We start from the raw sequence: 41,152 nt of genomic DNA, 5'->3' as shown, positions 1-41,152 counted from the left end.
GCACAGGCAGCGGCTCAGCGCAGGCCGGGCACGGCACCTGGGGACGGGTCCCCGAGGGTCGGGGACGGCACCGGGCCGGGGTGGACCGTCCGCGGAGCCCGGAGGGTCCCCGACCGGGACACGGGCAGCGGCTCCGAGGCGGCCGGGGCGGCAGCCGGCCGCGGTGCGGTCCGGAGGACCGCGATGTCACCGCGGTGTCGGCCGGGAGGCCGACGACGTCACATGAGCGCGCGTCCGACGGCGACGGCGCGGGTGTCGGGGGCGGCGATCCGCACCGCGTCGGCGGCCTGGTCGTCGGCGGCCTCCTGCGAGCGGCGCTCGGCCTCGACCCGGGCCCGGTAGCTGTCGACCTCGTTGCCGATCCGCGCCTCGTCCCAGCCCAGGACGCCGGCCACCGCCCGCGCGACCGGCTCGGCGGACTCCACGCCCCGGTGGGACGTCTCGATCGAGATGCGGGTGCGCCGGGCCAGCAGGTCGTCGAGGTGCAACGCGCCCTCGTGGGCGGCGCCCCACACCATCTCGACCATCAGGTACTCCTCGGCGCCGGGCACCGGCTCCAGCAGGGAGCGGTCGTCGGCGGCCAGTCCGAGCACCTGGGGGGTCTCCGAGCCGTAGCGGTTGAGCAGGTGCTCGGCGCGGAAGTGCGGGATGCCCCAGTGCTCGCTCAGCCCGTGCAGCTGGTTGACCATCGCGTGGTAGCCCTCGGCGCCGACGAGCGGGATGTTCTCGGTGACGCTCGGCGGCACCGAGCGGGTGACGTCGTCGGCGACGGCGTCCACCGCGTCGGCGGCCATCGGCCGGTAGGTCGTGTACTTGCCACCGGCCACCGCCACCACGCCGGGCATCGGGCGGGCGACCGCGTGCTCGCGGGACAGCTGGCTGGTGATCTCCGACTCGCCGGCCAGCAGCGGGCGCAGGCCGGCGTAGACGCCGGTGATGTCGTCGTGGCTCAGCGGGACGGCGAGCACCTGGTTGACGTGCTCGAGGATGTAGTCGATGTCGGCCCGCGACGCCGCCGGGTGGGCCTTGTCGAGGTCCCACTCGGTGTCCGTCGTCCCGACGATCCAGTGGCTGCCCCACGGGATGACGAACAGCACCGACTTCTCGGTGCGCAGGATCAGCCCGGCCTCGCCGTTGATCCGGTCGCGGGGGACGACGATGTGCACGCCCTTGCTGGCCCGCACGTGGAACCGGCCGCGCCCGCCGACCAGGGTCTGGATGTCGTCGGTCCACACACCCGTGGCGTTGACGACGACCTCGGCCTGCACGTCGACCTCGGCGCCGGTCTCCACGTCGCGCACGCGTACGCCGGTGACCCGGCCGCCGGCGTGGTGGAACTGCACGACCTCGGCGGAGTTGAGCACGGTCGCGCCGTAGGCGGCCGCGGTGCGGGCGACGGTGAGGGTGTGCCGGGCGTCGTCGGCCTGCGCGTCGTAGTAGCGGATGGCGCCGACGAGCGCGTCGGGCTTGAGCGCGGGGAACACCTGCCGGGCGCCACGGCGACTGAGGTGCTTGTGCCGGGGCATGGGGGTGGACAGCGCGCCGAGCCGGGCCAGCTGGTCGTAGAGGGTCAGGCCGGCGGTGACGTAGGGCCGCTCCCACACCCGGTGCTCCAGCGGGTAGAGGAACGGCACCGGCTTGACCAGGTGCGGTGCGATCCGGGTGACGCTCAGGTCGCGCTCGTGCAGCGCCTCGCGGACCAGGGTGAAGTCGAACTGCTCCAGGTAGCGCAAGCCGCCGTGGAACAGCTTGGACGAGCGGGAGGACGTGCCGCTGGCGAAGTCGCGGGCCTCGACCAGCGCCGTCCGCAGGCCGCGGGTCGCCGCGTCGAGGGCGACACCGGCACCGGTCACCCCGCCGCCGACGACGAGGACCTCGAACGGCTGCTCGGCCAGCTCGGCCCAGGCTCGGGCACGCTGCTCGGGACCGAGAGCGGGGACTACGGGCATGCCGACTCCTCCTGCAGGAACTGCTCCGTCTCAACGGTAGGCCGAGGCTGCAGGCCGGTCGACGTCGCTCGTTCGACATCGTCGTACACGCAGGGCCTAGGGTTCCCGGCCGTGCCCGGCACCGTGCAGTCGATCGAACGCGCCGCCACCCTGCTGCACGCCGTCGTGGAGTCCGGCGGGCAGATGGGTGTGACCGAGCTGGCGGCCGCCGTCGGGCTGCCCAAGACGACGACCCACGGCCTGCTGCGCACGCTGCTGGCAGTCGGCTTCGTCGAGCAGGACCCGCGCACCGGCCGGTACGCGATCGGTGCCGGCCTGCTGGGCCTGGGCTCGCACTACCTCGACGCCAACGAGCTGCGGTCCCGGGCGTCGAACTGGGCTGACTCGCTCGCCGCCCGCAGCGGGTTCGCCGTCCGGCTCGGGACGCCGGCCGGCCTGCGGGTCGTCGTCGTCCACCACGTGTTCCGGCCCGACGACTCACCGCAGGAGCTGGAGGTCGGATCGGTGCTGCCCGCGCACGCGACCGCGGTCGGGAAGGTGCTGCTGGCCGGCCGGCCCGCGCTGGCCCGGGCGCTGGCCGACGCCCCGCTCGAGGCGCTCACCCCGCGCACCGTCGTCGAACCGGCGGCGCTGCTGGCCGAGCTGCAGACCGCCCGCGCCCGCGGCTGGGCCGAGCAGCGCGGCGAGTACCGGCTGGGGGTGGGCGGGATCGCCGCGCCGGTGCACGGCCCCGGCGGTCTGGTGGTCGGGGCGCTGGGCGTCAGCGGCCCGGCCGAGGAGCTGTTCGCGGAGGGGGCGCGGCCGGCGGTGCGGACCATGGTCGTCCAGGCCGCGGCCGCCGTCTCGCGGGAGCTGGGAACGTGACCGGGCTCGCGAGGTCACGGGGAGACACGGCACCGCCGGCTCCGGAACCGCCGAGCGCCGGCGAGGAGGTTCGGTGACCGAGCTCGCGAGGTCACGCGGGGACACGGCACCGCCGGCTCCGGAGCCGACGAGCGCCGGCGAGGAGGGTCCGTGACCGAGCGGTACGTGCTCGCGGTGGACCAGGGGACCACCTCGACCCGGTCGATCGTGTTCGACCGCGCCGGCCGGCTGGTCGCCGTCCGCCAGCGCGAGCACCGCCAGCACTTCCCCCGACCGGGGTGGGTCGAGCACGACCCGGAGGAGATCTGGGCGAACACGCAGCTCACCGCCGCGCAGGCGCTGCGCGACGTGGCCGGCGCCCCCGGGCAGGTGGTGGCGCTGGGCATCGCCAACCAGCGGGAGACGACGGTGGTCTGGGATCGCGTCACCGGCCGGCCGCTGGTGCGCGCCCTGGTCTGGCAGGACACCCGCACCGGACCCCTGGTGGAGGAGCTGGCCGCCCGGCCGGAGGCCGCGCTCGTGCGCGAGCGCACCGGGCTGGAGCTCGCGGGGTACTTCGCCGGCCCGCGGCTGCGCTGGGTGCTCGACGCCGTCCCGGGCGCGCGGGCGCGGGCCGAACGCGGCGAGCTGCTGTTCGGCACGATGGAGAGCTGGCTGGTCTGGAACCTCACCGGGGGGACGGACGGCGGGGTGCACGTCACCGACGTCACCAACGCCAGCCGGACCCTGCTCATGGACGTGCGCCGCTGCTGCTGGGACCCCGACCTGCTCGACTTCTTCGGCGTCCCCGCCGCGATGCTGCCGGAGATCCGCCCGTCGGTCGGCGTGCTCGGCACCGCGAGCGCCCTGCCGGTGCCGCTGCCCATCGGCGGGGCGCTCGGCGACCAGCAGGCGGCGCTGTTCGGGCAGACCTGCTTCGCGCCCGGCGAGGCCAAGTGCACCTACGGCACCGGCAGCTTCCTGCTGCAGAACACCGGCACCGCCCTGGTGCGCTCCCGGCACGGGCTGATCAGCACGGTGGCCTACCAGCTGGCGGGGGAGCCGGTGCACTACGCGCTGGAGGGCTCGATCGCCGTCACCGGCGCCCTGGTGCAGTGGCTGCGCGACAGCCTCGGGCTGATCGGCTCGGCGGCCGAGGTGGAGACGCTCGCCCGCACCGTCTCGGACAACGGCGGGTGCTACATCGTCCCGGCGTTCTCCGGGCTGCTCGCCCCGCACTGGGCCGGCCGGGCGCGCGGGCTGGTCGCCGGCCTGACCTCCTACGTCACCAAGGGCCACCTGGCACGGGCGGTGCTCGAGGCGACCGGGTGGCAGACGCGGGACGTCGTCCGGGCCATGGACGCCGACTCCGGCCTGCCGATGGAGGCGCTGCGCGTGGACGGCGGGATGACCACCAACAACCTGCTGATGCAGTTCCTGGCCGACGTGCTCGGCAACCCGGTGGTGCGCCCGATGGTGGGGGAGACGGTCTCCCTCGGCGCGGCCTACGCGGCGGGGCTCGCCGTCGGGATGTGGTCGGACACCGGGGCGCTGCGGCGCAACTGGCACCGCTCGGCGCAGTGGGTGCCCGACCCGGGCCGGGTCGCCGCGCTGGACGCCGCCTATCCGGAGTGGGAGCGCGCGGTGCAGCTGAGCATCGCCTGGGGCGAGCGGCGCTGACCGGTCCTGGTTGTCCGACATCGTCGGACGGAACCCGTTGTCCGCCTCCCACCTGTGTGAATAGCGTCACCCGCCCCGGCCGTCGTCCGGGGCGGTGCCGGTCAGGCGCCGCTCCGGGGCCCACGCACCACCGGTGATGAGGAGCAGCGCATGAGCCTGTGGACAGTCTTCGGCAGCGAGGTCGTCGGGACCGGCGTCCTGATACTCCTCGGCGTCGGGGTGGTCGCGAACGTCGTCCTCCCGGGGACGTACGGCAACGGGGCCAACTGGCTGCTCATCAACTTCGGCTGGGGGATCGGCGTGTTCGCCGGCGCCCGGGAGCGGGCCGAGCGCGGTGAGCTGCTCATGGGCACCATCGACTCCTGGCTGATCTGGAACATGACCGGCGGGGCCGACGGCGGGCTGCACCTCACCGACGTCTCCAACGCCTCCCGCACGATGCTCATGGACTACCGGACGCTGGCCTGGGACGCCGACATCGCCGAGGAGATGGGCATCCCGACGTCCATGCTCCCGGAGATCCGGTCCAACTCCGAGGAGTACGGCCGGGGCCGCAAGGCCGGGTTCCTCGCCGGCGTGCCGATCGCCGGCTCGCTCGGCGACCAGCAGGCGGCGACCTTCGGCCAGGTCTGCTTCACCAAGGGCATGGCCAAGAACACCTACGGCACCGGCAACTTCATGCTGCTCAACACCGGCGAGGAGGCCGTCCCGTCGCAGAACGGCCTGCTCACGACGATGTGCTACCAGCTCGGCGACGGCAAGCCGGTGTACGCCCTGGAGGGCTCGATCGCGGTCACCGGATCGCTGGTGCAGTGGGTCCGGGACAACCTCGGGATGATCACGAGCGCCCCGGAGATCGAGGACCAGGCCCGCTCGGTCGAGGACAACGGCGGCGCGTACTTCGTGCCCGCCTTCTCCGGGCTCTTCGCGCCGCACTGGCGCTCCGACGCCCGCGGCGCCATCGTCGGGCTCACCCGGTACGTCAACAAGGGGCACCTGGCCCGGGCGGTGCTCGAGGCGACGGCGTACCAGACCCGCGAGGTGCTCGACGCGATGAACGCCGACTCCGGCGTCGACCTCACCGAGCTGCGGGTGGACGGCGGCATGGTCGGCAACGAGCTGCTCATGCAGTTCCAGGCCGACATCCTCGACGTCCCGGTGATCCGGCCGAAGATCGCCGAGACGACGGCGCTGGGCGCGGCCTACGCGGCCGGGCTCGCCGTGGGCTTCTGGTCCGACCTCGACGAGCTGACCGCCAAGTGGGCCGAGGACAAGCGCTGGGAGCCGCGGATGCCGGCCGAGGAGCGCGAGCGCTACTACCGCAACTGGCAGAAGGCGGTCACCAAGAGCCTCGACTGGGTGGACGAGGACGTGCGATGACACCGTCGTCCTACCGGACGACACCGCGGCCAGGTGCCGTCCCCGACCCAAGCTGAGCCCACCCCCGGATCCCCGGCGGGACCCCTCCGGGGTCCGCGCCGGGGACCGGACGGCCGTCAGCCGCCCAGCGCGGCGGTGACGACGGCCTTGGCCTCCTCCTGCACCTGCGCCAGGTGGTCGGGGCCCCGGAACGACTCCGCGTAGACCTTGTAGACGTCCTCGGTGCCCGACGGGCGGGCGGCGAACCAGGCGTTCTCCGTGGTCACCTTGAGCCCGCCGATGGCCGCGTCGTTGCCCGGCGCGCGGGTGAGCTTGGCGGTGATCGGCTCGCCGGCCAGCTCGGTCGCCGTCACGTCCTCCGGCGAGAGCTTCCCGAGCGCCGCCTTCTGCTCGCGGGTCGCCGGCGCGTCGATGCGGGCGTAGGCCGACTCCCCGTACCGGGCGGTCAGCTCGGCGTGCAGCTGGGACGGCGAGCTGCCGGTGACCGCCTGGATCTCGCTGGCCAGCAGCGCCAGCAGGATGCCGTCCTTGTCCGTCGTCCAGACACCGCCGTCCCGCCGGAGGAAGGAAGCGCCGGCGGACTCCTCGCCACCGAAGCCGACCGACCCGTCGAGCAGGCCGGGGACGAACCACTTGAAGCCGACCGGCACCTCGACCAGCTGCCGCCCCAGCCCCTCCACCACCCGGTCGATGAGGGACGACGACACCAGCGTCTTGCCGACGACGACCTCGCCACCCCACTCCGGCCGGTGGGCGAACAGGTAGGCGATCGCCACGGCGAGGAAGTGATTGGGGTTCATCAGCCCGCGGTCGGGGGTCACGATGCCGTGCCGGTCGGCGTCGGCGTCGTTGCCGGTGGCTATCTGGAACCGCTCCCGCTTGCCGATGAGCGAGGCCATCGCCGACGGCGACGAGCAGTCCATCCGGATCTTGCCGTCCCAGTCCAGCGTCATGAACCGCCAGGTCGGGTCGACCAGCGGGTTGACGACGGTCAGGTCGAGGCGGTGCCGCTCGGCGATCGCCCCCCAGTAGTCGACGCTGGCGCCGCCGAGCGGATCGGCGCCGATGCGCACGCCGACCCCGCGGACCGCGTCGAGGTCGAGCACCGACGGCAGGTCGTCGACGTAGTCGCCGAGGAAGTCGTGCGCCTGCGCGGCCGCCCGGGCACGGGCGAACGGGATCCGCCGCACTCCCTCGAGGTCGTCCTGCAGCAGCTCGTTGGCGCGGGCGGCGACGACCTTGGTCGCGTCGGTGTCGGCCGGGCCGCCGTTGGGCGGGTTGTACTTGAAGCCGCCGTCGCGGGGCGGGTTGTGCGACGGGGTGACGACGATGCCGTCGGCCAGGCCGGAGCTCCTGCCCCGGTTGGCCCGCAGGATGGCGTGGCTGACCGCCGGCGTGGGCGTGTACCGGTCCGCGGCGTCGACCAGCACGGTCACGTCGTTGGCGACCAGCACCTCCAGCGCCGAGGCCCAGGCCGGCTCGGACAGGGCGTGGGTGTCGCGGCCGATGAACAGCGGCCCGTCGTACCCCTGGGCGGCGCGGTACTCGCAGATGGCCTGCGTGGTGGCGACGATGTGCGCCTCGTTGAACGCCCGGTCGAACGCCGACCCGCGGTGCCCGGAGGTGCCGAACGCCACCTGCTGCGCCGGGTCGGCCGGGTCCGGCTCGAGCGTGTAGTACGCGGTGACCAGCGAGGCGACGTCGACGAGGTCGCCGGGGGCGGCCGGCTGTCCGGCACGGGGGTCGGTCATGCGCCGATCCTGGCCCTCCCTGGCCGATCGCCGCGCGCCGGGGAATGCAACGATCCGATCCCGATGACCGCACCCGGGGGTCCCCCGGGTTGCGAGCGCGTGCCGTGCTCCGGGATCGTCGGCGCTGACCAGCGAAGACGGTCCCCTCCGGTCGGGTCGGAGGCGCCGACGAGGGGAGCCACGACCCTGGACTTCGTCGACTTCGTGTGGGATCGGCGGGACGACGTCCTGCAGCGCGGGATCGAGCACATCGGTGTCGTGGCGGTGTCGGTGGCGCTCTCCGCCGTCCTCGGCGTCCTGCTGGGGGTGCTGTCCTACCGCAGCCCCACGGCCCGCACCGCCGCCATCGCGGTGACCGGGGCCTTCCTCACCATCCCGTCGTTCGCGCTGTTCGTCCTGCTGCTCGGCATCGTGGGCCTCGGGACGACCCCGGTGGTCATCGCCCTGACCATGTACGGGCTGCTCCCCGTGGTGCGCAACACGGTGACCGGCCTGCTGTCGGTCGACCCGGCGGTCGTCGAGTCCGCGCAGGGCATGGGCCTGTCCCGGTGGCAGCGGCTGCGGCGCATCGAGCTGCCCCTGGCCTGGCCGATCGTGCTGACCGGGATCCGCGTCAGCACGGTCATCCTCGTCGGCATCGCCGCCATCGGGGCGGTCGTCAACGGGCCCGGCTACGGCAACCTCATCTTCACCGGGCTGGCACGGGTCGGCGCACCCGTGGCCGTGGACCTCGTGCTGACCGGGATCGTCGGGGTGGTCGTCGTGGCCGTCCTCTTCGACGCCGTCTTCACCCTGCTCGGCAAGCTGACCACCTCGAAGGGTCTCCGATGACCGCACGCGCGCACGACGGCGCCCCGGCCGGCCGGACCATGATCCGGCTCGAGAACCTGACGAAGACCTTCCCCGGCCAGGCGACGCCGGCCGTCGAGGACCTGACGCTGGACGTCCCCGAGGGGGAGATCGTCATCCTCGTCGGGCCGTCGGGCTGCGGGAAGACGACGACGATGAAGATGATCAACCGGATCATCGAGCCGACGTCCGGCCGGATCCTGCTCGGCGGTGAGGACGTCACCCACGGCGACCCCGACCAGCTGCGCCGGCGGATCGGCTACGTGATCCAGCAGATCGGGCTCTTCCCGCACATGACCATCGCGGAGAACATCGCCACGGTCCCCGACCTGCTCGGCTGGGACAAGCAGCGCGTCGGCGCCCGCGTCGACGAACTGCTGGCGACCGTGGGGATGGACCCCGCCACGTTCCGCGGCCGCTATCCCAAGGAGCTCTCCGGCGGCCAGCGGCAGCGCGTCGGCGTGGCCCGGGCGCTGTCGGCCGACCCCGACGTGATGCTCATGGACGAGCCGTTCGGCGCCATCGACCCCATCACCCGGGACCGTCTGCAGAACGAGTTCCTGCGGCTGCAGGCCGAGGTGCGCAAGACCATCGTCTTCGTCACCCACGACATCGACGAGGCGATCAAGATGGGCGACCGGATCGCGATCCTCCGGGAGGGCTCGCGGGTCGTCCAGTACGACACCCCGGAGGCCGTCCTCACCCGGCCCGCCGACGACTTCGTGGCCGACTTCATCGGCCGGGGCGCGTCGCTCAAGCGGCTCGGGCTCAGCCGGGTGCGCGACATCCGGCTCAGCGAGTGGCCGACCGTGCCCGAGGACACCCCCGCGGAGCAGGCGCTGACCGTGCTGCGCGGGTCCGGACGCAGCGCGCTGCTGGTGCTGGACGCGCAGGGCCGCCCGCGCCGGTGGGTCGGGGCCGCGGACCTGCAGCGGGCCGACGGGCAGCCGCTGGACCGGGTGGGGCTGCGCCCCGAGGCGCTCGTCGAGCCGCACGCGACGCTCAGCGACGCCCTCAACGAGCTGATCACGGCGCGCTACAGCGTCGCCACGGTCGTCGACCGCAACGGCGTCTACCAGGGGGTCGTGGACATCGACCGGATCACCGAGGCGATCCGGTCGATGCGCGACGACTCCGATCGGGCGGCCCGGCACGCCCTGGACGAGGGCGAGGAGCCGGACGCGACCACCGCGGGGGGGCGGTGACGGTGTCGGCACCGGCGGGCGCCGACCCGCTCGTCAGCGCCGCGGGCGACCGGCCGCGACGGGCCTGGATCGGCTGGCTCGCGCTCCCGGCGGTGCTCGCGCTGGTCTGCCTGGGGCTGTGGCTCTACGTCGGCAGCCAGCCCCTGGACAGCATCGAGGCGCGCAGTCTCAACGCCTCGACGATCAGCGAGGCGGTCGTCCGGCACGTGCAGCTGACCGCGGTGTCGACGGTGCTGGTGGTGGGCCTGGCGGTCCCGCTCGGCATCCTGCTCACCCGGCCGTTCACCCGCCGGTTCCGCGGCGCGCTGCTCACCGTCGCCAACATCGGGCAGGCGGTACCGACGATCGGGGTGCTGGCCCTGCTGGCCGTGGCCTTCCTCTTCCTCGGCTTCTGGTCGGCGGTCGTCGGACTCGTGCTCTACGCGGTGCTGCCGGTGCTGCGCAACACGATGGTCGGGCTGGAGCAGGTGGACCCGACCGTGCTCGAGGCCGGCCGCGGGATGGGCCTGTCCACGGGCCAGGTGCTGCGCCGGCTGGAACTGCCGCTGGCCGTCCCGGTGATCCTCGCCGGGGTCCGGACGGCGCTGGTGATCAACGTCGGGACGGCCACGCTCGCCGCCTACATCAACGGCGGGGGCCTCGGCACGCTGATCGTCGCCGGCTTCTCCACCAACCGCTTCCTGGTCTCGCTCACCGGAGCGGTGCTCACCGCCGTCCTCGCCCTGTTCGTCGACCACCTGGCCGGCGTCGCGGAGGACGTGCTGAGACCCAAGGGCCTGTGACTCCCGTCCGCGAACCCGCCCGACCCCGGAGACCCCGACAGAGAGGGACACCCATGACGACGAGGACCTGGTCCACGGCAGCCGCGCTGGGCCTGACCGCGCTGCTGGCCACCGCCTGCGGCGGGGACACCGACCTCAGTGACGCCGGTGGGGCTGGTGGTGGCGGCGGTGGCGGCGGCGGGGGGAACGCCGGCGGCGGGTCCATCGGCGAGCAGTTCGACCTCTCCGGCGCCTCGTTCACCGTCGGCTCGAAGGAGTTCACCGAGTCACAGCTCCTCGGCCACATCACCATCGCCGCGCTGCAGGCCGCCGGTGCCGACGTCGCCGACCAGACCGGGCTCACCGGCACCGACACCGTGCGGGCCGCCCTGGAGAGCGGCGACATCGACATGTACTGGGAGTACACCGGCACGGGCTGGGTCAACATCCTCGGCAACACCAGCGAGGACCTCCCCGAGGACCTCTCCTCGGCGGTGGCCGATGCCGATGCCGCCAACGGCGTGGTCTGGCTCCAGCCTGCCCCCTTCGAGGACACCTACCGGATCGCAGCCACGTCGCAGTTCGCCGAGCAGAACGGCCTGGGGACGATGAGCGACGTCGCCGCGTTCGTCCAGGCCAACCCCGACCAGGGCACCCTGTGCGCGGCCAGCGAGTTCCTCAACCGCGACGACGGCCTGCCCGGCCTGCAGCAGGCCTACGGGTTCGAGTTCAGCGAGGTCGTGGAGCTGGACCTGGGGCTGATCTACACGCAGGTCGGCGAGAGCTGCACCTTCGGCGAGGTCTTCTCCACCGACGCGCGGATCGTCTCCAACGACCTGACCGTCATCGAGGACGACCAGGACTTCTTCGTCCCCTACAACGGCGCGCTGACCGTCCGCCAGGAGGTGCTCGACGAGAACCCCGAGATCGCCGAGGTCATGGCGCCGATCAGCGAGCAGCTCACCGACGACGTGATCACCGAGCTGAACTCCCGGGTCGACAACGACGGCGAGGAGGTCCCCGAGGTGGCCCAGCAGTTCCTCCGGGACAACGGCTTCATCGACTGACGACGCCGGCCCGCGCTGCGGGCCGGGGAGCGGGCGGGGGACGCCGACCGACCCTCCGCCGGGAGGTCGCCGACGGCTCAGGCCACCTTCCCGAGCCGCCCGGCGGTCCACCGGCCGGCGACGGCCGCGACGTGGGCCACCATCTCCGGCTCGGCCACGCTGGCGAGGACGGCCTCGAGCGGCCGGTCCCCGGCCTGGGACCAGTGGTCGGCCAGCGCCCGGTCGACGAGGTCCCCGACGCCGGTGCCCTCGTCGAACTGCGACTTGGTGCGCCACACGATCTCCGGTGGCAGCAGGTCGGCCACCGCCTCGCGCAGGACCCACTTCTCCGGGCCGCCGGGTGGCAGCTTGAGGTCGACCGGTACCCGCAGAGCCGTCTCGACGACGTCCAGGTCGAGGAAGGGGACCCGGGCCTCCAGGCTGTGCGCCATCGTCATCCGGTCCACGCGTTGCAGGTTGATCGCGTGCATCTCGCCGAGGGACCGCCGCAGCTCGGCGTGCAACAGCTCCCGAGGGACGTCGGCGTGGTAGCGGTACCCCGCGAACAGCTCGTCGGCGCCCTCACCGGTGAGCACCACCTTGACGTGCCGGGCAGCGAGCTCGGCGACGAACCAGGTGGGGACGGCGCTGCGAACCAGGTCGGGGTCGGTGGACTCCAGCGACCAGACGATGCGTGGCAGCGCCGCCGCGACCTCGGCCGGGTCGACCACCCGCTCGTGGTGGACGGTCCCGAGGTGCTCGGCCACGCGGCGGGCGGCGACCAGGTCCGGGCTGCCGGGGAGCCCCACGGCGAACGTGTGCAGCCGAGGCACGCGCCGGGCCAGGAGGGCGCAGATGGCGCTGGAGTCCAGCCCGCCGGAGAGGAAGGCGCCCACGGGCACGTCGGCCATGAGGTGGCGGTCCACCGAGCGCTCCAGGGCCGCCCGCACCGACCGGACGGAGGCGGCCGGCGGTCCGGCGCGCGGCTCCGGGTCGGGGATCGCGCCGAAGCGGGCGACGCCCGTGCGGGACGACCACAGCGTCCCGGGCGCCAGCGGGCGCACGTCGCGGGTGCCTGCGGGGAAGGCCTTCACCTCCGAGGCGAACACGGTGCCCGCACCGCGCCGGCCGAGGTAGAGGGGCTTGATGCCCACCGGGTCCCGGCCGAGCAGCAGCTCTCCGTCCCGCTGCACCGCGAAGGCGAACATGCCGCGCAGCCGAGCGGTCGCGGCGGTGTCGGCGGGACCGTCAGGGCCGGGATCACGGCCGTCCAGGAGGTGGAGCACCACCTCGCTGTCCGAGCCGGTCCGCCAGGGGCGCCCAGCCAGCTCGCGGCGCAGGGCCGGCGCGTTGTAGATCTCGCCGTTGACGACGACGACGACCTCGTGGGGGCCCGAGCGGTCGATGATCGGTTGCGCCCCGCGCTCCAGGTCGACGATCGACAACCGCCGGTGACCGAGCACCGACCGGCCGGCCACGTGCATCCCGGCGTCGTCCGGCCCCCGGTGGGTGAGCGCCGCCGCCATGGCCGCGACGTCCTCGGGCGCCACCGCGCCCCATCCGCCGGCGATACCGCACACCTGAGGAGACCCCTTCCCGACCGGTGCAGCACCGGGTCCCCTCCGACGGTAGGCCGGTCGCGGACCCGGCGCCCGGCCGCCGCCGGAGGGGGTGCGACGCCTCCTCAGCGGGGCGTCGTCGCCCGGAGCCGCGGTCCGGGTCGGCGACGAGGTCCGGGTGGGCGTCGGTCGGCGTGACCCGGCGGGTCGGCAGTCAGACGGAGACGGCGAGACCGAACGCGATGAACAGGGCGAGGAACCCCACCCCGATCCAGCCGAGCACGATGCCGGCGGTCGCCATGCCGCCGCCGCCCTCACCCCGCTCACGGATCTGGCTCTGCGCCACGTAGCCGAAGACCAGCGCCAGGATGCTGCCGAACCAGTACAGCCAGAGGATGCCCAGCACCATCGAGGCGATGGCGAACCCGTTGGTGGTCCGCGGTGACGCGTACGGGTAGCCGCCGTGGGGCTGGCCGTACGGGCCGGGCCCGATGCCGGGCGGGGGCGGCGGCCCCTGGAACCCGGGGTACCCGACCCCGTACGGGGCCTGGTGCTGACCCCAGGCAGCCGGACCCGGCGTGCCGTACGGGTCGCCGCCACCGGGCTGGTACGGACCGGGGTGTGTCATCTGCTCGCTCCTGATCACTGCGTGTCCGCCGGGGACGTCGGTCCTCCGGCGTCCGACGCCACATGGTGACGCCGACCGACGGGGACCGGGGGCGTGGCACGCCGTCCGGCCACCCCGACTGGGGAGACCGCCTGGTCGACGGGTGCGGCCGCGCCGGTCCGGAGTCGACGCGGCCAGGACGCGCTCCAGGACGTCGCCTGGCACGGGTCGGGCCGGAGCCGGCGGACGTGGCGGCGGGCGCCGACCACCCGGCGCGGGGCGATCCGGACCCCAGGCGGGCCGACTGCGGTTTCCCGGCCGCGCCCGCGTCGCGCGCCCCCCGACGACGACGGGCGCCGCGCACACCCCGTCGGGGGTCCACGGCGCCCGTCGGACGCGGTCGGGCTCAGTAGCGGAACCGCTGCACCAGCTCCTGCAGGCCGCCGGACATGCGGGCCAGCTCCTCGGCCGCCTGCCGGGTCTGCGCGACGCCGGCCGTGGTGGCCGACGCGGCCTGCGCGACGCCGGTGATGCTGCCGGCGATCTCGCCGCTGCCGGTGGCGGCCTCGCTGACGCTGCGGTTCATCTCCGCGGTGGTCGCCCCCTGCTCCTCCACCGCCGAGGCGATGGTCAGCTGGAAGTCGTTGATCTGGCTGATGATCCCCGCGATGCCGGTGATCGCCGTCGTCGCGCCGGCGGTGTCGGCCTGGATGGCCTCGACCCGGCGGGCGATGTCCTCGGTGGCCTTCGCCGTCTCCTGCGCCAGCTCCTTGACCTCGTTCGCCACCACGGCGAAGCCCTTGCCGGCCTCCCCGGCGCGCGCGGCCTCGATGGTGGCGTTGAGCGCCAGCAGGTTCGTCTGCTCGGCGATCGAGGTGATGGTCTTGACCACCTCACCGATCTCCTGCGACGAGACACCGAGCTTGCTCACCGTGCGCGTCGTCTCCTCGGCGGCCTGGACGGCGGTGCCCGCGACCCGAGCGGCCTCCGAGGCGTTCTGCGCGATCTCGTTGATGGAGGCGCCCATCTCCTCGGACCCGGACGCGACGGTCTGCACGTTGCGGGAGATCTGCTCGGCGGCCGTGGCGACGACGCCGGCCTGGGTCGCGGCCTCCTCCGCGCTGCCGGAGATCGACTCCGACGACGCGCTGAGCTCCTCGGCCGCCGCGGCGAGGGCGGACGCCGACTCGGCCGTCGAGGAGACCGTGGTGCGCAGGCTGTCACTCGCCTGGTTGAGGGCGTCGGCCATCTGGCCCACCTCGTCGCCGGAGGAGACCTCGACCCGGGCGGTCAGGTCGCCGCCGGCCATGGCCACCAGTCCGTCGCGGACGGAGGTCACGGCGCGGACGACCAGGCTGACGACGAACCAGCCGAGCGCCAGCGCCGCGGTGAGGCCGATCGCGAGGACGGCGAGGATGAGCGTCCGGGCACTCTCGTAGGTGCTCTCGGCCTCCGCGACCGTGGCCTCGGCGCTGGCCGCCTCCGACTGCTCCAGCCGGGTCAGGGCCTCGTTGAGGGCCACGGCGAGCGGCTTGACCGCGGTCGCGCGCAGCTGCATGAAGTCCTGCAGGCGGCCGGGGGTGTGGGCGAGGACGAGCAGCTCGCCCCCGACGATCTCCTCGTAGCCGTGCCAGGACTCGGTGAGGACCTCGACGTCCGCGCGCTGGGCCTCGGTCAGGGTGTTGCCGTCGGCGTACGCCGCGATCGCGGCGTCCATGGCCTCGACGTCGGCGAGGTAGGCCTGGTGCTCGACGTCCTCGGGGCCCTTGGGCACCAGCTCGTCGGCGAGTGCGTCGACGCGGGTCTGCAGGTAGGCGCGGCGGATCTCGGCCAGCTGCATGGACGGCACGAGCGCCTCGCTGTGGATCTCCGCACTGCGCTGCTCGAGTCCGGCGAGCTCGCGCAGGGCCACCAGACCGATGGTGAGGGCCACGACGCAGGCCACGGCGACGGCGGTGAGCACCTTGACGCGCAACGGGAGTGCGAGCAGACGGGAGGGGACGGAGAGCCGCACGGGGATACCTCGGAAACCGATGGGATGGGGGCAACAGAGGGTTTCGACCGATCCCGTCCGGACTTGACCCGAGCTCCTCGAGTCCTCTGCGCCGGTCTCAGCCCTCCACGCGCTCCAGGAACCGTGCGACCGTCTCCAGGAAGACCTCCGGCTGCTCGGAGTGCACCCAGTGGCCGGCGTTCTTGACCCGCAGCAGCCGGGTGTTCGGGAACAGCTGCTCCATCCGGGCGCGGTCCTCCGGCAGCACGTAGTGCGAGTTCGCGCCGGCGATCCACAGCACCGGGCCGTCGTAGCGGGCGCCCGGCGGCGGCTCGGGGAAGCCGCGCAGCTCGCCCAGGTCGCGCTCGAGCAGCTCGAGGTTGAGCCGCCAGCGCCAGCCGCCGTCCCTGCCCACGCCCTCGCGGACGAGGCTCTGCAGCAGGAAGGAGCGCACCATCCTGCTCGGGACGGCGGCCCGCAGCGCGGCGTCGGCGTCCGCCCGCGTCTCGAGGCGGTCGAGGTCCATGGCGCGCATGGCCGCGATGAAGGCGGCGAACGGCGAGGCCTCCTCGTCCGGGTCGTCGGTGCGGCCACCCGAGACCGGGTACTCGACGGGGGCGACGTCGACGACGACCAGCGCGCGCAGCAGCTCCGGGTGGCGCAGCGCCAGCTGCATCGACACCTTGCCGCCCATCGAGTGCCCGACGAGGGTGACCGGCTCCCCGAACGCGCGCAGCTCGGCGGCGACCAGCTCGGCCATGTCGACGTAGTCCACCCGGTCGGTCCACGGGGAGTGCCCGTGGTTGGGCAGGTCGAGGAGCGTCACGCGGTGGTCCTCGGCGAGGCCCTTGGCGATCGTCGTCCAGTTCTTGCCCTGGCCGAACAGCCCGTGCACGAACACCACCCGCGGTCCGGCGGCGCCCAGCGTCCGGCCGTGCAGCCGCTCCTCGGAGTTCGTCGTCACCCGGCGATTCCACCAGATCCCGTCGTCCCGGCGACCTACCGTCGTCGGCCGACGCAGAGGAGGACACCCGTGCCCGGACGGCGCCGCCGGACAGCCCGGTCGACGAGCCAGAGCCGCTCGACCGGCACCACCCGCGCCACGACGACCCGCCGGAAGGCGCCGGCCCGCCGCACCGCGGAGCCCGTCCCCGAGCGGCCGGTCGCCGGCCCGGGGGAGCGGGTCTGGGTGCTCGCCGTCCCGTTCCGCGCACCGGCGCCGGGCGCGCAGTGGCGAGCGGACCTGCAGGCGCACGTCTGGGTCGGCCGGGAGCTGCCGCCGGAGCTGACCGCCTACGACCCGCCGCCGTACACCTTCGAGCGCTACCTCGAGGACGAGCTCAACGACACCCCGCGCCGGGTGCCGCCGGGCCGGCCGCTCGTGCCGCGCGAGGACCAGGCCACCGGGGCGGAGGCCGTCGTCGCCTCTGCCGCGGCCGGGCACCGCGTCTTCCTGCTCGGCGACGACCCGGGCGTGGGCAAGACCGGCACCGCCGTCCTGGCCGCCCGGGAGGTCTGCGAGCTGCGGGGCGGGGACCGCGTCCTCGTCGTCGCCGACCGCCCCGCGGCCATCACCATCCCGCACTGGACCCGCTCGATCGCCGGCTTCGGCGACGGCGGGCTGCGCTGGTGCGTCACCACGTGGGACCGGCTGGCCAAGGTCAGCAGGCTGCGCTTCGACGTCGTGATCGCCGACGAGGCGCACATGGTCCGGCACACGACGACGCAGCGGTGGAAGCACTGGAAGGCCGTCTCCGGCGCGGGCCGGGCGAAGGACGTGCCCTTCGTCGTCGCCGCCACCGCCACCCCGGCGCACACGCCGCTGGAGCTGCCCTACCTCGCGCCGCAGTTCGCCCAGCGGCACGACGAGCCGCTGCGCGCCTGGGCCGACCTGCCGGCGAAGCTCGCCGAGCACGGGTTCCACGTGGAACGAGGGCGCTACGGGTGGGCCTGGACCGAGGACGCCGACGCCCGCCGCGCCGACCTCGCCCGGCTGCAGGACTGGCTGGCCGCGGGGGAACCGCCCGCGACGCTGCACCGGCCGGCGCCGTGGGGCCCGGTGTCGGTGACCGGGACGCCGGTCGCCCTGACCCCGGCCGAGAGGTGCGCCTACGAGTCCGGGTGGCAGGAGTTCCGCGCCGAGATGCAGCTCGCGCGCCGGGCCCGGCAGGCCGCGCGCGGCCGGGCGGCGCTGCTGCGCTTCCGGCAGAAGGCCGGGCTGATCCGCGCGCAGGCCACCGTCGACTGGGTCAAGGCCCAGGTCGAGGCCGAGCGGCAGGTCGCGGTGTCGGTCGAGTTCGTCGAGACGGCGGCCGACCCGATCCGCGAGGCGCTGCTGGACTCCGGCATCGCGGTGGCGGGCATCTACGGCAGTGCCGGATCAGGCCGGGACCGCTTCGACGTCGAGGCCGAGCGGCTGCGCTTCCAGACCGGGAAGGCGCCGGTCTGCGTCTTCACCGTGACCGCGTCGATCAGCCTGCACGCCGGCGAGCTGCTGCCCGGCGGTCGCACGGCCTCGACGACGCCGCGGGTCGGGCTGTTCCACCAGCCCCGCTTCTCCGGCATCCAGGCCCGGCAGGTCACCGGCCGCACCCACCGCGACGGCCAGGTCTCCCCGTGGCGGGTGGCCTTCGCCGCGGACACCGTGGAGGAGCAGGTGGCCCGGGTGATGGTGGAGCGGCTGGCGGTCAGCGGCTCCACCGCCGGGGCGGACACCTCGGCGCTGCAGGAGATCGCCGAACTGCTCGACGCCGACTGGCTGCCGCCGGCCGCGCTCACCGGGTGAGGACCACCCTCCCCCACGCGTCGTAGCAGGATCCCGCCCTCCCCACCCTTCGCGAGCTCAGGGCGAGGCCCGGGACGGGGCCGGCGGGCCCCTGGCGGGTGGCCACGCCCGCGCTCCTGCTTCCCTGTCGCCCTCTCGCCGGGTTGATCATGGGGTTGTTGCTCGAGGGCGCGCCGTCGAGCGTGCGTCTGCCTGCGACATCCCCATGATCAACTCGGGGGCGCCGTCCCGGGGCGTGCCGGCCGGCCGCCTCAGCCCAGCGCCGCGACGATGCTGGCCACCCCGGCCAGCGCCGACAGCGCCAGTCCGGCCGCCCGGAACCGACGGACGTCGAGCAGGTGGAACAGCCGGCGACCCGCCACGTGGCCGACGACCGCCGCGACCAGCAGCACCAGCACCACCTCCGGCCGGAAGGCCTGCGCGGCCCGGCCGGAGACGGTGAGCACCGTGGCGCCGAGCAGGTTGAGCGCGAGGAACAGCGCCGCGAGGGTGTCGCGCGTCTCCGTCGGGGTCAGCTGCCGGCGCTCGAGCCAGAGCACCAGCGGCGGCCCGTTGGTGCTGGTCGTGGTGGTGAGCACGCCGGCGAGCGCCCCGACGCCGAACGTGGCCCACCGGGACGGCTCCGCCCGGCCGGCAGCCGGGCGGCGCAGGACCTGGATCCCCACGGCGGCGAGCACGCCGATCCCCACCGCGAGCTGCAGCACCGCCTTGCTGACGACGGCGAGCACCAGCACGCCGGCCAGGACCCCGGGGACGGCGGCGAGGGTCACCACGCGGACGTCGGCCCACCGGACGGCCGGCCGCGACCCGCGGCGCACCAGCAGCAGCAGCAGGGTCGTGGTCGTGGCCAGCACCATCAGCGTGGTCACCGCCTCGGTGGGGTCGAGCAGCGCCACCACCGCCGGCCCGGCGATGAGCGCCAGCCCGAACCCGGCAGTGGCCTGCACGGTCGCGCCCACCAGGACGGCGAGGCACGCGAGCAGCACCGGGCCATCCTGACGCACCCTCCGGCCCGCGCCGCTCAGGCGACGGAGACGCCCCCATCGCGGCCCCTCAGGTCGATCATGGGGTCGTTGCCGCACGACACGCCCTCCACCTGCGCGTCCGCCTGCAACGACCCCATGATCATCGACGAGGGGCCCTGAGCCGCCGCCGCGGCGGCACCCCTCCGGCGGGGAGCGGCCTCGCGCACCGGGAGGACCACGGCGGACCGGTGTTACGTTCGGAGGCGTACGTGGCACGGGGTGTCCCCGACCGGGGACTGAGAGCACACCCGTCGAACCTGCTCCAGTTCGCACTGGCGAAGGGATGTCACCGGCATGCCGGCCGTCGATCTGCGCGCCGCCCGAGCGGCGCTCCGCGCACGCACCCCTCTGGTGCACTGCCTCACGAACACGGTGGTGCAGACGATCACCGCCAACGCCCTGCTCGCGGCGGGCGCCGCCCCGGCGATGGTGGACGCCCCCGAGGAGGCCGGCGACTTCGCCGCGGTCGCCTCCGCGGTGCTGGTCAACGTCGGCACGGTGCACGCCCGCACCGCCGAGGCGATGCGGTTGGCGGCTCGCTCGGCGGGCGCGGCCGGGACCCCGTGGGTGCTCGACCCCGTCGCCGTCGGCGCGCTGGTCTACCGCACCGAGCTGGCCACCGACCTGGTCGGGCTGCGGCCCACCGTGGTCCGCGGCAACGCCTCCGAGGTGATGGCGCTGGTCGGTGCGGGCGGCGGTGGTCGCGGCGTGGACAGCACCGACAGCACCGACGCCGCGGCCAAGGCCGCCGCCGAGCTGGCCGCCCGCACCGGCGGCGTCGTCGCGGTCAGCGGCGAGGTCGACCTGGTCACCGACGGACGGCGGACCGTCCGCGTCGGCGGCGGCTCGCCGCTGCTGACCCGCACCACCGGCGCCGGCTGCGCGCTGGGCGCCCTGGTCGCCGCCTACGTCGCGGCCACCGGCGACGCGCTGACCGGCACCGTGGCCGCGCACGTGCACGTGGCGGTCGCCGCCGAGCGGGCCGCGCGGGTGGCGCACGGCCCGGGCACCTTCGCGCCCGCCTGGCTCGACGCGCTGGACGCCGTCGACGGCGCGACCTTGGCCGCGGCGGACGTCCGATGAGGCGCCCGTTCGACCCGACCCTCTACCTGGTCACCGACACGGCCCTGTCCGCCCCGCGGCCGGTGGCCGACGTCGTCCGTGCGGCGGTCGCCGGCGGCGTCACCACCGTCCAGGTGCGGGACAAGACCGCCTCCCGCCGGGAGCTGCTCGAGCTCACCCGCGCGGTGCAGGCGGCGCTGGCCGACCGGCCGGACGTCGCGCTCTGGGTCAACGACGCGCTCGACGTCGCCCTGCTCGCCGGCGCGGACGGCGTGCACGTCGGCCAGGACGACCTGCCGCCGGCCGAGGTGCGCGCCCTGCTCGGGCCCGGCCGGCTGCTCGGGTTCAGCGTCTCCTCCGTCGCCGAGCTGGACGTCGCGCGCGCCCTGCCGGCGGGCACCGTCGACCTGGTCGGCATCGGCCCGGTGTGGACGACGCCGACCAAGCCCGACGCCGGCGGCGCGCTGGGTCCGGACGGCGTCCGGGCGCTGGCCGCCGCGGCCCGCGCCGCCGGGTGCAGCACCGTCGCGATCGGCGGCATCGACGCCGCCCGGGCCGCCGAGGTGGCCGCGACCGGGGTGGACGGCGTCTGCGTCGTCTCGGCGCTGTGCACCGCGCCGGACCCGGCGGCCGCGGCCCGTCGGCTGCGCGCGGCGATCGAGGGGGTGCGGGTGTGAGCGGGCGGGGGCGGGTGGGGGCGAGCACCGCGCTCACCGTCGCCGGCAGCGACCCCAGCGGCGGGGCCGGCATCCAGGCCGACCTCAAGACGTTCAGCGCGCTCGGCGTCTACGGGACGGCGGTGCTCACCGCGCTGACCGCGCAGAACACCCGCGGCGTCACCGGCGTGCACGGCGTCCCGCCGGAGTTCGTCGCCGAGCAGCTGGCGACGCTGTTCGCCGACGTCGAGGTGCACGCCACCAAGCTCGGCATGCTCGGCACCGCGGACGTCGTCCGCGCGGTCGCCACCGCGCTCGCCGACCGCCCGGCCGGCCCGGTCGTCTGCGACCCGGTGATGGTCGCGACCAGCGGTGACCGGCTCATCGACGACGCCGCGGTCGACGCCGTCCGCACCGACCTGCTGCCGCTGGCCGACCTGGTGACGCCGAACGTCCCCGAGGCCGCCGTCCTGCTCGGCGTGCCCCCCGCCACCGACGTCGGCCAGCTGCCCGGTCAGGCCACCGCGCTGCTCGGGCTCGGCCCCCGGGCGGTGCTGCTCAAGGGCGGCCACCTCGGCGGGGAGGAGAGCGTCGACGTGCTGGCCACCGCGGACGGCGTGACGATCACCCGCCGGCCGCGGGTGGACACCGCGTCGACGCACGGGACCGGCTGCACGCTGTCCTCCGCGCTCGCCGCGCTGGCCGCCCGGCACCGCACCGACGACTGGGCCCGGCTGGTCGACCCCGCCCGGAACTACCTGCAGCGGGCGCTGGAGGCGGGGGAAAGCCTCGGCGTCGGCTCCGGACACGGCCCGGTGCACCACTTCGCCGGCATCTGGGAGCCGCGTCCCCGGTGATCACCGCCGGGTGGTGGCCCTCATCGGCGTGCCGGTCAGCCGGACGCCGATGATCACGACGGACGGGGTCAGCGGGCCGGCTCGTCTCCGTCGGCCGTGATCGGGACGCGGGTGACGCCGTCGCCGTTCGGGGTCGCGCCACCGAGCTGCGCAGCAGCGCTGCACGCAGTTCCTCCCCGTCGGTGTCCGGCGACGCACCCTCGCAGCCGGGACGGTCCAAGATCAATCGGATGCTGTACCGGTGCGTCCGTTCTCACCCCTGCGGAGGACGGGCGACCATGGAGCGCGCCGGCGGCGACGACGAGGAGGTGGGGCGTGCGGCGGGAGGCGAGCATCCTGCACCTGGACCTCGACGCCTTCTTCGCCGCGGTCGAGCAGCGCGACAAGCCCTCGCTGCGCGGGCGGCCGGTGGTCGTCGGCGGCACCGGCGGCCGCGGGGTGGTGGCGACGGCGTCCTACGAGGCCCGCGCCTACGGAGCCCGCTCGGCGATGTCCACCGCGGAGGCGCGCCGCCGCTGCCCGTCCGGGACCGCCTTCCTCGGCGGCCGGTTCGCCGCCTACCGCCGCACCTCCGGCGTGGTGATGGAGCTGCTGCGCGAGCTGTCCCCGCTGGTGGAGCCGGTCTCGATCGACGAGGCCTACGTGGACCTGGCGGCCGGCGGCGACCTGGACCTGTCGGTGGACGGCGTCACGGCGCTGGCCCGCGGGCTCAAGGAGCGGATCGCCGCGGCCACCGGCGGGGTGACCGGGTCGGTCGGCATCGGCAGCTCCAAGCTGATGGCCAAGATCGGCTCCGACCTCGACAAGCCCGACGGGCTGGTCGTCGTCCCCCCGGGGCGGGAACGGGAGGTGCTGCACCCGCTGCCGGTGACCCGGCTGGGCGGCGTGGGGCCGGCGACCGCCGAGCGGCTGCACCAGGTGGGCGTGAAGACCGTCGGCGATCTGGCCGCGAAGTCCCTGCCCGACCTCGTGGCGCTGGCCGGCCGGGCACACGGGACGGGGCTGTACGCGCTGGCCCGCGCCGAGGACGACCGGCCGGTGGTCGCCGAGCGCGAGGCGAAGTCGATCTCGCAGGAGGAGACCTTCGCCCGGGACCTCACCGACCGCGCCGTCCTCGCCCGGTACGTGGACAGCATGGCCGCGCGGGTCGGCAGCCGGTTGCGCGCCGCGGCCTACTCGGGCCGGACGGTGACGCTCAAGCTGCGCCGCTACGACTTCACCACGCTCACCCGCTCGCAGACGCTGCCCCAGCCCACCGACGACCCGCGGGTGATCGCCTCGATCGGGCACCGCCTGCTGGCCGAGGCCGGCACCCAGGGCGGGCTGCGGCTGCTCGGGGTCGGCGTCTCCGGGCTGTCGCTCTACGCCCAGGGCGACCTGTTCGCCGACGACGAGCCGACGCCGGACGACGACGTGGGGACGACGGACGACCGGCCCGAGGAGGAGCCCGAGCCGCGGACGGCCGAGGCCCGCTGGTGGCCCGGGCAGGACGTGCGGCACGACGAGCTCGGCGCCGGCTGGGTGTGGGGCCGCGGCCTCGGGCGGGTCACCGTGCGCTTCGAGGGCCCGCTGACGCCGCCCGGACCGGTGCGCACGCTCGCCTCCGACGACCGCGCCCTGCACCCGGCCGAGCCGCCGGACTGGCGGGTCAGCGAGCCAGTGCGAGCCACCCCAACACGGTGAGGTCCCGGTCGACGTGCACGACCACCCGCACGCCGGCGCGGGTGACCAGGTGGACCGTGCACCATCCGGTGGGATCGACCTCGATCCGGTCGACGACCGCCCCCGGGTGGTCGGCCAGCGCCACGGCGGCCACCTGGACGGCGACGTCCGCGGGGAGGTCGGGCTCCGCGGGTACCGCGGGTCGCGTCCGCAGCCACAGGATCCTGTCCGCGCTCGTGCTGGTGGCCATGGCGGCCTCCCGTCGTCCGGCAGCCTCTGGTGGACCGCTCGCTCGGAGCCTGGGCCGCGCGCCTGTGGGGATCCTGGGGATCGGGTGCCGGTTTCCTCGGGATCCCCGGCCGTCGGCGACCATGGGCGGGTGACGGAGCAGAGCGCATGGGTGCGGATCACCCAGCAGGACCCCGGCCACTCGGCCGCCTACGTGCAGCGGTTCCGGGACCTCGCGGCCCGGGGCTTCGACCTCGCCGGCGAGGCCCGGCTGGTCGACGCGATGCTGCCGCGCGGCTCCCGGGTGCTCGACGCCGGCTGCGGGCCGGGCCGGACGGGCGGCTGGCTGGCCCGCGCCGGGCACGTCGTCGTCGGGGTGGACGTCGACCCGGTGCTGATCGCCGCCGCCGAGGAGGACCACCCCGGGCCGCGGTGGCTCGTCGGCGACCTCGCCGAGCTCGACCTGCCGGCGCGCGGCGTCCCGGAGCCCTTCGACGTGGTCGTCTCCGCCGGCAACGTGATGGCCTTCCTCGCGCCGAGCACGCGGGTCGCCGTCCTGCAGCGGCTGCGGGCGCACGTGGCACCCGGCGGGCGCGCGGTGATCGGCTTCGGCGCCGGCCGCGGCTACGCCTTCGACGACTTCCGGGGCGACGCCCGCGCGGCGGGCTGGGACGAGGACCTGCTGCTCTCCACCTGGGACCTGCGGCCGTTCACCCCGGGATCGGACTTCCTGGTCGCCGTCCTCCGTCCCACGTGAGCTGACGGGGTTCGGCCTCCCTGCAGGGTCCCGCCGCGAGCCTGCGAGCGGTGGGGGGCAGGGAGGTCCTTCTTCAGCGCTCCTCGGCCCCGAGGGCGAGGGTCAGCTCCAGGACGGACTGCGGGTCCTCGAGGCGCTCGCCGTAGAGGTCGCGCAGCTGCCCCATGCGGTAGCGCACCGTCTGCGGGTGCACGAACAGCTCGGCGGCGATCTTCTCCCGGCGTCCGTGGTGCAGCAGCCACGCGCGCAGCGTCTCGACGAGCTTCTCGCGGGGACCGGGACCGAGCCCGTCGAGCGGGGCGAGCACCTGGGCGCGCAGGTCGGCCAGCGCCTCGCCGTCGGCCCGCAGGACCAGGTCGGACAGCCGCAGCTCGGTGTCCACGGGCAGGTCGCCGTCCGGGCGCAGGTCCAGCTGCAGCGCCCGCAGCGCCCGCGAGTAGGAGGAGCGGGCCTGCTGCCACGGCCGCGCCGGACCGACCACGGCCTCCCGCCCGGTCAGCGCCCGGACCAGCTGGCTGCGGGCGTACCCGTCGGCGTCCGGCACGAGCAGCACCGAGCGCTCCGCGCCGGGCTCGGTCCCGGGCAGGTCCTCACCGGCCTGCAGCGTGCGGACGTCGAGCACGGCGAGGGCGCCGCGCGCGCGGGCCTCGGGCACCAGCACCGCGGTCAGGGTCCGCGGCGGCGTCCAGTCCGCTCGATCGGCCGCGGTGGTGAGGTCGTACGGGGGCGCGCCCGTGAGCAACAGCTCGGCCAGCCGCTCCAGCTCCCGGCGGCGCAACCGGCCGCTGCTGTCGAGCTGGTCGGCATGTCCCGAGGCGCTGGCCGCCGAGAGCTGGTCGATGTAGGCGAACACCAGCGCGGCGAACCGGGCCAGCGACCCGGCGGGCATGCCGGCCTCCACCGCCGTCTCGCTCATGTGCTGCCAGGCCACCCGGGCACCCACCCGGTAGGCGGCCAGCAGGGCGTCCATCGAGCGACCGCTGCGCGCCTCCCCGCGACCCAGGGCGTAGGCACCCTCCAGCGCCGGGCCGATGGGCCGGCTGGGGTCCGCGCCGCCGCTCGCCGTCGCCAGCTCCAGGAAGCCGCCCAGGGCCAGCTGGACGGCGTTCTCGATCTTCCGGCCCATGACACCGCTGAACGCCTCGGTGTAGCTCGGCACCTCGACGACGATCGCGGCGACGGTCCGCTCGGCCACAGCCGGCAGCTGGCCCTGCATCGCCGCCGCGACCTCGGGCCGGAAGGTGTCCTGCTCCGGCGCCATCGACGCCCCCTTCTGCTCAGGGCCGTTGCCCGCCAGCCACTCGAACCTCTGGTTGTTCGGTGGGGACAGTATCCGGCGGCACGTTCACGCCCAAAGCACAGGTAATTGCGCACAGAGCTGGGAACCATCAGAGGTATGACAGCGACCGTTCCGCGCCCTTCCTCGGCACGGCCGGCCCTGAGCACGCTGCGGAACCGGGTGATGCGCTTCGCCGAGCTCGCCACCACCCCGCTGCTGCCTGCGGACTACCTGGACCTGGTCAACCCGCTGCGCTCCGGCGCCGACCTGCGCGGCCGCATCGAGGCCGTCGTCCCCGAGACGCGCGACGCCGCCACGATCGTCATCCGCCCCGGCGCCGACTGGCAGCCGCACCGGCCCGGGCAGTACGTGCGCATCGGCATCGACGTCGACGGCGTGCGCATGTGGCGGGCCTACTCGATCACCTCGGATCTGGGCCGCACCGACGGCTGCTTCACCGTCACCGTCAAGGCGATCCCCGACGGCAAGGTGAGCAACCACCTGGTGCGCCGCGCGCAGCCGGGCACGATCGTGCAGCTCGACCAGGCCACCGGCGAGTTCTGCCTGCCCGAGCAGCGGCCGGCCAAGGCGCTGTTCGTCACCGCCGGCTCCGGCATCACGCCGGTCATGGGCATCCTGCGCAACCACCCCGAGCTCACCGACGTCGTCCTGGTGCATTCGGCGCCCACGGCCGACGACGTCGTCTTCGGCGCGGACCTGCGGCAGCTGGCCGCCGACGGCCGCATCCGGCTGGTCGAGCAGCACACCGACACCGCCGGGATGCTGGATGCCGCCGCGATCGCCGAGCTGGTGCCCGACCTCGCCGAGCGGTCCACCTGGGCCTGCGGCCCGATCGGCATGCTCGAGGCGCTCGAGGAGCACTGGAACGCTGCCGGCATCGCCGACCGGCTGTACACCGAGCGGTTCCGCGCGAAGGTGCTGGTCACCGGCGAGGGCGGGACGGTGACGTTCACCAAGAACGGGACGTCGCTCGAGGCCGACGGGGCCACCCCGATCCTCGACGCCGCCGAGGACGCCGGCGTCCTCATGCCGAGCGGCTGCCGGATGGGCATCTGCTTCGGCTGCGTGCTGCCGCTGCGCGAGGGCGCCGTCCGGGACCTGCGCAACGGCGAGGTCACCACGGCCGCACCGGGCGACGGCGTCCTCATCCAGACCTGCATCAGCGCCGCCGCCGGCGCCTGCGACATCGACCACTGACCGCTCGAGACCCGAGGAGCCGCACCGCATGACCGTTCTGCAGAAGAAGGCCGACAACCCGATCGAGCACCTGACCGCCGAGGACATCGAGCTCATCGGCAAGGAACTCGACGACATCCGCCAGAGTGTGATCGACACCCGCGGCGAGAACGACGCCCGCTACATCCGCAAGGTCATCGACGTCCACCGCAAGATCGAGCTGGGCAGCCGCGCCGTCCTGCTCGCCTCGGGCTTCCCGCCCGCGTTCGTGGTCGGGACGATCGGCCTGTCGGTCGCCAAGATCCTCGAGAACATGGAGATCGGGCACAACATCCTGCACGGCCAGTGGGACTGGATGCGGGACCCCAAGATCCACTCCACGACGTGGGAGTGGGACATGGCCAGCCCGGCCGACCAGTGGAAGCACTCGCACAACGAGATGCACCACACGTACACCAACGTCGTCGGCAAGGACAACGACCTCGGCTACGGCATCATGCGCGTCGACGAGGACCAGCCGTGGCAGCCGTTCCACCTCGGCCAGCCCCTGTGGAGCTTCATCAACGCCTGCTTCTTCGAGTACGGGATCGCCGCGTACGACCTGGAGCTGGCCGGGACCATCGCCAAGAAGCGGACCGGGGACCCGGAGTTCCGGGCCCGCGCCAAGGCCGTGCTGCGCAAGATCGGCAGGCAGGTGCGCAAGGACTACGTCATCCACCCGCTGCTGTCCGGTCCGAACTTCCTGCCCACGCTCGCGGCCAACTTCACCGCCAACCTGGTGCGCAACCTGTGGTCGAACTCGGTGATCCTCTGCGGGCACTTCCCCGAGGGCGTCGAGACCTTCGAGAAGAAGTCGATCGAGGGCGAGACCCGCGGTGAGTGGTACCTGCGCCAGATGCTCGGCTCGGCCAACATCTCCGGGTCCAAGGCCATGCACATCATGACCGGGAACCTGTCGCACCAGATCGAGCACCACCTGTTCCCGGACCTGCCGAGCAGCCGGTACGCCGAGATCGCGCCGAGGATCCGCGACCTGTTCGACCGCTACGGCCTGAAATACCACACCGCGCCGCTGCCGCAGCAGGTCGGCTCGGCCTGGCACAAGATCATCCGGCTGTCGCTGCCGAACGGCTGGCTGGAACTGACCAACCGCCGCAACCTGGTGCCGCAGCTGGTGGCGCTCTACAAGATGACCACCGGCGGGCCCAAGGTCCGCCGCACGCTCCAGCGGAAGCTGACCGCGGGCGTCCGGCTGTCCCGGGCGGCCGCAGCCGCCGCCTGACCGGCTGCACCCGCAGCACGCAGGGAACGCCAGGGGCCCGGAACCGACACGGTTGCGGGCCCCTGGCGTTCAGCGCTCCGCGGCTCGAGCCAGGTATCGGGCCTCCCGGCTTCTCGACGCGGTGGATGGCTCCACGTGGAACGCGATGAACGCGGGCCCGGGCGCTGGCTGACTCAACCGGCTGACCGTCACGTGCCCGGACCGTTCGGTCTCCTCAAACCGTTGTCCTGTGCCAACGGGTTCGTCGCGGGCCGGACCCTGACCGCCAGCCAGCTCGACTTCGTGCAACTCGTCGTCGCAGCGCTCACCGCACACGGAGCCATGGACCCAGGACTGCTGTGGGGAGTCACCGTTCACCGGACAGGCTCCCCAGGAGCCGAACTCGCTGTTCACCGACGCCGACATCACCTCACTCGTCGCCGTGCTGGAGGCCGTCCGATCGACCGCCCAGCCCGCCGCTGACGTGGTCGCCTGAGCGGTCGTCGGCGGGCGGTCCGCCGTCGTGCCGCCCCGGCGGGTGACGCCGCTCCGCACACCGGGACCCACGGCCCTGCCGTCGCACCGTCCACGCCGCTGCCATGGACGTCTGCCGAGCGGACGGGAGGACGCTGTGGACGGTTACGCCTTCGAGGCGACGATGACGCGGGTGCTCCCCATCGGGCTGGTGCCCGAGGGGCTGCGACTGGACGCGTACTACCAGGGGCGGATCACCGAGGGTCCGCTGACCGGGGACACCGTCGACGGCGTCGACTACTTCCTGCTGCGACGGGACGGCGTCGGGGTGGTCGACGTCCGGCAGGTGTTCTCCGGTGAGAGCGGGCGGACGGTCGCCACGGAGGTTCACGGCTACGTCGCGGCGCCGTCGCCTGTGCCCCCGCTCGAGGCGGTCGCCGACCCGGCCTTCGCGTGGCCCGACGCCGAGCTGCCGGTGCACGGCTCGGTCGTGCTACGCACCGCGGTGCCGGAGCTGCAGGCGCTCAACTCCACGGTGTACGGCTTCACCGGGACGGTCAACGCAGGCCGGGGCGAGCTGCGGGTGCGCGCGCACAGCCTGGCACGGGTCCCCGTCGCCTGACCGTCGCGCTCCACGTGGAACAACGGCCGGGAGCCCCGGGACGTCGTCCGTTCCGAGGCTCCGCGTCTCAGTGCATCCCGCGGGTCGGGGCCGCGTGGCCTCTGAGGCGTAGTCAGCGGTGGGAGGAGCTCGGCGGCACTGATCGACCTCCCAGGTCACCCCCGGACTGTCTGGCGGCGCAGGTCGAGCGAGCCGTCGGCCGCGCCGCAGTCACGGAATCGCGTGACCTGAGCAGCTTTCAGCCGGCCGTCACATGAACTCGCCATCCGAGCTCGCAGCTGTGTCAGTTCGCCATGTCCACGAAGCGGCTGTAGTGGCCCTGGAAGGCGACCGTGACGTTCGCGGTGGGGCCGTTGCGGTGCTTCACGAGCATGATGTCGGCCTCGCCGGCACGCGGTGATTCCTTCTCGTACATGTCCTCGCGGTGGATCATCATGACCATGTCGGCGTCCTGCTCGATCGAGTTGTGGACGGCGATCCCTTCGGCCACGAAGTTGTGTCCCCCGAGCACCGTGGCGTCGTAGACCTCTTCCTCGACGCCTTGCTCGATGGCGACGATCTCGTCCCACAGCACGTCGTTGACGGCCTGGATCTCGAGCTCGGCGTCGTCGAGGACGGCTGCGATCCGACCGAGTCGCTCCCGGCTGGGGGCGCGCTTCCACATCGTGCTGCCGCAGAACGCCGACCCCATCGCGGCGGCGAAGGCCCGGTGGCTCATGCCCTTCTCCTCCAGAACCGCACGGACGCGCTCCCAGACCTGGACGGGCACGGTGTCGACGTTGGGGTTACCGGACAGCTGCCGGACGATTCCCAGCAGCTGGTCCGCGGCCGCGCCCCGGGCGCCGTGGACACCGATCTCCCCGAGGAACCGGCGCTGGTCGTCGCAACCGCTGATGTCGAGCGTCCAACCGTCGCGGTAGCCGCTCTTCCCCACCCGTCGGACGCGGCAGGAGATGCCGAAGCGGAGCAGCAGCCGGGACACGTCGTCGACAAGCTGCCGACTGGTCGAGGCGTAGTAGACCCGGCCACCTCGCCCGTTCTTGTTCACCGTGACGGAACCGTCGGTGGCCCAGAGGTGGCGTAGGAACAGCGCGATCTGCTTCTTGGGCAAGGAGAACGCCGGCTGCGGCACGAACTTCTCGTGGCTGCGCAGGCCGAACAGGCCCAGCTCGTCGAGCCAGGCGGCAATCGGGTTCCGGCGACCGTGGGTCAGCGGAAACGGGGCGCGCAGCCTCAGGGTGGTGCAGCGGGCGGCGGCGTACTCGTCGCGCGCGGCCACGACGCCGAAGTGCAGGGCGGCGGTGGTGACCGCGCGCAGGTTCTCCTCGTCGATGGAGGCGTAGCGCAGCGGCTGCCGCTTGACGAAGCTGCCGTCGCCGATGAGGTGGGCCAGCAGGACCACCTTCTCGTCCTCCCAGACGGTCATCCGGTCCGGGGCCGGCACGTGCCGCGGCACGGCGATGCGGTCGCCGGGTGCCAGCTCCCCGAGCGGCCGGAAGCCGTCGTAGGTCAGGAACGGGTGGTTGGCCGTCGCCCGGATCGTCTTGCCCGAGGAGCTCGTCAGCTGCAGCACCGGCTTGCGGCCGGTGGAGAAGACGTGGGTGAGGTGCCGGCGGACGTAGCGCAGGTTGTCGTCCAGGGCCCACACAGGGACGTCGGTCGCCCCGCTCTCGAAGAGCTCGCCCATCGTCGTCTCGGCGCCGGTGTCGGCCCGGAGGATGCGGGTGTCGGCAGGCAGGCAACCGGACTCGCGGAGGTCGGAGAGCATCGGCTTCTTGTCCTGCCGTTGTTCGGAACCACGGTTCAGCTGACTCATGGCGATGACCGGGACCTCGAGCTCCTTGGCCAGCAGCTTGAGGGCACGGGAGAACTCCGAGACCTCCTGCTGACGGCTCTCGACGCGCTTGCCGGACGTCATGAGCTGGAGGTAGTCGATGACCACGAGCTTGAGGTCGTTGCGCTGCTTGAGCCGCCGCGCCTTCGCCCGGATCTCCATCATCGTCATGTTCGGGGAGTCGTCGATGTAGAGCGGGGCGTCGGCGATCTCGCCCATGCGACGGGCGAGCTTGGACCAGTCCTCGTCCGACAGCGTGCCGGCGCGCATGTGGTGCAGCGGCACCTTCGCCTCGGCCGAGAGCAGACGCATGGTGATCTCGTGCTTGCTCATCTCCAACGAGAAGATGCAGGTGGCCAGGTGGTGCTTCACCGTCGCCGACCGGGCGATGTCCAGACCCAGCGTCGAGTTGTGGGTCGGGATGAAGCTGCGACCGGCCAGGAACAGGTGGTCCTCGGCGTCGACCTCGATGCAGCGAACGGGCACGCTCTCGATCGGCCGGACGTCAGTGATGAAACGGACGCTGCGGGCGGTGCAGCCGCGCGCACCCCGCTCCTTGTGCACCAGCTTCTTCCGCTCGAGGCGGAACACCTCGTCGTCCGTGCTGAAGGTCAGCGTGAAGCAGGTGGACGACGCCTCGCTGCGGCCCCTGACCCGCTTGCGCGTCATCCGCACCCGGTGGCCGAGGCCGGCGATGAGCTCGCGGGCGTCCTCGGCCAGCCGCTGGTTCGTGACCGCGAACTGGACGACGCCACTCGGGGCCACCGTCCCGTCGGTGTCCAGCAATCCGGCCAGCAGAGCCCGCCGCTGAGCCACTGATCCCCGCAGGTAGGCCGTCGGGATGTGCTTGTCCCCGAAGACGCCCAGGGAGCGCAGCAGCCCCTGCACGGTGCCGTGGTCGTCACGGCAGGCCTGGCACTGCGCCAGGCCGGACGACGGGCCGCCGCAGTCAGGACAGCTCACCCGGCGCCCGACACCACCGCTTGCCCGCAGCCGGCCGCCGCACGTCTTGCCGCAGGTCTGCACCTGCGATGTCTTCGGCACGAACAGCTCGCCGCACATGGGACACGGCCGGGCCTCGACGGCCGGCCGGGCCGGCAGCCGCAACGAGTACCGCCGGGCGACGCCCGTCGGCTCGACCACGAGCCCGTCGGCCTCGATGTGGAGCGCGATCTCGGGGTCGTTGCTGGTGAAGTGCGCGGCCCGTGAGGTGCCGTCACCCAGCCACACGCCGAGCGCGTACGGCGGCAGGGGGAAATCGGCCTCCGGCAGCTGCAGCGGCGCTGCGTTGGTGACCGAGTGGTTGAGGCGGGCGTCCTTGGTGGCGCAGCGGACGGTGCGGGCGATGTCCTGCGTCGTCCGGACGCAGGCGTTGGTGCGCTGGTTGCGGTAGCGGTTGTAGCCGGTGGCCGCCTGCTGAGCAGAGCGGCGGCTGGCTCGTGTCTCGGTCAGCCACTGGTGCTGGGCGTCGGCGACGATCACCGATCCGTCGGAGAAGTGCACCTCGTAGCAGGGGCGGCCGGTCATCACCTCGGTGGCGGCCACCACCGTCGTCGGCCGGCCGTCCGAGCCCATCACTTGGTCACCGACGGCGACCTCACCCATCGTCGTCCAGCCGGTCGGCGTGGCGATCGGGGTGTCGAGGGCCAAGGCCTTGCCCACCCCAGGCCGGGCCGCAATCACCACCATTTGTCCGGCCTGAAGACCATTCGTCAGTTCGTCGAGATCACGGATGCCGGTCGGGACGCCGCGGGCGGTGCCACCGCGGGACGCGATGGCGTCCAGCTCGTCCATCGTCGGCTGCAGGACGTCCTCGAGGCGCGAGTAGTCCTCGCTCATGCGCTTCTCGGTGACGTCGTAGATCTCCTGCTGGGCGCGGTCGACGATGTCGTCGACGTCGCCCTTGCCGCCGGCCGCGCCGTAGCCCAGCTGGACGACGCGGGTGCCGGCCTCGACCAGCCGCCGCAGCACCGCCTGCTCGGCCACGATCGCGGCGTAGTAGCCGGCGTTGGCCGCCGTCGGGGTCGACTGGATGAGGGTGTGCAGGTAGACCGCGCCGCCCATCTTCGACAGCTGGTCGGTGCGGTTGAGCTCGGCGGCGACGGTGATCGCGTCGGCCGGCTCGCCCCGCCCGTACAGGTCGAGGATGCAGTCGAAGATCACCTGGTGCGCCGGCCGGTAGAAGTCCGGGCCCGCCAGCACCTCGACGACGTCGGCGATCGCGTCCTTGCTCAGCAGCATGCCGCCCAGCACCGACTGCTCCGCCGCGACGTCCTGCGGCGGCTGCCGGTCGTACTGCGGCGCCGTCGGGGTCGGTCGGCTGAAGTCGTCGGCCACCGCCACGGGAGGTCCTCCATCCACTCACGGCGCACCCGCGCACAGGCCCCGGCGGGATCGCCGGGGCCTGGTGGGGGAAGCACCAGTACGCTGCACACCTGCTCGAACGTGTGTTCGAGGCATTCCTACCCCGGGGCACCGACACCTCGGGCGGTCGCGGGGCCGAGGAGGACGTTAGGAAGTGCGGACGGACCAGTCCAACACCGGTGTGGGTGCGCTTCTGCACAACTTGTGGACAAGTCGGTGGACACAGCCGTGTCGACATGTGGAGACAGCGGGGGACGCCGCGGCGCCGTCCCCCGTATCCCGCGGCTGACCTGCAGGAAGACGGCCCACCGGCTGTGGACGGGAGAAAATCCGGAGAAATCTGGGTGTCGCCCTCCGGCGTGTCGCAGGTGCGGACACAGGCGCCCCAGCGGTCACGCGTCCACAGGTCGACACCCACGGCCGCCGGCCGGCGCGGTACCGATCACCGTGCGTGCGGTTCCGGCCCCGGAACGCCGCGAGGGGCGCCGGACCGGAGTCCGACGCCCCTCGCGGGCGGTTCAGCGACGAGCGGGTCCTCAGCCGGGGACGACCTCGATGGTCAGCGGGGAGGTGACCTCGGGGTGCACCCGCACGGTCACCGTGTGCTGGCCGGTCGTCTTGATGCTGCTGGGCAGCTCCACCCGGCGCCGGTCGAGCGCGGGGCCGCCGGCGGCGGTCACGGCGTTGACGACGTCGGCGGTGGTGATGCGGCCGAACAGGCGGCCGCCCTCACCGGCGCGCGCCGGCACCCGGACGGTCAGGCCCGACAGGCGCCCGGCCACGGCCTGGGCCTCCTCGAGCGACCGCACCTCGCGGGCGGCACGCGCCCGGCGCAGCGACTCGACCTGCTTCTCGGCACCGCGGGTGGCCTGGATGGCCAGGCCGCGGGGCAGGAGGTAGTTGCGGGCGTACCCGCCCTTGACCTCCACCGTGTCACCGGAGGACCCGAGACCGGTGACCTCCTGCGTCAGGATCAGCTTCTGGGTGCTCATGGTCAGCGCGCCGTCGAGGTGTAGGGCAGCAGGGCCATCTCACGGCTGTTCTTGACGGCCGTGGCGACGTCCCGCTGGTGCTGGCTGCAGTTGCCGCTCACGCGGCGGGCACGGATCTTGCCGCGGTCGGAGATGAACTTCCGCAGCAGGGTCGTGTCCTTGTAGTCGATGTAGGTCGCCTTGTCCTTGCAGAACTGGCAGACCTTCTTCTTGGGCTTGCGAACGGGGGGCTTGGCCACCGGAGTTCTCCAGAGAGTGAGGGGATGGAACGGCCCCCTCGCAGGGGCCCGCGCCGAGCGGAGCGAGGCGTGGGGGCGAGGGGGTCCTTTCTCAGAAGGGCGGCTCGTCGGACGGCGGGGCCGGGGTCGACCACGGGTCGCTGGACCCGCCGCCACCACCGAAGCCGCCACCGCCACCGCCACCACCGCCGCCGAAGCCGCCGCCGCCCTCACCGCGGGAGGCCTTGGTGACCTTCGCGGTGGCGTAGCGGAGCGACGGTCCGATCTCGTCGACCTCGAGTTCGACGACGGTGCGCTTCTCGCCTTCCTTGGTCTCGAACGACCGCTGCTTGAGCCGGCCGGAGACGATCACCCGCGACCCGCGGGTCAGCGACTCGGCGACGTTCTCCGCCGCCTGCCGCCACACGTTGCAACGCAGGAAGAGCGCCTCGCCGTCCTTCCACTCCTGCGACTGGCGGTCGAAGGTCCGCGGTGTGGAGGCCACGGTGAAGTTGGCGACCGCGGCGCCGGAGGGCGTGAAGCGCAGCTCCGGGTCCGACGTCAGGTTCCCGATGACGGTGATGACGGTCTCGCCGGCCATCGTCAGTGGACCTCGGGCCGCATCAGCTTCGTGCGCAGGACCGACTCGTTGAGGTTCAGCTGCCGGTCGAGCTCGGCCACCGCGGCGGGCGTGGCCTGGATGTCGACGATGGCGTAGATGCCCTCGACCTGCTTCTTGATCTCGTAGGCCAACCGGCGGCGGCCCCAGATCTCGGTCTTCACGGTGCCACCGGAGTTGGTGACCACGGTGAGGAACCGGTCGAGGGAGGGAGCGATCGTGCGCTCCTCCAGGTCGGGGTCGAGGATGACCATCAGTTCGTAGCGACGCACGGAGAACCCCACCTCCTCTGGTCTGAGCGGCTGCAGTCGGTCTGCAGCAGGAGGGTCGTACACGCGTCGCGCGCCCCACCCGGTGACAGCCACCGGTGGAACGCGCTCTGCCGATGCTACCAGCGACGGGCTGCCCGCCGGCCGTCGTCCACAGGGACGGCGCTCGGCGCACGAGCCGGGTGCCGACGGGCACCGCCGGTGTCGGCACCCGGAACTAAGGTCGGCCGGGTGGCAGCTCACCCGATCGGCGTACACGTCGGCCCAGGTCTGACCCAGGACGGCGGGATGGACAACGGCGGTCCGCTGGCCCGGGCCGCGGAGATGGACGCCGACGGCGTGCAGGTCTTCCTGGGTGATCCGCAGGGGTGGAAGGCGCCGCGGCTGTCCGCCGACCTGCAGTCCGCGCTCTCCGGTGACCTGCTCCTGGTCGTGCACGCGCCCTACGTCCTCAACGTGGCGTCGACGAACAACCGCATCCGCATCCCGAGCCGCAAGACGCTCGGCCAGCACGCCCAGGTCGCCGCGGCCATCGGCGCCCGCGGCATGGTCGTGCACGGCGGTCACGTGCTGGGGAGCGACGACCCGGCCGCCGGCGTCGACAACTGGCGGAAGACCTTCGCCCGGCAGGCCGAGGACGGTGGCTTCCCCCTGCCGTTGCTCATCGAGAACACCGCCGGTGGCGGCAACGCCATGGCCCGCGACCTCGACGCCCTCACCCGGCTGTGGGACGCCGTCGGCGAGTTCGGCGCCGGCTTCGTGCTCGACACCTGCCACGCGTGGGCTGCCGGCTGGGACCTCGCGACCGCGGTGGACGACGTCCGGGCGATCACCGGCCGCGTCGACCTGGTGCACCTCAACAACAGCCGCGACCCGCAGGGCTCCAGCCGTGACCGGCACGCCCCGCTGGCCGACGGCGAGATTCCGACCGAGCTGCTGGTCGAGGTCGCCCGGGCAGCCGACTGTCCCGTCGTCCTGGAGACCCCCGGCGACGCCGCCTCGCACGCCGAGGAGATCACCCTGCTCCGGCAGTCCCTCGCCTGAGCGGAGCGCTGCGTGACCGGCGCGCCCGATGATCAGGTGACCTGATCGTGCGGGGTCCTCCCTCGCCGCCGGACGTGCGGGAGGACACTCCATGATCAGGTCACCTGATCATGGCCGAGGGCGGCCGTAGGGTGAGGGCGTCCCAGCTGCCGTCCAGCACCCCACCCGCAGGGTCGTCGACGCCGGGCCAGCTGGTGCGGACGACGTCGTCGTCCGGCCGCCTCATCTCCCGCGCGACGAGCACCACGAGCGACACCAGGACGGCGTCGCGGACCAGGACGGCGAGGAAGAACCACTCCACCTCGACGCCGCGGTTCTCGGTGCCGAGGTAGTAGAGCATCGTCAGCACCCACACCAGGGCCTCGCTGACCTGCCAGACCAGCAGCGAGCGCCACCGGGGCCGGGCCAGCACCGCCAGGGGCAGCAGCCACAGCGCGTACTGCGGGCTGTAGACCTTGTTGAGCAGCAGGAAGCCGGCCACCAGCAGGAAGGCCACCTGCGCCACCCGCGGCCGCACCGGGGCGCTCAGCACCAGCCAGGCGACCCAGGCGGCCAGCGCGAGCAGCAGCACGGCCACGACCGCGTTGAGCACCGCCGGCGTCTCCCCGTCGGCGAGGGGGCCGTCGAGGACCCGGTTGTCGGTGGCCGTCAGCAGGACGTTCCAGATGGACTCCGGGTTGGCCGGGCGCTGCCGGCTGAAGACGAAGAACCAGCTCCAGTTCTCCGGTGCCAGCAGGGCCACCGGCAGGTTCACCGCCAGCCACGCACCGGCCGCGGCGAGCGCTGCCCGCAGCCAGGTCCGCAGCGCACCGGCCCGCAGGCACAGCAGGAAGAGCGCGCCCAGCACGAGGACGGGGTAGAGCTTCGCGGCCACGCCGAGCCCGAGCAGCGCCCCGGCCAGCACCGGCCGCTGCCGGGCCCACGCCCACATCCCCAGCGTGGCGAGGGCGACGGCCAGCAGGTCCCAGTTGTTGAACGCGTAGACGAGCAGCGCGGGCGACAGCGCCACCATGGCGGTGTCCCACGGCCGCCGACCGGTCAGCGGCAGGACGGCTCGGGTGACCACCAGCGCGCACACCGACATGAGCAGCGCCGTGACGACGGTGTAGCTCTGCACCGGCGGGACCGCCGGGAGCACGCCGACCTCCGCGGCCAGCGCGTCGTACCAGCCGGAGAGCAGCGCGGCGAGCGCCATCACCGCCCCGGTGAGCACCGGGTACTCCACCCGCGCGTCGAGGTAGGGCAGCGCCCCCTCGCCCTGCCGGTAGACGCCGAACAGCGGCACCGGGTCGGAGTAGCAGAGGTGGGTGTACTGCAGCGAGCCGGTCCAGTCGCCGTCGGAGCAGGGGGCCTGCTTGAGCCAGGCGAGCGCCAGCACGGTCGTGGTGAACAGCAGGCACACCCGCAGCGGGGTCCAGAACGACGCCCGCCCGACGAGCGCGTGGCGGCCCCAGGGGCCACCCACCGCCTCGCTCGCCTGCGCCACGACCGGGTCGGTCCAGGTGGGGACGACGCGGTCCGGCTCCGGACACGCCCTGCAACTCATCCCACCCGCCCCGTCCGCCGGTGCGGACGGGCCCGTCGGGATCGTGCTCATGCGGGTCAGTCTGCCCGCCGCAGGTCAGCCGTTCTGCTGACCGTTGGTGCCGTTGGCCGTGGGATCGCCCGGCTGCCCGCCGGCGTTACCGCGGGGGCCCGTGATGCCTCCTTCGCCGCCACCGCCGTCGGGGTCGTCCTGCTCACCCTCGCCCTCCGGCGTGACCGGCGTGACCGGGGTGACCGGCGTCGGCGGCGTGACCGGCGTGGGCGGGGTGACCGGGGTCGTCGGCACCGTCGGCTGAGTCGGCTCCTGCGTCGGCTGGGCTGTCACCGGACTGGGCGCCTGCGTCCGCGTCTCGGTCTGCGGCGCGGGCACGCCGTTGCCGGTGTCGCCGCGGATGAGCGCCCGGTCAGGCAGGTCCTCCTCCGGCGTCCCGTCCAGCACGGTGTCCATGAACTCCTGCCAGATGGCGCCGGGCAGGCCCGAGCCGTAGATGATCCGGCCGTTGACGTCCTCGATCGGCTGGGCGGGCGAGTCGTTGCCCATCCAGACCGCGGTGGAGATGGACGGCGTGAAACCGACCATCCACGCGTCGGAGTTGTCCTCGCCCTGACCCTGCGTACCGGTCTTGCTGGCCACCTCGCGGCCACCATCGAGCGAGCGCCGCGAGTGGGCGGCGACGTCGGTCATCGCGTAGGTGACGTCGTTGACCACGTCGTCCTCGAAGACCCGGTCGCCGGCGTCGCCGTCGTAGTCGAGCAGCACCGCGCCCTCGCTGTCGGTCACCTGCGCGACGAAGTACGGCTCGTGCTCGACGCCGGTGGCCAGGGTGGCGAAGCCGTGCGCCTGGTCGATCGGGCGCATCTCGTACTGGCCGATGCCGATGGAGGCACCGGTCCCGCCGGTCTCCGGGTCGGCCAGGGTGTTGCTGCCGGCGAGCGTGCCGTAGGCCGGCTCGTCCGGCCAGGCCTCCGGCAGACCGGTGGCCTCGAGGATGTTCTGCCGGACCCGCTCGGCGCCGACCTCGTAGGCCAGCCCGTAGTAGGTGGTGTTCAGGGAGCGGGTCATCGCCTCCATGAGCGTGCAGGAGCCGCACGAGGCGCCGCCGGCGTTGCGGACCGGCAGGCCCGGGCGGTCCGGGAAGTCCTGCGGTGAGGAGCCGTCGCGCCGGGCGTTGACGCTGATGCCGTCCTCCAGCGCGGTGGCCAGCACGTACGGCTTCACCGACGAGCCGGGCTGGCGCAGGGCCTGCGCGTAGTCGACCGCGCCGTCACCGGAGCCGATCGGCCCGCCGTAGTACGCGCGCACGGCACCGGTGTTCGGGTCGATGGCCACGAGCGCCTCGCGCAGGGTGTCCGGCTGGCGCTCCATCACCTCGGTGACGGCGGAGACGGCGGCGTCCTGGTAGCTCTTGTCGACCGTGGTGGTGATCCGCAGGCCGCCGGCTCGGATCTGCTGCTCGTCGTAGCCCTTGGCCTCCAGCTCGGCGATGGCGCGCTGGACGACCAGGCCCTCCGACCCGCCGGGGATGCCCAGGTTGGAACCCGTGCGGGGGAGGACGGGCGGGAAGACCGAGGCGTCCCGCTCCTGCTGGGTCAGCCAGCCCTCGTCGACCATCGCGTCGAGCACCAGACCCCAGCGGTCCTGCGCCCCCTCGGGGTTGGACTCCGGGTCGTAGGAGGAGGGACTGCGGACGAGGACGGCGAGCACCGCGCCCTGCTGGGCGGTCAGCTGGCTGGCCGGCACGCCGAAGTAGGTGTTGGCCGCCGCCTCGATGCCGTACGCGCCGCGGCCGAAGTAGATCGTGTTCAGGTAGTTCTCGAGGATCTCGTTCTTCTCGTACTCGTTGTCGAGCTTGACGGCGAGGAAGAGCTCCTGGAACTTCCGGCTGAACGTCTGCTCCGACGTCAGGAAGGCGTTCTTGACGTACTGCTGGGTGATGGTCGAGCCACCCTGCGTGGAGCCGCCGGTCAGGTTGTTCCAGGCGGCGCGCACGATGCCCGTCGCGGAGATGCCGGGGTCGGTGTAGAAGCTGCGGTTCTCAGCTGCCAGCATCGCCTCGCGCGCGGGCTCCGAGACCTCGGCGAGCGGCACGTTGGTGCGGTTCTCCGCGCCCAGCCGGGCCATCTCGGTGGTGCCGTCGGCGTAGTGGACGACCGTCGTCTGCGCGTTCTGCACCGAGCTCGGGTCGGGCACGTCGGTCGTCGCGTAGACGACGCCCACGAAGACGCCGAGCAGCACGAACGCGCCAGCCAGCACGCCGAGGAGGGCCTTGAGCCGGCGCCGGCGGCGCTGCTGCCTGGTGCGGCTGCCCTTACCGGCGGGACGGGTCCCCCGTGCGGCCGGGCCGGGCCGCGAGGCCGTCGTCCGGCCGCCGCGGCCTGCCGGTGGCCGGCCCTTGCCCGCCGGGGGCCGGCCGCCTCCGCCGGTCCCGCCGGCGGTGCGACCGGACGGCGGACGGCGGACCGAGCCGCCGCGCGGCCCGACCGGTGAGGTCTCGTCGTGGGGAGGCACGCAGGGGCCCCTCTCTGGTTCGGTTCTCGGTGGGCACGCAGGACGACCGCGTCCGGCACCCAGGGTGGCGTCTCGAGCTGTGCGAGCGAGGACGACCCGCGGCGCAGCGACGCCTCGGTGTCTCAACGACCACGCGGGGCACTTCGTGTTCCCCGTGTGACGCGTCCTACAGCTGCTCGGTGGCCGCCCGCCGCCTCGTGCGCCGGGGCTGGCGACCGGGGTCCGGCTCGGCTCCCAGGACGTACGAGCAGTCGAGGTGGTTCCACCCGC

Annotated in this window: 33 protein-coding genes and 1 riboswitch; of the genes, 17 read left to right on the top strand and 16 right to left on the bottom strand. The window is 73.6% G+C overall.

The annotated features are described in order from the left end of the window. Positions 1-218: 218 nt before the first annotated feature. Complete coding sequence (locus tag BUB17_RS20650) at positions 219-1,949, bottom strand: glycerol-3-phosphate dehydrogenase/oxidase (protein ID WP_072920561.1); 1,731 nt, start codon at positions 1,947-1,949, stop codon at positions 219-221. Positions 1,950-2,060: 111 nt separating this feature from the next. Between BUB17_RS20650 and BUB17_RS20645 the strand changes: the two genes are divergently transcribed. From BUB17_RS20645 to glpK (BUB17_RS20635), 3 genes are all read left to right on the top strand, one after another. Beyond that, entirely contained in the window at positions 2,061-2,813 is a 753-nt protein-coding gene (locus BUB17_RS20645; protein ID WP_072920560.1) for an IclR family transcriptional regulator, read from the top strand. A gap of 150 nt (positions 2,814-2,963) precedes the next feature. Beyond that, entirely contained in the window at positions 2,964-4,472 is a 1,509-nt protein-coding gene (gene glpK / locus BUB17_RS20640; protein WP_072920559.1) for a glycerol kinase GlpK, read from the top strand. Positions 4,473-4,622: 150 nt separating this feature from the next. Then, the gene (gene glpK / locus BUB17_RS20635; protein WP_244277400.1) at positions 4,623-5,852 is read left to right on the top strand and encodes a glycerol kinase GlpK; all 1,230 of its coding nucleotides are present in this window, start codon (positions 4,623-4,625) and stop codon (positions 5,850-5,852) included. A gap of 116 nt (positions 5,853-5,968) precedes the next feature. Here the strand turns inward: glpK (BUB17_RS20635) and pgm are convergent, their stop codons facing one another. Then, positions 5,969-7,603 carry a phosphoglucomutase (alpha-D-glucose-1,6-bisphosphate-dependent) gene (gene pgm / locus BUB17_RS20630; protein ID WP_072920558.1) on the bottom strand — a complete coding sequence of 545 codons (1,635 nt, stop codon included), beginning with the start codon at positions 7,601-7,603 and terminating at the stop codon, positions 5,969-5,971. A gap of 204 nt (positions 7,604-7,807) precedes the next feature. Between pgm and BUB17_RS20625 the strand changes: the two genes are divergently transcribed. From BUB17_RS20625 to BUB17_RS20610, 4 genes are read left to right on the top strand one after another with little or no spacing between them, the layout of a single operon-like run. Beyond that, positions 7,808-8,434, top strand: coding sequence for an ABC transporter permease (locus BUB17_RS20625; RefSeq protein WP_208983525.1), 627 nt, complete (start codon positions 7,808-7,810; stop codon positions 8,432-8,434). Then, positions 8,431-9,657 (top strand): betaine/proline/choline family ABC transporter ATP-binding protein, encoded by a 1,227-nt coding sequence (locus BUB17_RS20620; protein ID WP_141243123.1) that lies wholly within the window; start codon positions 8,431-8,433, stop codon positions 9,655-9,657. The genes BUB17_RS20625 and BUB17_RS20620 overlap by 4 nt, the downstream gene beginning before the upstream one ends. A 2-nt stretch (positions 9,658-9,659) precedes the next feature. Beyond that, positions 9,660-10,439, top strand: coding sequence for an ABC transporter permease (locus BUB17_RS20615; RefSeq protein WP_072920565.1), 780 nt, complete (start codon positions 9,660-9,662; stop codon positions 10,437-10,439). A gap of 53 nt (positions 10,440-10,492) precedes the next feature. Further along, positions 10,493-11,485: a glycine betaine ABC transporter substrate-binding protein gene (locus tag BUB17_RS20610; RefSeq protein WP_072920557.1), complete on the top strand. Its 993-nt coding sequence runs from the start codon at positions 10,493-10,495 to the stop codon at positions 11,483-11,485. A gap of 77 nt (positions 11,486-11,562) precedes the next feature. On the opposite strand, the gene BUB17_RS20605 is transcribed toward BUB17_RS20610, so the two are convergent. The 4 genes from BUB17_RS20605 to BUB17_RS20590 form a co-directional block, all read right to left on the bottom strand. Further along, entirely contained in the window at positions 11,563-13,044 is a 1,482-nt protein-coding gene (locus BUB17_RS20605) for an asparagine synthase-related protein (RefSeq protein WP_208983523.1), read from the bottom strand. 193 nt (positions 13,045-13,237) lie between these two features. After that, the gene (locus BUB17_RS20600) at positions 13,238-13,651 is read right to left on the bottom strand and encodes a DUF4190 domain-containing protein (protein WP_072920555.1); all 414 of its coding nucleotides are present in this window, start codon (positions 13,649-13,651) and stop codon (positions 13,238-13,240) included. A gap of 385 nt (positions 13,652-14,036) precedes the next feature. Then, positions 14,037-15,644 carry a methyl-accepting chemotaxis protein gene (locus BUB17_RS20595; protein ID WP_208983521.1) on the bottom strand — a complete coding sequence of 536 codons (1,608 nt, stop codon included), beginning with the start codon at positions 15,642-15,644 and terminating at the stop codon, positions 14,037-14,039. A gap of 97 nt (positions 15,645-15,741) precedes the next feature. Further along, complete coding sequence (locus BUB17_RS20590) at positions 15,742-16,587, bottom strand: alpha/beta fold hydrolase (protein ID WP_072920554.1); 846 nt, start codon at positions 16,585-16,587, stop codon at positions 15,742-15,744. Positions 16,588-16,656: 69 nt separating this feature from the next. Between BUB17_RS20590 and BUB17_RS20585 the strand changes: the two genes are divergently transcribed. Then, entirely contained in the window at positions 16,657-18,408 is a 1,752-nt protein-coding gene (locus BUB17_RS20585; RefSeq protein ID WP_072920553.1) for a DEAD/DEAH box helicase, read from the top strand. 251 nt (positions 18,409-18,659) lie between these two features. On the opposite strand, the gene BUB17_RS20580 is transcribed toward BUB17_RS20585, so the two are convergent. Next, positions 18,660-19,394, bottom strand: coding sequence for a sulfite exporter TauE/SafE family protein (locus tag BUB17_RS20580; protein WP_072920552.1), 735 nt, complete (start codon positions 19,392-19,394; stop codon positions 18,660-18,662). Between the two features lie 244 nt (positions 19,395-19,638). Next, positions 19,639-19,734: riboswitch (TPP riboswitch) on the top strand. Here BUB17_RS20580 and thiM point away from each other — a divergent pair. From thiM to BUB17_RS20555, 4 genes are all read left to right on the top strand, one after another. After that, positions 19,728-20,516, top strand: a complete 789-nt coding sequence (gene thiM, locus BUB17_RS20570) for a hydroxyethylthiazole kinase (RefSeq protein ID WP_072920550.1) — start codon at positions 19,728-19,730, stop codon at positions 20,514-20,516. It overlaps the preceding riboswitch by 7 nt. Next, positions 20,513-21,172, top strand: a complete 660-nt coding sequence (gene thiE / locus BUB17_RS20565) for a thiamine phosphate synthase (protein ID WP_072920549.1) — start codon at positions 20,513-20,515, stop codon at positions 21,170-21,172. Before thiM ends, thiE begins: the two co-directional genes overlap by 4 nt. Next, positions 21,169-22,008 carry a bifunctional hydroxymethylpyrimidine kinase/phosphomethylpyrimidine kinase gene (thiD, locus tag BUB17_RS20560; RefSeq protein WP_244277399.1) on the top strand — a complete coding sequence of 280 codons (840 nt, stop codon included), beginning with the start codon at positions 21,169-21,171 and terminating at the stop codon, positions 22,006-22,008. Before thiE ends, thiD begins: the two co-directional genes overlap by 4 nt. A gap of 315 nt (positions 22,009-22,323) precedes the next feature. After that, complete coding sequence (locus BUB17_RS20555; RefSeq protein WP_072920547.1) at positions 22,324-23,691, top strand: DNA polymerase IV; 1,368 nt, start codon at positions 22,324-22,326, stop codon at positions 23,689-23,691. Here the strand turns inward: BUB17_RS20555 and BUB17_RS20550 are convergent. Next, positions 23,657-23,920 carry a hypothetical protein gene (locus BUB17_RS20550; RefSeq protein WP_072920546.1) on the bottom strand — a complete coding sequence of 88 codons (264 nt, stop codon included), beginning with the start codon at positions 23,918-23,920 and terminating at the stop codon, positions 23,657-23,659. The genes BUB17_RS20555 and BUB17_RS20550 overlap by 35 nt on opposite strands. Before the next feature lie 129 nt (positions 23,921-24,049). On the opposite strand from BUB17_RS20550, the gene BUB17_RS20545 reads away from it, so the two are divergent. Then, on the top strand, positions 24,050-24,655 hold the full coding sequence (locus BUB17_RS20545; protein WP_072920545.1) for a class I SAM-dependent methyltransferase: 606 nt from the start codon (positions 24,050-24,052) through the stop codon (positions 24,653-24,655). Between the two features lie 73 nt (positions 24,656-24,728). On the opposite strand, the gene BUB17_RS20540 is transcribed toward BUB17_RS20545, so the two are convergent. Continuing rightward, positions 24,729-25,916, bottom strand: a complete 1,188-nt coding sequence (locus BUB17_RS20540) for a PucR family transcriptional regulator (RefSeq protein WP_072920544.1) — start codon at positions 25,914-25,916, stop codon at positions 24,729-24,731. A 201-nt stretch (positions 25,917-26,117) separates the two neighbouring features. Between BUB17_RS20540 and BUB17_RS20535 the strand changes: the two genes are divergently transcribed. From BUB17_RS20535 to BUB17_RS20520, 3 genes are all read left to right on the top strand, one after another. After that, positions 26,118-27,152, top strand: coding sequence for a ferredoxin reductase (locus BUB17_RS20535; protein ID WP_244277401.1), 1,035 nt, complete (start codon positions 26,118-26,120; stop codon positions 27,150-27,152). 28 nt (positions 27,153-27,180) lie between these two features. Further along, entirely contained in the window at positions 27,181-28,413 is a 1,233-nt protein-coding gene (locus tag BUB17_RS20530; protein WP_072920542.1) for a fatty acid desaturase family protein, read from the top strand. Between the two features lie 610 nt (positions 28,414-29,023). Further along, positions 29,024-29,488 (top strand): hypothetical protein, encoded by a 465-nt coding sequence (locus tag BUB17_RS20520; RefSeq protein WP_072920540.1) that lies wholly within the window; start codon positions 29,024-29,026, stop codon positions 29,486-29,488. Between the two features lie 283 nt (positions 29,489-29,771). On the opposite strand, the gene BUB17_RS20515 is transcribed toward BUB17_RS20520, so the two are convergent. From BUB17_RS20515 to rpsF, 5 genes are all read right to left on the bottom strand, one after another. Continuing rightward, positions 29,772-33,665 (bottom strand): replicative DNA helicase, encoded by a 3,894-nt coding sequence (locus BUB17_RS20515; protein WP_072920539.1) that lies wholly within the window; start codon positions 33,663-33,665, stop codon positions 29,772-29,774. Positions 33,666-34,222: 557 nt separating this feature from the next. Further along, on the bottom strand, positions 34,223-34,678 hold the full coding sequence (gene rplI / locus BUB17_RS20510) for a 50S ribosomal protein L9 (RefSeq protein WP_072920538.1): 456 nt from the start codon (positions 34,676-34,678) through the stop codon (positions 34,223-34,225). A 2-nt stretch (positions 34,679-34,680) separates the two neighbouring features. Next, complete coding sequence (gene rpsR / locus BUB17_RS20505) at positions 34,681-34,917, bottom strand: 30S ribosomal protein S18 (RefSeq protein WP_012951016.1); 237 nt, start codon at positions 34,915-34,917, stop codon at positions 34,681-34,683. Positions 34,918-35,008: 91 nt separating this feature from the next. Next, positions 35,009-35,497 (bottom strand): single-stranded DNA-binding protein, encoded by a 489-nt coding sequence (locus BUB17_RS20500; RefSeq protein ID WP_072920537.1) that lies wholly within the window; start codon positions 35,495-35,497, stop codon positions 35,009-35,011. A 2-nt stretch (positions 35,498-35,499) separates the two neighbouring features. Then, the gene (gene rpsF, locus BUB17_RS20495) at positions 35,500-35,787 is read right to left on the bottom strand and encodes a 30S ribosomal protein S6 (protein WP_072920562.1); all 288 of its coding nucleotides are present in this window, start codon (positions 35,785-35,787) and stop codon (positions 35,500-35,502) included. Positions 35,788-36,015: 228 nt separating this feature from the next. Between rpsF and BUB17_RS20490 the strand changes: the two genes are divergently transcribed. Further along, positions 36,016-36,828, top strand: coding sequence for a deoxyribonuclease IV (locus tag BUB17_RS20490; protein ID WP_141243122.1), 813 nt, complete (start codon positions 36,016-36,018; stop codon positions 36,826-36,828). A gap of 100 nt (positions 36,829-36,928) precedes the next feature. Here the strand turns inward: BUB17_RS20490 and BUB17_RS20485 are convergent, their stop codons facing one another. Then, entirely contained in the window at positions 36,929-38,374 is a 1,446-nt protein-coding gene (locus tag BUB17_RS20485; RefSeq protein ID WP_072920535.1) for a glycosyltransferase family 87 protein, read from the bottom strand. 75 nt (positions 38,375-38,449) lie between these two features. After that, positions 38,450-40,882 (bottom strand): transglycosylase domain-containing protein, encoded by a 2,433-nt coding sequence (locus tag BUB17_RS20480; RefSeq protein ID WP_244277398.1) that lies wholly within the window; start codon positions 40,880-40,882, stop codon positions 38,450-38,452. Between the last annotated feature and the right edge of the window lie 270 nt (positions 40,883-41,152).

It is taken from the genome of Geodermatophilus obscurus, assembly GCF_900143215.1.
Taxonomy (GTDB): Bacteria; Actinomycetota; Actinomycetes; order Mycobacteriales; family Geodermatophilaceae; genus Geodermatophilus; species Geodermatophilus obscurus_A.
Note: the sequence above shows the minus strand (reverse complement) of the source record. Positions and strands in the feature narration are given on the sequence as shown.

What these genes read in the sequence shown, in the direction of transcription:
- BUB17_RS20650 (WP_072920561.1), bottom strand. Translation starts at nt 1,949, where the DNA reads ATGCCCGTAGTCCCCGCTCTCGGTCCCGAGCAGCGTGCCCGAGCCTGG.
- thiM (WP_072920550.1), top strand. Translation starts at nt 19,728, where the DNA reads ATGCCGGCCGTCGATCTGCGCGCCGCCCGAGCGGCGCTCCGCGCACGC.
- BUB17_RS20610 (WP_072920557.1), top strand. Translation starts at nt 10,493, where the DNA reads ATGACGACGAGGACCTGGTCCACGGCAGCCGCGCTGGGCCTGACCGCG.
- BUB17_RS20485 (WP_072920535.1), bottom strand. Translation starts at nt 38,374, where the DNA reads ATGAGTTGCAGGGCGTGTCCGGAGCCGGACCGCGTCGTCCCCACCTGG.
- rplI (WP_072920538.1), bottom strand. Translation starts at nt 34,678, where the DNA reads ATGAGCACCCAGAAGCTGATCCTGACGCAGGAGGTCACCGGTCTCGGG.
- BUB17_RS20500 (WP_072920537.1), bottom strand. Translation starts at nt 35,497, where the DNA reads ATGGCCGGCGAGACCGTCATCACCGTCATCGGGAACCTGACGTCGGAC.
- pgm (WP_072920558.1), bottom strand. Translation starts at nt 7,603, where the DNA reads ATGACCGACCCCCGTGCCGGACAGCCGGCCGCCCCCGGCGACCTCGTC.
- BUB17_RS20550 (WP_072920546.1), bottom strand. Translation starts at nt 23,920, where the DNA reads ATGGCCACCAGCACGAGCGCGGACAGGATCCTGTGGCTGCGGACGCGA.
- BUB17_RS20620 (WP_141243123.1), top strand. Translation starts at nt 8,431, where the DNA reads ATGACCGCACGCGCGCACGACGGCGCCCCGGCCGGCCGGACCATGATC.
- BUB17_RS20600 (WP_072920555.1), bottom strand. Translation starts at nt 13,651, where the DNA reads ATGACACACCCCGGTCCGTACCAGCCCGGTGGCGGCGACCCGTACGGC.
- BUB17_RS20540 (WP_072920544.1), bottom strand. Translation starts at nt 25,916, where the DNA reads ATGGCGCCGGAGCAGGACACCTTCCGGCCCGAGGTCGCGGCGGCGATG.
- thiE (WP_072920549.1), top strand. Translation starts at nt 20,513, where the DNA reads ATGAGGCGCCCGTTCGACCCGACCCTCTACCTGGTCACCGACACGGCC.
- glpK (WP_244277400.1), top strand. Translation starts at nt 4,623, where the DNA reads ATGAGCCTGTGGACAGTCTTCGGCAGCGAGGTCGTCGGGACCGGCGTC.
- BUB17_RS20535 (WP_244277401.1), top strand. Translation starts at nt 26,118, where the DNA reads ATGCGCTTCGCCGAGCTCGCCACCACCCCGCTGCTGCCTGCGGACTAC.
- BUB17_RS20530 (WP_072920542.1), top strand. Translation starts at nt 27,181, where the DNA reads ATGACCGTTCTGCAGAAGAAGGCCGACAACCCGATCGAGCACCTGACC.